Source organism: Desulfofundulus luciae, assembly GCF_030813795.1.
Taxonomy (GTDB): domain Bacteria; phylum Bacillota; class Desulfotomaculia; order Desulfotomaculales; family Desulfovirgulaceae; genus Desulfofundulus; species Desulfofundulus luciae.
This window is the reverse complement of record NZ_JAUSUX010000010.1, coordinates 1-56,678: the sequence shown is the minus strand read 5'-3', so window position 1 is coordinate 56,678 and position 56,678 is coordinate 1. Positions and strand designations below refer to the sequence as shown.

The window sequence follows — 56,678 nt, the reverse complement described above, 5'->3', positions numbered from 1 at the left end:
CCGCTGCATGGCCATACGGTCGTTGCGCAGGTCAATGCCCGTCTCTTTCTTAAACTGCTCGATCAGCCAGTCCATGATCCGCTGGTCGAAATCATCGCCGCCCAGGCGGTTGTTTCCGCTGGTGGCCTTCACTTCAAAGACGCCGTCGCCCAGCTCCAGTATGGATACGTCAAAGGTACCTCCACCCAGGTCGAACACCAGGATGGTCTGATCCTCCTCTTTGTCCAGCCCGTAGGCCAGGGAGGCAGCGGTAGGCTCGTTGATAATGCGCAGCACCTCAAGGCCGGCAATTCTACCTGCATCCTTTGTGGCCTGCCGCTGGGAATCGGTAAAGTAAGCGGGTACGGTAATAACCGCCTTCTCCACCTTTTCCCCCAGGTAGGCCTCGGCGTCAGCCTTTAGTTTCTGCAGGATCATGGCCGAAATTTCCTCGGGGGTATATTCCTTATCGTCAATTTTTACCCTGTAATTGGTACCCATGTGCCGCTTGATGGACCTGATGGTCCGTTCCGGGTTGCTCACTGCCTGGCGCTTGGCCAACTGGCCCACCAGGCGCTCGCCAGTTTTGGTGAAACCAACTACAGAAGGAGTAATGCGTTCTCCTTCAGCGTTGGGAATAACGATTACCTCGCCGCCTTCCATGACGGCCATACAGGAGTTGGTAGTACCAAGGTCAATGCCTATAACCTTCCCCATCTATAAATTCCCCTCCTTAACAGACACTGCTGGTCTGGTTGTTCTCTTTGTTTTCTTTTTCCTGCCCTTGATTTTGCTCCTCCGGCGAGGACACCGCCCGGGCCACCTTGACCATGGCCGGCCGCAACAGCCGGTCCTTAAAATAGTAGCCCCGGCGCAGTTCCTCTATAACGGTGTTGTCCGGGTAAGCATCGGTTTCTTCCTGCATGATTGCCTCGTGTTTGGCAGGATCAAAGGGTTCATTTACCGCCGGCACGGGAGAAAGCCCCTCCCTGGTAAGGATTTCCTTGAGCTGGCGGTAGATCATTTCCACCCCCGCCACCACCCGGGCGGGGTCCTCCTCCCGGGCCGCCAGTGCCCGCTCAAAGTTATCCAGCACGGACAACAGCTCCGCCACCAGGGGCTGGGAAGCATATTTAAACCATTCTTCCCGCTCCCGGTTTATGCGGCGCCGGTAGTTTTCAAAATCGGCCTGCACCCTTGCCAGGCGCTGGAAATAATCCTGGGCCAGGGCCGTTTGTTCGGCCAGGCGTCGCTCCAGTTCCTTTACATCCATTTCCTGCCGGGATTCACCTGCCGGCTGCTGTCCATCGTCCGGCAAACCGTATTGACCGGCAGGGGCATTTTGGGCTTCGCTGCCGGATTCCCCTGCCGGTGGGCTTTCCTGGGTGGCACCGGCAGGCCTGGTTTCCTCAGCCTCTATATTTTGAGGGACTTTTTGTTCTTCCATCTCCGTCACCTCGCCAGTTATAAGTCCGTCGCCTGTTTCGGGTTTACCTCCCTGTCTTCCCGCTTCTTGATGATGGTATCAATCCGTAAAATGGCTTCGGCAATCTCCCCGGCGGCTTTAAAGGCGTAAGTCTTCACCAGAACGGGGTCCACAACTCCCAGCTCGTACATATCCGCTACCTGGCCCGTATCGCAGTCCACGGCCAGGGCATCGTTCCCCGTCTCCACCTGGGCGGCCATGACATCGCCAATCTTTTCCAGGGGATTGAAGCCCGCATTGGCCACAATCTGGGCCAGGGGGCGTTTCAAAGCTTCCACCACGCAATCCACCCCGTAGGCGGTCATGCCGCGCATGGAGGCCCGGACCTTTTCCACTTCCCGGGCCACGGCCAGCTCCAGAGCTCCCCCGCCGGGAACGACTCCTCCCTTCACGGCTGCCTGTACGGCGGAAGCGGCATCCTTGGCAATACGCTCCCTTTCCCCTACCACCTCGGCGGTAGCGGCACCCACCAGGACGGTAGCCATGGGCTTTCCGGCACCTTCCTGAATCCAGACCTGTTCCAGCTTTTCATCATGAAAAACCCGGCGGCAACGGCCGAGGCACCGCTTGATCTGTTCCAAATCTTTTTTCAACCCGGTGCGCTTGATCATCCGCGCCCCGGTGTGTTCGGCCACCCGGCGCAGCTCCTTGTTGGCCACCCTCTGGACGACCATGATGCCGGCATCGGTGAGCATTTCTTCGGCAACGTCATGGACGCCCCGGTCGGCCAGCACCAGCCCCACCTGCAAGTCAATAATTTTCTGTATGTTTTCCCGGAACTGGTCCTGCAACTCCATGTAACGGGCAAAGCCGGCTTCGGTGGCCAGGGCTTCCTCCTCAATTTCCTCCGGCTCCAGGGCATCATCAATTACCAGCACCCCAGCATCCGTCAGTTCCCGGGGCATCTGGCGGTTCATGGGCTCCTTGTTTACGATCACGCCCATAAAAACCTGGTTATCCGCCCCTTCCTCAGCCATGACGGTATCTGAAAAGCGAAAGGCCCGGTCTAAGAGCTTATCCCGGCCAATCATCCTGGCCGCCTGCACCACCAGGGCCGCAATATCCTCGTGCCCCCGTCCGGCCACCAGGGCAACCTGATAGATTAATGGGTCGTCCAGATCTGCCACCGGCCGGGCCTTTTGCATCATAACCTCCAGGCCCCGCTTAACTCCCGCCCGGATGCCCTCAATAACCCGGGCTACCGGCACTCCCCGGGCCACCTGCTCCACCCCGGCACCAACCATGGCCCCGGCCATTACCGTAGCAGTGGTGGTACCGTCGCCAATTTCCTCCTGCTGGGCCTTGGCAATATTGATTAACATCCGGGCCGCGGGATGATTGGCCTCCATCATGGTGAGAATGGTTACACCGTCGTTGGTAATGACCACTTCCCCAAATTTATCCACCAGCATGGTATCCAGGCCCTTTGGCCCCAGGGTACCTTCTACTGCCGAAGCAATGGCACGAACGGCGTTGGCATTGGTGACCAGGGCCGCCAGCCGCTCATCCACTTCCGTGCCCGTGCTGGCCTGCTGCTTGAGACTCAAAACCCGCTCCCCCTTATTTGCCCCCGCCTCCCAGGAGATCTTCCAGGGCGCGGGAAAGGTTTTTGGTCAAATGCTCCACTACGGTGACCACCCTGGCGTAATCCATGCGGGTTGGACCCAAAACGCCAATAGACCCGACGGGCTTCCCTTTCAACCGGTAGGTGGCCACGACCATACTGCAGTTGCTCATCTGCCGGCAGCGGATCTCCCGGCCAATGCGCACGGTAACGCCTTCTTTGCCCACGTCGTCAGCTAATAAATTACACAGAAGATTTTCCTGTTCCAGCAGGCTGAGCAAGGTTTTAACCTTCTCCACATTATGGAATTCCGGTTGATTTAATATATTAAGGATCCCGCCAAGATATATTCTGTCCTCCGGCTGCCTGGTCAGGCTATCCTGCAACAGTTCCATGGCCAGCTCAATAATGTGCTTATGCTTGACCAGTTCAAAGTAAATTTCCTTCACCAGGGTTAGCTTAATGCTGTCCATAGTGCGACCCTGAAGTTTGGCATTCAGCACCGTGGAGATGGTTTCCAGGTCCTCGGAGGTTATGCCACTGGGTATATCAATAATCCGGTGGTGCACGGTGCCGCTATCCATAATGGCGACCAGCATGGCCTGCTCGGGACCCAGTTGAACCAGGCGTATGTATTTAAAGCTGCTGGTACCGATTTTGGGCGGAAGCACCATGGCGGCGTACTGGGTCAACTGGGACAATAACTGTCCCGTGCGTTGAATTACTTCTCCCACATCCCGCACTTTCTGGCGATAGCTTTTGCGGATCAACTCTTCTTCCTCGACGGTTAGCTCCTGCCGTTTCATCAAATAATCCACGTAATACCGGTATCCTAACTCCGAAGGGATTCGTCCGGCGGAGGTATGTGGCTGTTCAATATAACCCATCTCCTCCAGATCGGCCATCTCATTGCGGATGGTGGCCGGACTGATGCCCAGCCGGTATTTCCGGGCGATAGTGCGGGAACCCACCGGTTCAGCGGTGGCAATGTAATCGGTGATAATGGCCAGAAGGATATCCTGCTTGCGGGCATCCATTCTCACCCTTAGCACCCCCTTTGTTAGCACTCGATTGTGCTGAGTGCTAAACCCTTTTATGTTAAACATAGCACCGGACTGAACATTTGTCAAGGCAACACAAACTCCCGGAAGACAGCATTGGCCAGGGGTAAACCCCGCGAAGTCAACCTCAGGTGATTGGAGCATATTTCCACCAAACCTAAACTGCTTAATTTCTTTATCTGCTTACCAAAAACCTCTTCAATATTTTTCCCAAAACGGGCTGCAAATTTCTCCAGATCCAGCCCCTCTATAAGGCGGAGGCCCAGAAATACCGTTTCAGCCATCATGGTGGTCCGGGATAAATGCTCGCGGCCCGCCACCGGGAGCCCCCCGGCCAAAAGGAGCGCCTCGTATTCCTCCAGGGAACCGGTATTATAAAAGCGCTCGTCCCCAAGGCAGGAATGGGCTGCCAGGCCCAGGCCGAGATAGGGCTCGTTGTGCCAGTAGGTTAAATTATGCCGGCACCGGTAGCCCGGGCGGGCAAAATTGGAAATCTCATAATGTTCGTAACCCCGGGCCGCCAGAGAGTTGATTACCTCCCGGTACATGGCCAGTTCGGTTTCCTCGTCACAGGGAAAGACACGGCCTTCAGCCACCGCCCGGGCCAGCGGAGTGTCTTCCTCTATTTGCAGGGAGTAGGCGGAAATATGCTCCGGCTGTAAGGCCAAAATTTTATCAAGGCAGTGTTGCCAATCCGCCATGGTTTGGCCGGGTATGGCAAAGATAAGATCCAGGTTAAGATTGTCAAAACCAGCCCGGCGGGCCAACTGCACCGCCTCTACCGCCTGGGTAAAATCATGTAACCTTCCAAGCAAGCTCAAAAGGTGGTCCGAACAGGTCTGCACCCCCAGGGAAAGGCGGTTGACACCGGCGTAGCGCAAGGTCTTTAGCTTTGATAAATCCACCGTGCCGGGATTGGCCTCCACGGTCACCTCCACCCCGGAAAGCCACTGAAAATAACGGCTGCATCCTTCCAGAATGGCTGCCAGGTCTTCCTCCGGCAGACAGGTGGGGGTGCCCCCGCCGATGAAAATGGTTTTTAGCCGCCTCTCCTGTTGGGTTAGCCGCTCGTGGTACAGGGCCATTTCCTGTAAAAGCGCGACCCGGTACCGGCGGGCGGCCTCCGGGTCATAGGTATAGGAAACAAAGTCGCAGTACCGGCATTTGCGAATGCAAAAAGGTACGTGAATGTACAGGCTGATGACCACGGGCTCACTCCCCATTTACCTCTCTTCTATGCTCAGCACCGCCATAAAAGCCTCCTGGGGAATTTCTACGTTGCCCACCTGCTTCATGCGCTTTTTGCCTTCCTTTTGTTTTTCCAGAAGCTTGCGCTTGCGGGTTACGTCACCGCCGTAACACTTGGCCAGCACGTCCTTGCGCCGGGCCTTAATGGTTTCCCGGGCAATGACCCGGCTGCCAATGGCTGCCTGGACGGGCACATCAAAAAGCTGCCGGGGGATCAAACTGCGCAATTTTTCCACCAGTTGCCGGCCCCGGTAGTATGCCTTGTCCCGGTGGACAATACAGGTCAAGGCATCCACCGGCTCGCTGTTGATCAGGATGTCCAGTTTAACCAGGTCGCTCTCCCTGTAACCGGACAGCTCGTAGTCCAGGGAAGCATATCCCCGGGTGCGGGACTTGAGCTGGTCGAAGAAATCGAAAATGATCTCGGAAAGGGGCAAGTCGTAGACCAGCATGACCCGGTTTTCGCCCAGGTACTCCATGGTTTTAAAAGTTCCCCGTCGTTCCTGGGCCAGGTCCATTACCGCCCCCACATGGTCCCTGGGCACCATAATGGTGGCGGTAACAAAGGGTTCCTCCATCCGGGCCACCTTGCCCGCCGGGGGAATTTTGGTCGGGTTGTCGATGTAAAGCTCTTCTCCCGAAGTGGTGATCACCCTGTACACCACGTTGGGTGCGGTGGTAATCAAATTCAAGCCGTACTCCCGCTCCAGGCGCTCCTGGACAATTTCCATGTGCAACAGCCCCAGGAAGCCACAGCGGAAACCAAAACCCAGGGCTTCGGAAGTTTCCGGTTCGTAAACCAGGGATGCGTCGTTGAGCTTCAGTTTTTCCAGGGCGTCCCGCAGGTCGCCGTAATCCACCGTATCCACGGGATAAAGGCCGCAGTAAACCATGGGCGTGACCTTGCGGTAACCGGGCAAGGGTTCGGCCGCCGGGCGGGCGGCATCGGTGATGGTGTCGCCCACCCGGGTGTCCCTGACATTTTTTATGCCTGCAGCAACATATCCCACCTGACCCGTATCCAGCCGTCCGGTGGGAGTCATGGCCGGCTTAAAGATGCCCACCTCGCTGACTTCAAACTCCTTGCCGGTGGACATCATCCTTATGTGCATACCCTCTTCCAGGTGGCCCTCCATCACCCGCACATAGGCAATAACCCCCTTATAGGGGTCGTAATGGGAGTCGAAAATGAGAGCTTTTAAAGGAGCAGCGGGATTGCCGCTGGGGGGCGGTATGCGCCGCACAATGGCTTCCAACAGCTCCTTTATCCCGGTACCCAGCTTGGCCGAAACCAAAATGGCCCCGGAAGCATCAAGGCCGATTACGTCCTCGATTTCCCGCTTGACCTTTTCGGGGTCGGCCGCGGGCAGGTCAATTTTATTAATCACCGGAATAATTTCCAGGTCGTTTTCAATGGCCAGATACACATTGGCCAGGGTTTGCGCCTCGATGCCCTGGGCCGCATCCACTACCAGCAGGGCTCCCTCGCACGCCGCCAGGCTGCGGGACACTTCGTAGGAAAAATCCACGTGCCCGGGAGTATCAATCAGGTTTAACTGGTATTCAACCCCATCTTCAGCTCGATAGGTAAGGCGTACGGCCTGCAGCTTGATGGTAATGCCCCGCTCCCGTTCCAGGTCCATTTGATCCAGCACCTGGTCGGTCATTTCCCGGGGACTGATAGCTCCGGTATATTCCAAAAGCCTGTCGGCCAGGGTGGACTTACCGTGATCAATATGGGCAATTATGCAAAAATTGCGGATTTGTTCTCTCCCCATACAAAATCACCATCCCAAATCTCTCAAAGCCTTATTATAACATCATTTACTGATGGTGAAAAGGATACTTTACTCACCTCATACGCGCTAAAGTGCAGCCTCTCCTCATACGTCATGATGAGTTCCCTCATTAAATTCAGGTACCGGTCAAGCCACGGTTGCTGAAGATATTCCACGACATCTTTCATAACTTGCCCCAGGTGTAAGGGTTCCGGGGGCAAAAGAAATTGATTATACCCCGCCACCACCACCTCCAGGCCAAAGATGACCAGACCCAGAAAAAATCCCAGGGCAACGAACGTCCTCAACCAGCTAAATCCCATGGTATCACTTCCCATTTTCCAGTATTGAGCGATAAAGGCGGGTTTATACCTGGACAAAAAAGACCACCCGCCGGCAAAACCGGTCAGGTAGTCTTTTTGCTTTGCCCCTTAAAATTTCTTAAAACCAGTATGTAGGGTAACAACCGCCTCCCCGGCACCGGTGTACCAGCAGAGCGACGCCAAGCAAAACCACTGTACCAAGCAATACCGGTTCCAAAATAAACATAAACCCCTGACCAGTTAAAATAGCAGTCAGGGCGGTAGCCCCTCCCGGCGGATGTACCATACGGGTAAGAAACATCAGTAAAATGGCCAAAATCACGCCCAGGGTAACTGAAAGCCATGTGGTACCCATTAGCTGGTAGACCAGCACTCCCACAAACGCACTGATTACGTGCCCCCCCAGGACATTACGGGGCTGGGCAAAGGGGCTGGTACAGGAACCGTAAATGAGCGCCGCCGTGGCACCAAAGGGAGCAACCAGCAGGGGTAAATGATAATGAAAGGACAGAAAAGAAACAATACCCAGGCCAAGAAGGCTGCCCAGAGCGCACCAGAGCATATCGCTGGTGGTGGGACGGGCCGGGCACTTGCTGGCGGTCCGGATTCTGGCCAGCAGGCCCTGCCGGGGGGTAACATGATCAACAGCCAATTGAGGGGCATGATCATTTTTAGGAAGGGGAGCCGACACAGGGGGTCACCTCCACGGAACATTCTTCTCCCCTCTAAATAAATTGTAATCCTGAAATGGGGGTATGATCCAGATCACTTTTAAAACCTTTGGTGTTAAAAAATTCCCCGTAGGGCCCCGTTCTAGTTTAGCACCACCATTCCCCGCTGGGATTTCAGCGTGTGATAAAATAAAAATGCCAGAGGCAAATGTTTGGCGTGATATGAGCGGCGATGAATCAACCGGATTACCTGCCAGGAGGTGGTAGCTATGCCATTCAAAGAAGGAGAATTGGTTGTTTTCGCCGATCACCGCGCTCAATTTTTGCAGCGTCTGATTCCAGGAGAGCGCCTGCATACATATTGGGGTTACATTGAACACAACGACGTGCTGGGGCGCGAACCCGGAAGCGTTATCAAGACTTCAGAGGGTAAGAAACTCTATGTTTTTTACCCAACTCTTTCAAACTATATAGTAAAGATGCCGCGCAAAAGCGGCATCATATACCCGAAGGATTCAGGCATTATTATGATGTGGGCGGATGTCCGGCCCGGTGACCGGGTGTTGCTTGGAGGTGTGGGCAGCGGGGCGCTCCTGCTCGCCGTACTGAGGCAGGTAGGGACGGCCGGGAAAGTGGTAGCTTACGACATTCGGCAGGACATGCTTGACTGTGCCGTAGAAAACATTAAAGCCTACTTTGGCGACTTGCCGTCTTACCTTGAACTCAGGCTTGGGGACATTTACGAGCCAACCGGGGAATCGGGATTTGACCGTGTGCTCCTGGATGTACCGGAACCCTGGCGGGCGGTCAAGACCGTGGATAAAGCCCTTATCCCCGGGGGCATATTATGTTCTTACCTGCCTTCCATTATGCAGGTTCGCACTTTTACGACTGTCCTGCAAAAGGCAGGCACCTTTGGTTTGATTGAGACCGTAGAAGTAATGGTTAGAGGCTGGCACATAGATGGCCGGGCTGTAAGGCCCCAACACCGCATGGTGGGCCATACCGGGTTCCTCACGTTTGCGCGCAAGCTAAGCAGCCAGGAATAGTTGGGGGAAGTGAATTATCCCGTCTTCCTTTCATTCGGTGCCGGGTTGGGCGGGCTCAGCTTCCAACAGCTTCTGCACCTCTTCCCCCAGCACTTCGGCAAACAAGCGGGCCGCGGCCACTGCCTCCCCGGTGGTGTTATTGGCGCTGCCAATCTCCACCAAAAGCGCCCGGGGATGGAGAAACTGATTATAACGCCCCTCCTTAATCCTTACCCCCTGACATAAACCGGGGTACTTTTTGTCCAGGGCTGCGGCCAACTGCCTTGCAAACTGCTCATTCTGCCGCCAGGTGGGAAAGGGCGCCCTGGCGTCCGAACCGACGACAAAGAGGATGGGGGCTGCCTCAATACCCTTCACCTTGACCAGACAATCCCGGCGGGGCTTTCCAGCATCCCTGTGGATGTCCAGGAGCACTTTCAGCTGTGGCTCTTCCTGCAGCACTTCCCGCACAGTTTTTTCAGATTCCATATACGATAAATTATACTGCCGGTCATGGATTTTTTTAATGTGCAGGGTGGGAATACCGTATTTGGATTCCAGCTCCTGGCGTATAATCTCCCCCACCTTAACCACACCTCCTTCTTTCCCCTCCAGTCTGGCCACACCATCCGTAAGCGCGTAGGTTTCCCCGGTGTGGGTGTGATAAATGGCCACCAGGTACTCCCCGGAGGTCTTTCGGGCCATACCCGCGTGTTCCTCGGAGGCAGGTTCTACCGGATTGACCTCCACTTCCTGCTTTACCGGTACATAAGCCAGCAGGGGCAACTGGGAACGAAGCAATGCCCGGGGGTCTCTGCCGGGCAGAGCAAAAGAGTCAACCAAACTGGGCCATAAACTAAAAAGCGAGCCTGCAAACTCACCTTCATCCTGTTCGCCAGCTGCGTGATGGGGCATGGCGGCCTCCAGGAACAGCCGGGGGTCCCTGTTTAAAAGGACCTGTCCTCCCCAGCGCAAAAACAAAACCCCTGTTCCAACCGCCAAGGTAAGGAGCGAAAAAATAATCCCGGTAACTACCAGGAGACCGTAGAGTTTATGCCACAGCCAGCGGTGGCGGTCGCGGTAAAGAGCGTGGTACATAAAAAATCCCCTCCCGGATTGCCCGTACCATTTTATGCCCGGAAGGAGATCTTTATGAAGCCACCCTGCCTGCGGGCTGAAGTGGCTTAACTGCTAGCGCAATACTGTAGGCACCACAGCATCTATAAGTCCGATAACAAAGGCAGCAATCAGCGCGCCCAGCAAATTAACACTGAGCAGATTGGGAATGATAAACTGGGCCACGTAGATTACCACTGCGGCGGTAATAAAACCTACTAGGCCCCGGCTATGGGGTGAAATCCGGTCGCCCAGGAGGGCTTCCACAATATAACCAAGCACGGCAATAACCACCGCGGCAATCAGTGCCCCTACGAACCCCCCGCGCACCACAAAGCCCGGGGAGAGCCAGCTCACCACAATGAGCACCAGCGCCGAGACGATAAACCTTACAATCACTCCCAGCCACTGCATCATGGCATCACCTCCTCCTTTTTGCTACGAACATAGCTTTGACAAAAAAACGGCTGGCTATACCGGTTGCCCTTGCAATTTTTTTAAACCCGTGGTAAAATGAGGGCTGTTGGGAGGTGACTGAAAGGTGCCCAATACCAGGTCGGCCATAAAAAGGGTGAAGGTTACCCGCAGGCGCACCCTCCGCAATAAGCAGCTGAAGTCTGCCCTGCGCACTGCCATTAAGAAGTTTGAGCGGGCTCTGGCAGCCGGTGTCAACGTGGAGGAAACGAGGGAACTCTTGCGCCGGGCGCTGAGGGCCATTGACAAGGCGGTAACGAAGGGTATCATCCACAAAAATACTGCTGCCCGTAAAAAATCCCGCCTGACCAGACGTTTCAACCGCCAGGTAAGTTAACCCCAAGCAATCCTCCCGGAACAACAACCTAAAAATAACCAAAAAAACCACCCGGTAGTAGAGGTGGTTTTTTTAGTGCCTTTTTATTAAGCTATGCTACGGTTCCCAAACCTATCTCCAGCAGGAGCATTTCGACGCCCGGGTAAAACTCCAACCTGCCCCTCTTCACCGCCCGGTCCAGTTCCAAAAGTTTTTGCAAGGCCGTGACTACCTGCTCCCGGGTGAAATTACCTGCCTGGGCTAAAAGCTTTTGGGCGACAAAGGGATGCACTCCCAGTCTTGCCGCCACCTCACCCGGCAGCCGTTTTTCGGCGGTTAGTTCCAGGGCCTGCAGGATCAGGCGGAACTGCCGGGCCACCATGGCCAGGATAGCCGGACCCGCCTGCCCCTGTCGTATTAACTCCCGGATGCCCTCCAGCGCCGCCCCGATCCGCCTTTCCCCGATGGCATCGACCACGTTAAAAATATTTTCCTCCAGCACCGGCACGGTGAGGCGATAAATGTCTTCCTCCAGGATGGCTTCCCTGGAACCGGTATAAGAAATTAACTTTGCCATTTCCTGGCTCAAAACAAACAGGCTGGGACCCACCCGCTGCACCAGCAACCCGGCTGCGGCCGGGGTGATGGTCTTGTGGGCCAGGCGTGCCTGCTTTTCCAGCCAGCGTACCAGGTCCCGGTTTTTTAAATAGGTAAATTCCACTACCCGGCCGGTTTCTTTAAGCGATTTAAAAAGGCGTCGCCGCTGATCCACGGGATGGGTGGTGGTAAAAATCAGGCAGGTAGTGGGAGCAGGCTGCTGCAGGTAGGCCAGCAAAGGGGTCTCCGTATCCCGGGAGGAAGCTCTGGTTCCCTTTTTGCCGGGGGTACCGGGAGAAGCGGTAAAAAAGGGGGCATGGCGGACCACGACCAGGCGCCAGCCGGCCATAAAAGGGGGTGTTTGTGCCCGCGAGACAATATCCCCTTCGGTGACCTCTTCCCCGTCCAGAATGTCAAGGTTGAATTCCCCTGCCGGGGGAGCCAGAAGTTTCTCCTGGAACCTTTGGACGGCCTTTTCCTGCAGGAATGCTTCGTCGCCGTAAAAGAGATACACCGGAGCAATCTTTCCTTTTTCCAGTTCATTAATCAAATCCAAATAATACTTCAAGCCCACCCCCCCTTTTTGGCGGCTTACCCCTTGAGCTTTTCCTCCACCGCCGATACTTTTCCGGCCATGGTCAATTCCTTATCCCGCCGGTCGTCAATGCGAATGGTGGTCACCACCCGGGCAATCCCCTGGGTAAAGGGCACTTCGTGCATCCGGCGGACCACCGAAAGAATGACATCCAGATCCCCTTCCATGATGGTCCCCATGGGGGTCAATTGGTAGCGAATATCCTTTTCGCCCTGCAGGATAGCCACACACCGGGCTACATAGGCACTCAAACTGGTACCGGCGGTACCGACAGGCACAATGCTTACTTCCACCACGGCCATTATCATCACCCTTTCCCAAGGTTAATCCAGACCCAGGAAATTAACAATGAGATCTGCCACCGCTCCTACTTCGTCTCTACCAAAACAGGGAAGCTCTGCATGGTGAGCACCGTCACCTACCACGGCAATCAACCGGTCCTTCCTCCCCACCAGGGCGGTGCATCCCTTGAGCGGGCATACTTCGATCTGGGGCCAGTCCGCCTTTTTGTAGCCTTCCGCCAGGACGATATCCACCGGGCCAAGCAAAGGGACGATCTGCTCCGGGGACAACTCTTCTTCCACCTGGCGGATGACGGCAATTTTATGGGGAGCGGAAATGCATACCGCCCGGGCACCGGCCCGGGCATGGCGCCAGGTATCCTTGCCCGGCTTATCTATTTCAAAGTCGCCATGGTGGTGCTTGATGGTTCCCACGCGGTAGCCGCGCCGCTCAAATTCCGCAATCAGCTTCTCCAGAAAAGTGGTCTTGCCTGCGTTGGAGGTTCCTACGATGCATATTCCAGGCGGGCCGGACATGTTCTTCATCCCCCGCAACTACTCCCCGGTTCAAGGATTTCTATCCGGTCTCCCACCTTCACCGGCCCGCCGGCGAGAATGCGCACAAAGATACCCTCCCGGGGCATGATGCAGTCCCCGGCCAGCCGGCGAATCTCACAGGCAGAATGGCATTCCTTGCCGATCTGGGTCACTTCCCCAATGGCTTCAGGGCCGATGGCCAGCCGGGTACCCACGGGCAGGCTGGCCAGATCCATCCCCTCGGTGGTAATGTTTTCGGCAAAATCACCAGGATTGACGTCCAAACCCAGTTCACGCATTTTTTGAATGCTTTCCATGGCCAAAAGGCTGACCTGGCGGTGCCAGGGCCCGGCGTGGGCATCCCCCTCCAGGCCGTGATTGGCCACCAGCATACCGGAACCAATGTTCTTTTTACGCGTACCCTTTTCCGGGCTTGCGCACACTGCTACGATTACTCCCATTCTTCTTCTCCCTCCCGCCGGAATTCCCCGCTTTTGCCGCCGCTTTTGCTAACCAGGCGGATATTCTGGATTATCATGGCCCGGTCCACGGCCTTGCACATGTCATAGATAGTCAGGGCGGCCACACTTGTGGCCGTGAGGGCCTCCATTTCCACCCCGGTCTTGCCGGTGGTCCGTACCCGGGCCTGGATCTCTACCCTGTCGGGGGGCTGCAGGCGAAAATCCACGTGCACACTGGTTAAAGGAATGGGATGGGCCAGGGGAATGAGCTCCTGCGTCTTTTTGGCGGCCATGATCCCGGCCAGCCGGGCCACCCCCAGCACATCTCCCTTGGCTGCGGTACCGCCGGCAATGATGTTTAAGGTTTCCGGGCGCATGAGCACTTCTCCCCGGGCCACTGCCTCCCGGACGGTATCCCCTTTCCCGCTTACATCCACCATGTGAGCCCGGCCCCGGGAGTCAAAATGGTTTAAAGGCGTACCTTCCATATATTGATTACCAACTCCTACCCACCAATTTGAGACATGTTTTTCCGGGAGCAGGAATGCCCCTGGTTTAAATGGTGCCGGCCGGGCTTGTCCCGGACGGCCTGGCCCACCAGCTCAGCCAGTTCATCCAGGGTGGCCCCCCGGCGCAAAGGCCCTTTGAGATCAATTTCGTATTCATGAAAAAGGCAGGGCCTCAAAGCGCCGGTGGCGGTCAGGCGCAGGCGGTTGCACCGTCCGCAGAAATGGTCGCTCACCGCACTGATAAACCCAATGGTCCCCGCCGCCCCCGCCAGGCGATAGTAGCGTGCCGGCCCGCTGCCCGTCAGCTTTCGTACTTCCTGCAACTGGCCCAGCTCCTCCTCAATCCGGCCCCTGATTTCCGCCGTGGAAACATAGCCCTCCCTGGAAACGGCAGCAGCCGTGCCAAAGGGCATCAATTCAATGAAACGCACGTGCAGGGGCCGGTCGAATGAAAGGCGGGCCAGATCGCAGATTTCATCATCATTAAATCCGCGCACGACCACCACATTTAGCTTAACCGGATGAAGGCCCAGCTCCAGGGACCTCTCAATTCCCTGCCATACCGCTTCCAGCCGCCCTCCCCGGGTAATGTAACTGTAGCGTTCGGGTTTTAAGGTATCCAGGCTGATGTTCACCCGGCGCAGGCCGGCAGCCTTTAACTGGCCGGCCTGGGCGGCCAGCAGGATGCCGTTGGTGGTGAGGGCCAGGTCGTCAATTTCCGGTATGGCGGCCAGCGCCCGCACGAGATCTGTTATCCCGCGGCGTACCAAAGGCTCTCCTCCGGTAAGGCGCACTTTTTTCACTCCCACCCTCGTCGATGCCTGGACCACCCGGACAATTTCTTCCAGGGTGAGGATTTCCTTCCGGGGCACGACGGATACTCCCTGAGGAGGCATGCAGTAACGGCAGCGCAAATTACAGCGGTCGGTGACCGAAACCCGCAGGTAGTTTATCTCCCTTTGATAACGATCTTCCATAGAATGCGCACCTTCCTTCGGAGTTAAGCCGGTTAAGGGAGTATTCTCGACAAAACGGCATTTTCCTGCCGCTACCCTCACAAAGAAAGTATGGTCAGATCACCGGGTCCTGTATAAATATTGTCCAATTGTCTAGACATGACGTCCAGTTTTTTATACAATACGGCTTTCTCGTATGGCCAGATGGGGCGGCAGGACCGGCTTTTTCCTGGTATTCTTTTTGCGTATGGCATTTGTACCGTGGCAAACCGTCAGGTGATCTTCGCAAGTTGAAATGGAGGTATGGCCATGCGCATAGAGCAGCACCCGGTTTTGGAATTCAGGCGAGGTAAAAAAATAAAGTTTACCTTTGACGGCAAAGAGTATGAAGGCTACGAAGGAGAAACCATTGCCGCGGCCCTGCACGCCGCCGGTATCCGGGTCATGCGGGAAAGCCCGGTACTTCACCGCCCCCGGGGCCTTTTCTGTGCCATCGGCAACTGTTCCTCCTGTCTCATGACTGTAAACGGGGAACCCAACGTGCGGATTTGTGTGGAAAAGCTGCGCCCGGGCATGGTGGTGGAAAGCCAGAAAGGAAAGGGAGTCATTTATGCAGCAGGAAATTAGCTTTGTAGAGATTGCGGTCATTGGCGGCGGTCCGGCCGGACTTTGTGCCGCCCTGGAAGCAGCAAACGCCGGTGCCCGGGTGGTCCTTTTGGACCGCCAGGACCGACTTGGGGGGCAACTGATCAAGCAAACCCACCGCTTTTTCGGTTCCCGCAGCCATAGGGCCTCGGAACGGGGGATTAATATCGCCGCCGAACTCACCGGACAGGTTACCTCCCATCCCCTAATTGAAGCCCTGACCGGTGCCACCGTCTTTGGTTTCTACGAAGACGGCGTGCTGGGAGTGGAACAGGAGGGGAGGGTCTTCTACCTGAAACCTTCCCGGGTAATTGTGGCTACGGGAGCATCGGAAAAAACCCTGGCCTTCCCCAACAATGACCTGCCGGGCATTTATGGTGCCGGTGCGGTACAGACACTGGTCAATGTTTACGGCATTCTGCCCGGAAAGCGGGTCCTGATGGTCGGCGCCGGCAATATCGGGGTTATCGTCACCTACCAGTTGCTGCAGGCCGGCATGGAGGTAGCCGCCATTGTGGAGGCTGCCCCGGGAATTGGCGCCTACTGGGTTCATGCGGCCAAGGTGCGCCGGGCGGGAGTACCCATCTATACCAGCCATACCATCAAGCGGGCTTACGGCGGACGGGAAGTGGAAGGGGCCGTGATCTGGCAACTGGATGAACAGGGCCAACCCGTGCCGGGGACGGAAAAGGACTTTGCCGTAGACACCATTTGTCTTTCCGTAGGCCTTTCACCCCTGGTGGAACTGCTGGCCCAGGCCGGCTGCAGGCTGGCCTACGTACCCCAGTTGGGCGGGCACGTGCCTTTGCGTGATGCCAACCTCCAGACCACCGTACCGGGAGTCTACGTGGCCGGCGATGCAGCCGGGGTGGAAGAAGCTTCGGCAGCGATGATGGAAGGCGCCCTGGCCGGGCTGCATGCCGCCTGCAGTTTGGGCTACGGCCGGGCCGGCTACGAGGCCCGGCGCCGGGAGTTGCAACACCAATTGGACAGCCTGCGTTCCGGCCCCGTGGGCGAAAAGATCCGCACCGGGCTGGCCAGGGTACTGGCCGGCTAGAGTTTGGGAGGTGAAGGTTATGCTGGCAGTAGATGGCATCCCCACCCCGGAGGACCTGGCGGCAAAGATACCCCCGCCGGAGCGGCTGGCCAAAGGACCGGTGGTTATAGCGGAATGCTTTCAACCCATTCCCTGCGATCCCTGCAGCCACGCCTGTCCCCGCCAGGCCATCGGACCCTTTGAGGACATCAACGAAATACCGCAGGTGGACTATGACAGATGTAACGGCTGCGGCCAGTGTATCACCCGCTGCCCCGGACTGGCCCTTTTCGTCGTAGATCTAACTTATAGCGAAAAGGAGGCCCTGGTCAAGCTGCCCTATGAGTTCCTCCCCCTCCCCGCGGAAGGCCAGGAAGTGGCCGGGGTGAACCGGGTGGGGGAAAAAGTGTGCCGGGCACGGGTGGTCAAAGTGGTGGTCACGGAAAAGATGGATAAAACCGCGGTCGTCTGGCTGGCCGTACCCAAGGAGCTGGCCATGGAAGTACGGCACTTTGTTATCACACATGTTTAAAATGGATGATATTTACCGTTCCAGGAGTGAAAGCCATGGAAGATAAAACCATTGTCTGCCGCTGCGAGGACGTAACCCTGGAGGAAATTCGGCAGGTCATTGCCGGGGGGGCCCACACCCTCGACGAAATCAAGCGGCTGAAGCGATGCGGCATGGGACCCTGCCAGGGGCGCACCTGCCGGCCCCTTATTGCCGGGGAAATCGCCCGTATCACCGGACAGGACCCGGCCAACGTGGCCCTGCCTACTTTCCGGCCGCCGGCAATCCCCTTAAAACTAGGTACCCTGGCCCGGGGAGGTGCCGGAAATGAACAGGCATGAAGTGATTATCATTGGCGGGGGCGTCACCGGCTGTTCCATTGCCTATCACCTGGCCGCCCGGGGCATGCGTGATGTGGCCGTGCTGGAACGAGCCTATCTCACCTCCGGTGCCACGGGACGCTGCGGGGCCGGTTTCCGTCACCAGTGGGGCACAAAAACCAACTGCCTTTTAGCCAAGCACGCCATTGCCAAGCTGGAGCGCCTGGCAGAAGAACTGGACTATCCCGGAGGCGTGGAAATCAAGCAGGGGGGTTACCTGATCCTGGCCTACACCCCCAAAATGGAAGAACAGTTTAAGAAAAACCTGGCCCTGCAGAAAAGCCTGGGCATCGACGCCCGCTGGGTAACACCCCGGGAAGCCCGGGAAATCGTACCCTTTTTAAACACCGAGGGCCTTCTGGGAGCCACCTTCTGTGCCAAAGACGGCCACGCCAACCCCTTTAAGGTCACCGATGCCTATGCCCGGGCAGCCAGGCGGCTGGGGGTGAAAATCCACACCTACACGGAAGTACAGGACATCAAAATTGAAGGCTCCCTGAAAACGGTCATCACCAACCGGGGGACTTTCCAGGCTCCGGTAGTGGTCAACGCCGCGGGCGGCCACGCGGCGGAAATCGGCCGCATGGTGGGGGTAGACCTGCCCGTGGTACCGGAAAGGCACCAGATCCTGGTGACCGAACCGGTGGAACAGGTCCTGGGGCCCATGGTGATGAGTTTCTACCACAACCTCTACTGCCAGCAAACGCCCCACGGCAGCTTTATTATGGGCCTGGGGGATCCCAACGAACCCAAGGAATACAACATCCGTTCGAGCTGGCAGTTTCTTTCCCAGATGGCCCAAAAGGTGGTCTGGCTCCTGCCGGTATTGAAAAACGTGCGGGTAGTCAGACAGTGGGCCGGGGTGTACGACATGAGCCCCGACCGCCAGCCGGTGCTGGGCGAGGTACCCGATGTGCCCGGGTTTTATGTCGCCGCCGGTTTTTCCGGCCACGGCTTTATGATCGCCCCCATGACCGGCCAGTTAATGGCGGAAATCATTTTAGGACTGCCCACCACCCTGCCCGTGGATATGTTCAGCCTGTCCCGCTTTACCACCGGCGAGCTGTTTGTGGAACCGTCGGTTGTCTAGGCAATTAACCAACAGCTGCTGCCACCCCTTTACCTCCGGGATCTTGTCCCGGGGGAAGAGCCAGACGTATAATAAGGAGTGAAAAAACATGCTCATGCCTTTTGCTAACGAGCCCTTAACAGATTTCACCCGGGAAGACAACCAAAAGAAAATGAAGGAAGCGCTAGAGAAAGTCAAAAGCCGCCTGGGCAGGGAGTATCCCCTAATTATCGGGGGAGAACAAATCTACACCGAAGAAAAAATCGTCTCTTATAACCCTTCCTGCCACAGTGAGGTTATCGGGCGAGTTTCCCGGGCCCACCAGGCTTTGGCCCAGCGGGCGGTGGAAACGGCCGCAGAAGCTTTCTTGAGCTGGCGCCAGGTACCTCCCGAGGCCAGGGCACGCTATCTCTTTAAGGCTGCAGCCATCATGCGCAAAAGAAAACACGAGCTTTCGGCCTGGATGGTGCTGGAAGCCGGAAAAAACTGGGCCGAGGCCGACGCCGATACCGCCGAGGCCATTGACCTCCTGGAATTTTACGGCCGGGAAATGATCCACCTGGCCCAACCCCAGCCGGTTACCCCCTATCCCGGTGAGGAAAATACCCTGGAATACCTGCCTTTCGGTGTGGGAGTTATCATCCCCCCATGGAACTTCCCCCTGGCCATCCTCACCGGTACGACCGTGGGGCCGGTGGTGGCCGGCAATACGGTGGTTTTAAAGCCAGCCAGCAATACACCGGTAATCGCGTACATGTTCATGGAGATCATGCAGGAAGCAGGTCTGCCTCCCGGGGTAATCAACTTCCTGCCCGGCAGCGGCGGCGAAATTGGTGATTTCCTGGTGGAGCACCCCCTGGTGCATTTCATTAATTTCACCGGCTCCAGGGATGTGGGCCTGCATATTAACAGCCTGGCCGCCCGGATCGCCCCCGGCCAGAAGTGGATCAAGCGGGTGGTGGCGGAAATGGGCGGCAAGAATGCCATCATTATTGACGAAGAATGCAACCTGGATGAAGCCGTAGCCGGCGTGATCACCTCGGCCTATGGCTTTTCCGGCCAGAAATGCTCCGCCTGCTCCCGGCTGATTGTGGTGGGTGACGCCTACCGGCCGGTACTGGACAGATTGACCGAAAGGGTGGCTCAACTTAAGACGGGGCCTGCCGAAGAATACGGTACAGACGTGGGCCCGGTTATTGACGATGCCTCATATAATAAAATCATGGGCTATATCCAGATTGGCCGGGAGGAAGGCCGCCTGCTCGTCGGCGGCCAGGGGGACAACAGCCGGGGCTACTTTATCTGGCCCACGGTGTTTGCCGACGTAGCACCCCGGGCCCGCATTGCCCAGGAGGAAATTTTCGGTCCGGTGCTGGCGGTCATCCAGGCTAAAACCTTCGATGAAGCCATTGCCATTGCCAACGATACGGAATACGGCCTTACCGGGGGCGTATACTCCCGCAACCGCGCCCACCTGGAAAAGGCCCGCCGGGAGTTCCATGCGGGCAACCTGTATTTCAACCGCAAGTGCACCGGTGCCCTGGTAGGAGTGCAACCCTTCGGTGGCTTCAAAATGTCCGGCACCAACTCCAAGGCGGGCGGCAGGGAATATCTGAAATTATTCATGCAAGCCAAGTCCATCTCCGAACGTTTTTAAACGGATGTGAGCTCCTGTGTCCAGACTGGATCAGGTAAAAGAAGACTGCCAGCGGGCAGCCGAAGCCATAGCCGCCGCCCTGGGGGTCGAGGTCGAGGTGATCGACCTCGACCTGGTGCGGGTGGCCGGCACGGGCAAGGTGCGCAACGACGTGGGCTCCCGCCTCCTGCGGGGGCTGGTGAACAAACACGTGCTCAAGACCAGCCAGCCCATTTTCATCAAGGAGGCGGGCTACCACTCCATTTGCATGTCCTGCCCACTTACGGGAAGCTGTTTTTACAAAGCTTCCATCGTTTACCCCATCATTGCGGAACAGAATGTCATCGGCACTATCAGCCTGATTGCCTTTAGCGACGAGCAAAAAGTAACCCTGCTTACCCGCACCGAATCCCTGATGGAATTTATCGGGCGCATGGCCGATCTGATTGCAGCCAAGGTCCTGGAAACCGAGGCCATGACCGAGAAAATGATCATGGCCAGCCAGGTCAACGCGGTCATGGATGCGGTGGATGAAGGGGTCATTGCCATTGACAGTGAAGGGGTGGTGACCCACTTCAACCTCTCTGCCGAACGGATGTTTAACATCCCCAAAAACGAAATTCTGCAGCACAACCTGGAAGAACACCTGGCCGGCCTGCCCCTCCTTTCGGCTCTGCGCGAACCGGGGGGGTTTACTTCCCGGGAGTGTTTTGTCCAGGCCAGGGGGCGGCGGCTGCATCTTCTGGTCACGGCCAGGCCAATCATGGGCAGTGACGGCCGTCCCGTAGGAGTGGTGGCCTCGGCCCGGGACTTCAAGGAGACGCAAAAGCTGGCCTATGAGATTATGAGCGCCCAGAAGGTCTTTACCTTTGATGACATCATCGGGGAAAGCCGGGCCATAAAAGAGCTAAAAGCGAGGGCGGCGAAAATTGCCGGCAGCCATTCCACCGTCCTGATCACCGGTGAAAGCGGCACGGGCAAGGAAATTTTTGCCCGGGCCATCCACGCCGCCAGCCCGCGGAAAAACAAGCCCTTTGTGGCCATAAACTGCGGGGCCATACCGGAAACCCTGCTGGAAAGCGAACTGTTCGGCTATGAAGAAGGAGCCTTCACCGGTGCCCGCAAAGGGGGCAAACCGGGCAAGTTTGAGCTGGCCAATCACGGGACCATTTTCCTGGACGAAATCGGGAACATGTCCCTCTACCTGCAGGCGAAACTTTTACGGGTGCTGCAGGAACGCCAGGTGGAACGCGTCGGCGGCAACCGCCTGATCCCGGTGGACATACGCATCATTGCCGCCACCAACAGCAACCTGGAAGAAATGATTGCCAAGGGGCGTTTCCGGGACGACCTGTATTATCGCTTGAGTGTGATTCCCCTCTACATACCCCCTTTACGGGAAAGGCCGGAGGATATCAAGCTGCTCCTGGAATACTACCGGGAGCACTATAACAACCTCCTGGGCAAGAATATCCGGGGCTATACTTCCCGGGCGGAACGGGCCTGCCTTGCCTATAGCTGGCCGGGAAATGTGCGGGAACTCATCAACGCCGTAGAGTATGCCGTAAACCTGGAAGAAGGCGACCTGATCGATACCGGCAGCCTGCCCCGTTCGGTACAGGAGGGCGGTCACCGCATGGCAGAAATCCCCGGCCGCGAAAGCCGCTGGGTTACTTTAGAGCAGATGGAAAAGGAGGCCATCATCAGCGCCCTGGAGCATTTCGGCTGGAACGAACAGGGAAAAACAAAAGCTGCCCGGGCACTGGGCATTAGCCGGGCGACCATCTACCGCAAAATTGCCAAATATAACCTTCTCCCCCCCGCAACCCGGGAAGAAACTCTCACCAGGGAACGTTAATTCTTGCGTAAAGGCTTTTTCGTGTTCAAGATACCCAGGCGATTCATTTTGTAATATAGAGTGCTCCGGGGTACACCCAGGAGGCGGGCGGTAACGGTCCGGTTACCTCCCGCCTTTTTTAATGCCTTGAGAATGATTTCCTTCTCGGTTTCCTTTGCGGCCAGGGTTAGATCGGGAGGTGACTCCCGGACGGCGGCAAAACCCAGGGCATGCTCCTGCAAGTACTTGGGCAGATCCTTTTCCGTGATCACCTCGTTCTCGGCCAGCACCACCATTCTCTCCACGGTGTTCTTTAATTCCCGGACATTGCCCGGCCAGGAATAAGAAAGCAGTGCCGCCACCACTCCCGGCTCCACCTTGCTGATTTCTTTACCGTAAAGCTGGCAGTATTCCTGCAAAAAGCGGTAGAGCAGTTCGGGAATATCGGAACGCCTCTCCCTCAGGGGAGGCATCTCGACGCTGATTACATTTAAACGATAATACAGATCTTCCCTGAATTCGCCGCCGGAAACCATTTCCTCCAGATGGCGGTTGGTGGCGGCAATAATACGGATATTCACGCTCACGGGCCGGGACCCGCCCACGCGATAAAACACCCTTTCCTGCAACACGCGCAGGAGCTTAACCTGCAGGTTGGGGGACAGCTCCCCGATTTCATCCAGGAAAACCGTTCCTTCATTGGCCATTTCCAACAGACCAGGCTTTCCGCGGGGCCCCGCCCCGGTAAAGGCGCCCTGCTCATAGCCGAAAATTTCACTTTCAAAGAGCTCTGCCGGAATGGCGCCGCAATTGACCACCACGAAGGGCTTGCCCGCCCGGTCGCTGGCCTCGTGGATGGCCCTGGCCAGAACCTCCTTTCCAGTACCGCTCTCCCCCCGGATCAGCACGGTGGCATCGGTGGGGGCGGCCCGCCGGGCCACATCCACTATAGCTTTCAGGCGGGGGTGGTGGCCGTAGAGCTTGGCAAAGGGATCCACCCGCTTGATCTCGTTTTTCTGGATGGCTTCTTTCAGGCATTTGACCTGGTAACTGGCCCGGGACAGAGCGCGGTTGAGCTGGATTATTTCCGTAACATCCTTCTCGGCCGAAACACCGCCTATAACCCGCCCGTCCCGCCTGATGGGCACGGAATTAATTAAAACATGGGTATCCTGGCAGGGCTGGTGGTATTCCGCGTATACCTCATGGTCTTCCCGGCAAACCCGGGTAACCACCAGGTTGGTAAAAAAATCGTGGATGGAACGCCCCAGAATGTCCTGGCATTTGATGCCGTAGAGCAATTCAGCCTTGCGGTTCCAGCCGGTAACGTTTTCCTGGCTGTCAATCATGCAGATAACGTCATCGGTGACCCCCAGCACGGCGGTGAGGGCCGCCTCCGTTTCCCGGATGAAATCCACCAGGCGCTCCGCCACCTGCTCCAAGATCAGCAGGCCTGTTACCGTCCCGCTGGCATCCACAACGGCAATATTTTTCTCCCGTAAAGCCGGGATCACACTTAAAATGTGCTGGTCCAGGATTTCCTCCCCGTGGATGGAAAATTCGGTCAGGTCATTTTCCGGAACCGGCTCACTTAAAAAATCCCGCACCAAAAGCCTTTTTTCCAGGTACATAGGTCATTCTCCCCATCATTCACCCAGATAGGCCCTCTTGACCTCCGGTTTCTGCATAAGTTCTGCCGCCGGACCCTCCAGGGTTATTTCCCCCGTTTGCAGCACATAGGCCCTGTGAGCAATGGAGAGGGCCATATGGGCATTTTGTTCCACCAAAAGAATGGTCGTACCCGCCTTATTAATCTCCTGAATGATGGAAAATACTTCCCGCACCAAAAGCGGCGCCAGCCCCATGGAGGGCTCATCTAACAGTAAAAGCTCCGGCCGGGACATCAGGGCGCGGCCCATGGCCAGCATCTGCTGTTCTCCACCGCTTAAAGTACCGGCCAGCTGATTTTTGCGCTCGGCCAGGCGGGGAAAACGCTCGAAAACCCGTTCCAGCCCCGCCTTCAACTCGGAGCGGCTGCGCACCACATACGCCCCCATCTCCAGGTTTTCCAGCACCGTCATGCGGCTGAATACCCGCCTGCCCTCGGGCACCTGGGTCAGACCGAGCTCCACAATTTTGTAGGGAGGCAATTTGGTAATATCGCGGCCTTTGTAGGTGATCTGACCTTTTTGGACCCGCAAAAGGCCGGAAATGGTGCGCAGGGTGGTAGTCTTACCCGCCCCGTTGGCACCAATCAGGGCCACAATCTCCCCTTCCTTTACCGAAAAAGATATGCCTTTCAAGGCTTCAATTACCCCGTAGGCAACGCTGACCTCTTTAACCTCCAGCACCTTCACACATCCTTCCCCAGGTAGGCCTCAATTACCGCCGGATCCTGCTGTACTTCGGCGGGAGTCCCATCGGCTATCTTTCTGCCGTAATCCAGCACCGCCACCCGGTCGGCCAGGCTCATGACAAACTTCATATCGTGTTCCACCAGGAAAATGGTGATTCCCATGTCCCGGATGCGGCGGACCATCCCGGAAAGGTCCTGTTTTTCCTGCGGGTTCATCCCGGCCGCCGGCTCATCCAGCAAAATTATTTTGGGATCGGTAGCCAGGGCCCGGGCAATTTCCAGCCGCCTTTGTTCACCGTAGGAAAGATTCCTGGCCAGCTCCTCCTCCTTGGCATCTAGACCCATGAATTCCAGCAACTCCCGTGCCCGCGCGGTGATCCTTGTTTCTTCCGCCCGCACGCGGCCAAAGGGCAAAAGGGCCCCCCATACTCCCGCCCTGCCCCGGCAATGCCGGCCGATCTGTACATTTTCCAGCACCGTCAGATTGCCAAAAAGACGGATGTTTTGAAAGGTACGGGCGATGCCCCGGGCGGTTATCTCGTGGGGGGGCAGGCCGTTTATTTTTTCACCGCGAAAAATGATTTCACCCCCCGTGGGGCGGTAGATGCCGGTGACCAGGTTGAAGATGGTGCTTTTTCCCGCCCCGTTGGGGCCAATCAGGACCCGAATTTCCCCTTCCTCTATGGTCATGTCCACATCATCCACGGCACAAAGGCCGCCGAACCGGATGCTTAAACCTTTTAACTCCAGGATTGCTGCCATACATCCTCCCGCCATCAGGTCGAACAAGTGTCCGACGTTTTTTTTAACTGCTCAGGGCCGTCGCCTTTTGTTTTCTGCGCCGCAACAGGCGGCGGAAGTTAACGCCACCCAGCAAACCGTTGGGCCGGAAGATCATCATTAATACCAGAAGCAAACCGTAAATCATCATCCGGTATTCCTGGACGAAGCGCAGGAACTCGGGAGCCAGGGTGAGCACGGTCGTACCAACAATTGTCCCCGGGATGCTTCCCAGACCGCCCAGCACTACGAAGTTCAAAATCTCAAAGGATTTCAAAAAGCCAAAGTCGTTGGGGTTTAAGTATTGCAGCATATGGGCATAAAAGCCCCCGCTGATCCCGGCCAGGAAGCAACCGATGCCGAAAGCCTGGATCTTGTACCACATGGCGTTAATGCCCATGGCCCCGGCGGCAATCTCATCCTCCCGTATGGCCTTCAAAGCGCGGCCAAAGCGGGAATTCTCCAGCAAAACCGCGGCCGCCACGGCCAGGATCACAAAAATGGTTACATTTACCAGGTTGGATGCACGGGGAATGGCAGCCAGTCCAATGGCTCCCCCGGTTATTTTCATATTTGTGAAGGCCACCCGCACAATTTCCCCGAAGCCCAGGGTGGCAATACCCAGGTAGTCACCGGTGAGCTTGAGTACGGGAATACCCAGCAATATTCCAAATAAAGCCGCCATTAATCCGCCCAGGATAAGACTTGCTAGAAAAGGCATATGGAAATTCCTGGTTAATATTGCCGCCGTGTAGGCGCCAATACTTAAGAAAGCAGCATGCCCAAAGGTAAGCTGACCGCACAAGCCGGTAATCAGGTTCAGGCCTAAAGCCGCAATGATATAAATGCCCACCAGCATGAGCACCTGCTGGTAATAGGGGTCAATTACACTGGCTAGCCATTGTGACATAATTTCTACACCTTCCTCTGGATGGGCCGCCCCAAAAGACCGGTAGGCCTGACCAGCAAAATAATGATCAGCAGGGTAAAGGCAATGGCATCTTTATAGGTCGAAAAGCCTGCGGCCACGCCAAAAACCTCGGCCAGACCCAGGAGCAGGCCGCCCAGCATGGCGCCGGGAATATTGCCGATACCACCCAGCACCGCCGCCACAAAGGCTTTCAGACCGGCAGTCACACCCATATAAGGAGATACGGAGTTAAAATAAATCCCTACCAGCACTCCACCCGCCGCGGCCAGGGCAGACCCGATGGCAAAGGTAAAGGAAATCACCCGGTTGATGTTGATGCCCATCAGGCTGGCCGTATCGTAATCCTCGGAGGCCGCCCGCATGGCCTTGCCGATTTTAGTGTACTTGACGATAAACTGCAATCCCACCATCAGGGCCACAGAAACCAGCAAGATAACCATCTGGATGCTGGAGAACTCCAGGGTGCCCACCCGCAGGGTCACATTTTTCAAAACGGGAGGAAACCCGGTGGGCTGCGGGCCTTTGAGGACGGTCATAAAGGTTTCCAGAAAGATGGATACTCCAATGGTGGTAATGAGGAGATTCAAACGGGGGGCACGGCGCAAAGGACGATAGGCTACCCGCTCGATGGTCACCCCCAGGACCACACAGGCGAGCATGGCGGTGGTCAGGGTGAGGAAAAAATTCTGGTGGAAGAGGGCTACCGCCGCCACCCCGATAAAGGCGCCGATCATGTAAATGTCGCCGTGGGCAAAGTTAATCAACTGGATGATGCCGTAAACCATGGTGTAACCCAGGGCAATTAAGGCGTAAGTGGCCCCCAGGGTGAGGCCGTTAATAATTTGTTGCAGTAACATGGCTCCCTCCACAAAACAAATTTCTGGTGGAACCGGGTAAGTTCGACCCGGTTCCACCGGAAACTGGAAATAAGGATCAGGCTTTCGGCGCCTCGGTAGGTAGAGCTGCCTTGATGCTGAATTGCTGGTTCTTCACTTCCAGCAAGTACACCGGGCTCTTGACGGGCTCCCGGTTGGGCAGGAAGGTCAACGTACCGGAAACACCCGGATAATCCCTGGTCTTTGCTAAAGCATCTTTAAATTTAGAAGGATCGGTGCTGTTGGCTTCCTTCATGGCCTTGGCCAGCAACATCACTGCATCGTAACCCTGGGCGGAGAACATATCGGGCAGCTTGTTGTCATTGGCCGCCTGGTATTTCTTGATGAACTCTTTGGTCTGGGGAGCGGCATTGGCAGGGTCGGCGGCAAAACCGGTGTACACCATGCTGCCCTCAACCGCATCGCCGCCCAGCTTCCAGAGCACCGGGGAAAGCAGACCGTCGCCACCGGCCATCTTCAGGTCCAGGCCCTGCTTGCGCACTTCTTTCATAAACAGGCCGCCCTCGGTGTAATAGCCGGTAAAGATAATCCCGTCGGGCTTGGCCTGCTTGATCCGGGTCACCTGGGCGCTGAAATCCTGGTCCCCGTCCTGGATGCTCTCTCTATCGACTATTTGGGCGTTATGCTTGGCCAGCGCCCCTTCAAAGATCTTGGTCAGGCCCACGCTGTAGTCGTTGTTGGTGGAAGTAACAATGGCCACTTTCTTCCACCCCAGCTTGTTGACCAGATAATCGGTTACCGCCGGAGCAGCCACGGCATCCAAAAGGGTATCCCGGAAAATATAATCGCCCAACTCCACCACGCCTGGACCCACTGCGCCGGCAGAAAGGAGAACAACCTTATTTTGCTGGCAGATGGGTGCGGCCAGCTTGGTCTTGCCGGTAGTGGGATCGCCTACAATGGCCACCACCCGGTCCTTGCTAATCATTTTCTGCACCACGGCGGCAGCCTCAGTTTGCTTGCTGCCGTGGTCCGACTCCACGATTTCAATCTTTTTGCCCAGCACGCCGCCTTCTTTATTTAAGTCCTCGGCGGCCATTTTCATGCCTTTTAAAGTTTCTATACCGTAGCTGGCCTCGTTTCCGGTCAAAGCGCCCATGAAACCAATCTTAATGGTATCACCCGACGCCCCGCCTTTATTTTCGCCACCGCCCGAAGTGCCAGTTTTACCACCACACCCGGCCACCAGGGCAATCATGAGCAACACACTTAATAATACCAGGGCTACCTTATACTTTTTCAACTGTTCTCCTCCTCCTTTTTCTTTAACTTTCTTTAACTTTCCCAAACCCTTTTGCCTACCCCCGTTAACTCGCTATGCAACCCCTTGTAGCACTTTCACCTCCATTTTCTGAAAATTCCTTAGAATAAAATATTTCGACTTTAAGGGCCCAAATCCTTTTCAAAAAATCGACAAATAAGAAATTTTTTTTGTCCGTATTTTTAGACACCATCACCCATACCAAAATAAAAAAGATCCCGCACCCCCTTAGTTTAGCAGGCTTGTTGGGATCTTTCCCCGATCCACCGGTCAGGCACCGTTGCCCGGTCCCCTGGGAACAACTTTACCCTTTTTTTCATTTTACACTTGCCAAAAGCCAGGTGTCAATCTTTTTTTCAGGCAAAACCTGATTCGTTACTTGTTTAAAAAACTATACAAATATCAACACCTTGCGCGGGTAGTTGTACAACTGGCCCGCAGGCGGCGGCATGTTTTAAAGGCTACGTTACCGGCAGGAGTTCCACCTTTTTAAAGCGAATAGTTATTTGTCGAGCCTACAGAAAGGAAGAAGTCCATATGTCTGCACAGGAACCAAAGAAAAACCGGATCATCGTCACCGTCCTGGGGCCCGACCGGGTGGGCATTATCGCCGGGGTGGCCCAGGTGCTGGCCGAAAACAACATCAATATCCTGGACATCAGCCAGACCATATTGCAGGAATTCCTGGCCATGATCATGATTGCCGACATGGAAAAAAGCCGCATCAACCTGAGCACTTTAAAAGAACGCCTGGCGGCAAAAGGGTCCGAACTGGGGGTGCGCATCGACGCCCAGCACGAGGACGCCTTTCGCTTCATGCACAGGATTTAGCCTGAAAGGGCTTTTTTAACGCATAACACTGAAAAATGACGGTGCGCTGTTCTTCGCGCACTCCAGTGCTCCGCGCCGACAGCACCACGGCTTGCTACGGGCCGGCTCTGGCTCTCTGCGGATTACCATCGACACTGTTACCTCCCAACCATTTTTAACTGCCCGATGTGTCACCAATAAGTGTTCTTCCATTCGTTTTCGTTTGGCGTCCTCGAGAGCCGAGCCGGCAGCCTTGCTTCGCCTGGTGCTGTTACCGGCGCTGCGCAAGTCGTTTGCTCAGAATCAGCGCACCGTCCCTGCGCAAATGCTTTTGGTAATTGAATAAGTAAAAAACGAAGGAGAAACAAATACCATGCTTACCCTGGCAGAAATCATGGAAACCATCAAGATGGTCCAGGAAGAAAACCTGGACATTCGCACCATTACCATGGGCATCAGTCTGCGGGACTGCGCGGACCCGGATCCCAAGACGGCATGCCGGAAAATCTACGATAAAATCACCCGCCTGGCCAGCAGGCTGGTTGCGGTGGGAGAAGAAATCAGCCGGGAATACGGCATTCCCATCGTACACAAACGGATCTCCGTCACCCCCATTTCCCTGATTGCCGAATGCAGCCGTCAGGAAGATTACATGGAATACGCCCTTACCCTGGATGCCGCCGCGGCCGCCGTAGGGGTAAACTTTATCGGCGGCTTTTCTGCCCTGGTACACAAAGGCTTTACCGGCGGGGACCGGATATTGATTACTTCCATCCCCGCCGCCCTGGCCGGCACCGGAAGGGTCTGCGCCTCGGTAAACGTGGCTACCACCAGGGCGGGCATAAATATGGACGCCGTTTACCTGATGGGCCGGGTGATTAAAGAAACCGCCGCGCGGACGGCGGAACAGGGCGGTTTAGGCTGTGCCAAACTGGTGGTTTTCAGCAACGTCCCCGAGGACAACCCCTTTATGGCCGGCGCCTTTCATGGAGTCGGGGAGCCCGAATGTACCATCAATGTAGGGGTGTCCGGACCGGGAGTGGTTAAAAACGCCGTCGCCCGGGTGGGCAATGCGGATTTCGGAACACTGGCGGAAACAGTGAAAAAGACGGCTTTTAAAATTACCCGGATGGGGGAGCTGGTTGGCCGGCTGGCGGCAGAACGGCTGGGTGTGCCCTTCGGCATTGTAGACCTGTCCCTGGCCCCCACCCCGGCAGTAGGGGACAGCGTGGCGGAGATCCTGGAAGCCATGGGCCTGGAACGTTGCGGCACCCACGGCACCACCGCCGCCCTGGCCCTGTTAAACGATGCCGTTAAAAAAGGAGGGGCCATGGCCTCTTCCTACGTAGGCGGATTGTCGGGGGCCTTTATCCCGGTCAGCGAAGACGCGGGGATGATCCGGGCAGTACAGGAAGGAGCCCTTTCCCTGGACAAGCTGGAGGCCATGACCTGCGTCTGTTCGGTGGGCCTGGACATGATTGCCGTCCCCGGGGATACCAGTGCGGAAACCATCGCCGCCATTATTGCCGATGAGGTGGCCATTGGCGTGATCAACAATAAAACCACCGCCGTCAGAATCATTCCCGCCCCGGGCAAAAAGGTGGGGGATAAAGTCACCTTTGGCGGGCTCTTAGGAGAAGCGCCCGTAATGGCGGTGCATCCTTTTTCCGCGGACAACTTTGTGCGCCGGGGAGGTCGCATCCCCGCCCCCATCCAGAGTCTGACCAATTAAGACCGGAAAAGCCATCCCATCCCATGGAGGCACAACGGGAACCGCCCGGTTTTTTGCCCAGGAAGGGGCCAGCCCAACAGCCATCGGCACTTTACGGCTTACCGTTGGCGGACTACTTACTATTGATTGAGCAAATAACGGTAGGCCCCCAGGGCGGCCTTGGCCCCTTCCCCGGCGGCAACGATAATCTGTTTTTCCGGAATGCTGCTCACATCCCCGGCTGCAAAGGCACCGGGTACGGAGGTGCTGCAGTCGCAGTCGACCTTGATTTCACCTTTCTCGTTCAGCTCCAGCAGACCTTCGACAAAGTGTGTGCTGGGTACAGTGCCAATTTCGATAAATACCCCTTGCACGGGTATTCTTTTCTCTTCTTTTCGTCCATCCAGGGAGCGCAAAGTGATGCCCGCTACCCTTTCGTTTCCTTCGATGCGCACCGTTTCGTACCCCACCAGCTTGGTCAGATTCGGCGCGTTTTTCACTTTATCGACGAGAATGGGGTCGGCCGTCCATTCCACCTGGGAGACAACGTAGACCTGTTTGGCTATTTTGATCAAATCGTACGCTGCCGTAAGAGCCGAGTTGCCGCCGCCTACTACAGCCACGTCCATACCGGCAAAAAGGGGGGCATCGCAAACCGCGCAGTAGCTGACCCCCCGGCCCGTTAACTCCCTTTCACCGGGCGCATTGAGCCGGCGGGGAACCTTGCCGGAAGCTACAATCACCGCCCGGGAGTGAAATTCCTCGCCGCCGGCAGTGCTGGTGATAAAATGACCGTTCTCCCGGGTTAGTTTAACTACTTCGGCTTCGACCCGCTTAACGGGGTATTGTTTCACATGGTCTTCAAACTTGGACAGCAATTCGGAACCGGTGATATATTGAAAACCGATATAGTTTTCTACTCCCGAAGCCCAGGCCATCTGGCCTCCATACTGTTTTCCAATTAAGAGGGTAGACAGCTTTTTGCGAGCCGCATATACGGCCGCCGTTAACCCTGCCGGGCCCATCCCGATAATGACCAGGTCGTACATCGCAAGTTTCCCCCCCCTGGCCATTATTATCTCCCTGCAGGGAAAATTAATGCAACTTTTACCTTAAACCTTGTAACTGGCGGTAATGTCCTTTAATTCAGCGGAAATGCGGACCAGTTCCTGGACTGCAGTAGCCAGTTCCTGGACTGTCCCCGTAACTTGCTGGCTGGACGCCGCCAGGCCACGGGTACCCTCCCTCGGCGGTCTGCTCCATTTGTCCGGCCACCTTGACCACCATCTCCTGGGCCTGCGCCATATCATTAAAGGTCCCCGCCAGGCGAGCCAGTTCATCCTGCCCGGAAACCGGAATTTGCCGGGTTAAATCGCCGGCAGCCATCTTAATTTGTAATCTTAAATTGCAGAGACAGGCTGTTCAACCTGTCTGCCACCCGGGCCAACCGGCGGGCTGCATTGTTTATTTCCGCCAGCTCCTCCACCTCTTTCTGGTCTTTCCCGGCGGTGGAGCAGTAGCTTTCCGTGCGGTCCAAAATAAGCCGGCTACTTTTGGCCATCTCCATGGTGCTCAGGTGGACTGTCCGGAAAAGATTGGTCAGGTAGGCGGTCATGGTGTTAAACGCCTGGGCCAGGTTGCCCAGTTCGTCCTGCTTGCGTACCGGGACTTTATAGGCGAAATTGCCGGTGGCGATATGCCGGGTAGCTTCCATTAAATCATTAATGGGCAGGCGTAAAACACGTTTGCTGATGATGTGTGCCAGCATGATTCCAGCATATAACGCTGCCAGCAAAACAAAAACCATGGTCAGGGCCAGATTGCGCATGTATCTTTTTGTTCGTTCCTGATCCATCTGGATGTAAAAGTAGCCCAGCAAACTGCCTTCGGCAGTTCTTACCGGAGCGCTGATCACCGGACCGGGGGAAACGCTTTTTTGAAAGATTCCTTCCGAAGAGCCCTCAGGAACAGTTCTGCCAATCAAAAGGGTATTGGTATGAGCAACTATTTTCCCGCCGGAATTAACGATGGCCGCTTCCCCGATATCTTCATTTGCCTTCAGGTCGGAAAAGAGCTTGTTTAATAGCTGCGGGTCGCCGGCCTGCAGCCGCTCGGCCGCCAGGGCGGTAACAGCGGAGGCAACGGCCTCGCCTTTCTCCTTTATTTGAAGCTCCATGATTTGCTGGATACGGATGTAAGTAGAACAACCCACCGTAACGATTAGAAAAGAAATTAACAGGCCAAAGTAAATGCTTATTTTAGTGGCAATGGAAATTCTGCGCCCCGTGTTTTTCATTGCGGATCACCTCTTTTTCAGAAAAACTTAGTGTGTCCCCCGGTACTGTGCCGGTTTTCAAGAGAACGCCGGCGGGCAGCTCAACCACCCGGCGCGCCCCGGGCACCGGCATGGTGAACCGGTAAGGAGGCAGGTTGACCAGGGTTTTGAGCACCGTCCCTTTTTCATCCAGGAAAGCCACATCAATATGCAAACGCAGAAAGCAGGTGTGGACGGCCCGGCATTTTTCCAGAACAAGAGCCTCGCCGGGTTCCATCTTCCGCCTGCCCATAAGTCCCTTCAACCGTGACCAGAAGTTTGCCGCCACCCGCACATTCTGGGCCAGCAATGCGTTGCGGGTTAAATTAATCAAACGCATCCCTGTAAAACCTCACCTGGTAAAAACTTTACTGATTTTGATCACCGCCGGCCCCAGGAGAACCAGGAATACGGCGGGAAATATAAAAAACACCATGGGAAAAAGCATTTTCACCGGCGCCTTCATCGCTCTTTCTTCGGCCCGCTGGCGCCTCTTGTTTCTCATTTGTGCCGACTGCGCGCGCAGCACGTTGCCAATACTGATCCCCAACCGGTCGGCGACAATGATGGAGCCGGCAAAGGAGGAAAACTCGTCCACCCCCAGCCTTTCGGCTGCATCCCGGAGGGCTTCACGCCGCGGCTTGCCCATGTTTATTTCCCGCAGTATTTGCGAAAACTCTTTGGCCAGCAGGCCTTTCTTTTTCTCCGCCACCTTCAAAAGGGCGCCGTCAAAGCCCAGCCCCGCTTCCACGCTTACGGTCAACAGGTCCAGCACATCCGGAAGCTCTTTTCTGATCAGTTCGGCGCGGTCCCGGATCCGGGCCTCAAGATAAAAGTTCGGCAGGTGCCAGCCCAGCAAAACGCCCAGGAAGGACAACAGGCAGGTTTGAACCGGCTCCAGGTGGACCGTTCCGGAAAAGAAAAAGGAAAATACCCCGGCCGCTCCGGCGGTAAAGTACTTGAGCAAGGCGTACTCGCCGGCGCTCAAACCGCCCGGCCTCCCCGCCCGGTTCAGTTTCTCTTCCAGAACGGCAGTTTTCTCGGCCGGGATGAAAACACCGGCCAGGCCAATCATCTTTCTTAAAACCGGCCGGACCACCCTCTGCAAAAAGGGCGCCTTTAATTCCTGTTCCCGGAAAGATAAGGCGGGGGCTCCCAACACTTCCTCCACCCTTTGGGAAATTTGCAAGCGCTCCCCCCAAAGGGCTTGGTAAAGGCCCAGAAGAAAAAATATAATAGCCAGAAAAAACGCGGCCGCTGAAAGGATCATCAATAAACAACCCCTTCCTGTCAAACGCTTATGCGGACGATCCTTTTAATTAAAATCCATCCCAACAGCTCGGCCAGCGCCGCCGCGCCCAGCATCATTCGCCCGGTGGGATGGGTAAACAGGACACTGATATACCCGGGATTGATGAGCAGCATGACAACAACCAGGAATACGGGCAACACACTGATGATTGTTCCGGAAAGGCGTCCCTGGGCGGTCAGAGCACGGATTTCCCCCTGAATACGCACCCTTTCCTGGATGGTCCGGGCAATCTTATCCAGCACCTCGGCCAGGTTCCCTCCCACCTGCCGCTGGATGAGCACGGCGGTAACCACCAGGGACAGGTCTTCGCTTTTCACTCTTTTGACCAGGCTGGTCAACGCCTCCTCCACCGGCGTGCCCAGGCTCAACTCCCGAAAGGTGCGTCCAAATTCCCGCCCGATGGGCGGCGGCATCTCCCGCTGGACCACTTCGATGGCCTGCATAAAACTAAAGCCGGCGCGCAAAGAGTTGGCCATGATTAAAAGAGTATCGGCAATCTGACCGTTAAAAAGCATCACCCGTCTTCTGGCGATTGCCTTTACCAGCCAGAAAGGCGCCGCCCCGGCGGCCAGCGCAGCCATCACGGCCAGCTCCGGGCGCCCGGTCAGCGCAACAGCGATAACACCTCCCCCGGCCGCGCAAAACGCGGCCAGGGCGACAAATTCTTCTCCTTTGAAAGGCAGATCAGCTTCGGCCAGCCGCCTGTCCGCGGCCATACTCAACACCCGCGGGGACAACCGGCCCGCGTGGGCGAGCAGCGATTTAAAGAAGTTATGGCGCAGGTCTTGATTAATCTTTTCCATCCGGCCGTTTCCGTCCGGGCCTCCCTGCCCGGCCAGTTCTTTTAGCCGGTCGGTGATAAACTTCTTCCGGGCCAGGATGAGTTGCTGCAGCCCCGGCGCAAGCAACGCTACGGCCAGAAAAGTAAAAAGGGCAATAACCTTCAAATCCACGCCACCCACTCCTTTAGCGCAGCCAGAATATATTCGGCGGCAGCTCGATCCCGCACACTTCCAGGCGGTCTATAAATTTTGGCCTGATCCCGGTGGCCCGGAACCGGCCGAGTATTTTTCCGTTGCCGTCCACGCCCGTCTGCTCGAAAAGAAAAAGATCCTGGAGGACGATCACGTCCCCTTCCATCCCCTGTACTTCCGTAATGTGGGTGACTTTTCGGGACCCGTCCTTAAGGCGCGCCATGTGCACGATCACATCGAGGGCCGAGGAAATCTGTTCCCTGATGGCACGCACGGGCAAGTCCACCCCCGCCATCAGCACCATGGTTTCCAGGCGCGAAAGAATGTCCCGGGGGGAATTGGCGTGCCCGGTGGTCAAAGAGCCGTCATGACCCGTGTTCATGGCCTGCAGCATGTCCAGCGCTTCGCCGCTGCGCACCTCACCCACGATGATGCGGTCCGGGCGCATCCGCAAAGCGTTGCGCACCAGGTCCCGGATGGTTACCTCCCCCCGCCCTTCCATATTCGCGGGACGGCTTTCCAGGGTGACGACATGCTCCTGGCGAAGCTGCAATTCGGCCGCGTCCTCAATGGTAATGATCCGCTCATCGGCCGGGATAAAAGAGGAGAGAATATTCAGCATGCTTGTCTTCCCGCTTCCCGTGCCTCCGGAGACAATCATGTTCAGGCGCGCACGCACACACGCTTCCAGGAAAAGGGCCATTTCTTCCGTAAGGGTGCCCAGCGACAGCAGATTTTCCACCGTGAGCGGATCCTGAAAAAATTTACGGATGGTAATGGTAGGCCCGTTCAAGGCCAGGGGAGGAATAATGGCGTTGACCCGGGAGCCGTCCGGCAACCGGGCGTCGACCATGGGGGAGCTTTCGTCTATTCTTCGCCCCAGAGGGGCCACGATTTTTTCAATCACGTGCATGACGTGCTGGTCGTCCCGGAAAGTAATGGGGGTGAGCTCCAGCCTGCCCCCCCGCTCCACGTAGACCTGACGCGGCCCGTTGACCATAATTTCCGTAACTTCCGGGTCTTTCAACAGGGAGGTGATCGGGCCAAAACCAATCGCTTCATCGATAATCTCATTGATGATCCGCTGGCGGTCGGAACGGGAGACGTGCCGCCCGGATTCATCAATCAATCTGCCGACCAGGTCCCCGATCCTTTCGGCCACCGGTTCGCGGCGGTCTCTTTTCTCCTGGGGCAGTTCCGCCAGTTCGGCGATAACTTTCTTGTGCAGGTCGATTTTAAGGTCCTGGAAGGGGTCTTTGGGGGGAGCGGAATAAGCCTGCCTGGGAGGCTGAATGCTTTTATTTGCCTGTACAGCTCCGCCGGGTTCAAAAGTTCTCCTGTTTTTCTGCTCAAACCTCGCAAAAAGGGACACCCCAATCACCTCTCTTCTATCTTAACGAAACGGCTTTTGCGGATGTTTTGAAAAACTTGCCCAACAGCGACTTCCGCTCACGATAATCGGCGTGGCTTTCCGGAACAATCCTGCCTTTTCCGGCCGCTTCTTCCTCCCCGCGCGACAGCAACCCGGCCAGTTCAAATATGCTCTGGCTGATGGCGCTCCCCGCCTCGGCCAGAACGAAGGGCATTCCCCTGTTGATGGAGGGCAGGACGATTTTCTCTTCGTCAGGCACGGCGTGCCAGAGGGAAAAATTCAAGCTTTTTTCGAGCTCGCTTGGTTTGAGCACATCCGGGCGGGTCTTGTTCAAAACGAGCTTTATTTTGTTATGAAAGTTCAAGCGTTCGAGAATATCAATGTTCAGGCGCGCGTGTTTCAAGGCCGGCAGATCCTGGGTAACCAGGACGAGAACCTGATCGGCGGCTTCCAGGGTGCCAACAACCACTTCATTTAAGTAAGCGCAAGTATCCACCACCACGTAGTCATAACTTTTCTTTAAAGTTTGCAAAATTGCCGTCACCTGTGCTCCCGTAACCGTTTCTGCCTGCTCCGGGTCGGCTGGGGACAGCAGAGCATTGATCCCCGAAAAGTGGGGGGCAAGATAGCTCTCCAGAAGGGAGGGGTCCGTGTAATCAGGTTCCTGAATTACTTCGGTGACGGTTCCTTTGGTGGGCATATTCAGGAGCACCGCCGCGTCCCCGCCCGCCAGATCCAGATCAACCAGAACCACCTTTTGGCCCGTCCCCTGGGCCAGGGCGACGGCCAGGTTGCAGGCCAGGGTAGTGCGCCCTACACCGCCTTTGGTGCTGAAAAGAGTGACCACTTTGCCGGGGATGCGGGCCGGTTGCGGGGGGGCGCCGGCAACCTGCCCGCCGCTAAAATGAACCTGCCTTTTCTTATGAAAAGCACCTGCTCTGCGGATTGTTTCGGCCAGCTCGCTGCTGTTAAAGGGCTTGACCAGGTAATCACGCGCCCCCGCAGCCATGGCTTTGCGCAGGTATTCCTGTTCCCCCTGGATGGAAATGATCACCACGGCAACTTCCGGAAACTGCATTGAGATCAGCTCCGTCGCCTGGATACCGTCCATCCTGGGCATGTTGATATCCATCAAAACCACATCCGGCTGCAGGGTTTCGGTGAGGCGCAGGGCTTCCTCCCCGTCGGCGGCTTCCCCCACTACTTTGATATCTTCCTCGAAGTAAAGAAGGCGTTTAATGTCCTCCCTGGTGCCGGCAATGTCGTCGGCAATTAAAACTCTGGTCGTCTCCAAATTAACTCACCTCCCGAATCAGGAAAGCTAGCGTACGAGATTTCCCAGCCGGGCAGACGGGAGGGCCACTTCCGCTCCATCACCGGGTGAACGCAGCAGCAGGCGAACCGACCCCCTTTCGGCGGCCAGGATCAGCGTCTGTGCCTGTTGCGGGGTAACCTCCAGAGTAACCGTTTGAGTCTGCACGGACTTATTGTTGTTTTTGACCGGGTTCGGGTCCGCGGACTGGTTGACGGCCAAAACATTTACATTTTGAATGAGCAGGGAAGTAACAGTTTCCCTGGCGCCTCCTGAAGGCACGTCCACCGTACCTGCCACGTCCACCCTGTCCCCGGGCCGTAAGAGCCCGGCGACGCCGGAAACATCGTTGACGGCAATGGTGGCCGCCCTTTTGCCGGGACTGACCAGAAAGGCCAACCCCTGGGAAGGATCTTTGGGTCCGGCTATTTTCGTCTTCAAAATCTGCTCCCCGGGATAGATTATGGTGGTGGTAATTTTGCCCACCACTTCTTCCCGCTTCACAAGCGCTTCCTTATGGATGTAAGAAGACGGTATCTCCTTGACCTCCAGCATATTTTCCGTAATCTTTGTCTGGGGCGGGATTTTTTCCCGGGCCAGGACCACCGGTCGAAAATCACCGGTGCTCCGGTAGGTGGCCTTTAACTGCTGAAGATAGGTATAAACTCCATACGCTGCCACAAGGCCAAAAACCACGGCCAGGATAAGGAACAGGTTAACTTTCCCGCGCAACAAGCGAAAAGCCCCCTTTCACGCTGTTCACTGCCCGGGCTACTCCAGCAATCTCACCGCATAAAGGCCGGTATCCGGAGGCCGGGAAAAATCCGCCTCTCCTTCCACCGTGGTGCAAATAAAATACCCGTGTATTTCGTCTTTTTCTGAATCGGCCCGGTCCACCAAAAAGGCGGCAAAACCCTCTACTTTTACCTGGCTTCTCCCGTGGAGCGTACCGCTGGGATCGTAAACGGGAATAATCAGGATTTTCGGGCAGCCCGGCTCAAAATGGTCCACCGTGCAGTTGTTTTTGCAGCGGGCCAGCCGCTCGTCGATACCCTCGGTAGGACCGCTCATGTTACCCGGCTCGGTCGTGACCAGGTCTCCTACCGCGATCTCGCCGCTGTATCCATAAATCAAGTTCTGCCGGTAAGTGCTCGCCCCGGTGCCGCCCAGGGCCAGGGCGCCGAAATTTCCGGGAAAGGCGGGATCTCCGTATTTTAAAGTGTACCTTTTTCCAAATTGAAAGTTCTGTTTGGGCACCAGCAAGGGGGCAACCCCCCGGCAAGAGGTAACTCCCGCCACGGCGGCAGAAGCGGCGGCCTGTACTTTTCCGGATGTATACCCCAGCAGCCGGGCCAGGATGAAGTCCACTTCTTTCTCGGCGGTTACCTCAACCACCTTCAGCCCGGACGGGCTGGTGGAAATAGAAACCGTCAGCCCTGCGGGATCGGCCCCGTTTTGCAGCGCGTATTGCTCGGCGCAGCTTTTGGCGACCGCTTCGTCGCCGCTCCCGGCTGGAGACAGTTCCGCGGCTCCTGCCAGCGCCGCGGCGTCCACGGCGTTAATCAGGCGCTGCTTGTTTAAGGTATACAGGCCAAAATCAGTGACCAGGGCGGCAAACCCGAGCAGGCCCAACATCATCAGGGAAACCAAAACGAAAGCGCCGCCCCTTTCATCCGCCGCCAGCCGGGAAAGAACTTTTTTAATCATCGGCAGGCTCCTTTCACTCCACCCGCATCGTGGTAGCGGCTTTAATGGTGAAGGGGTCCGGCAGCAACGCACTGATCAAGGGAATGACCAGGTCCACGGAATAAGTCACCGTCACTGTGAGCATGTCCCCCCGCCCGTAACTCTCGGGTTCCAGCAAAACATCCAGGGAATTGGCGTCCAGCGACGGTGCAGAAGCGATTACCTTCTCGCGCACCCCATCGTAAGTTTCCCCCACCACGGCGACCCGGGCACCCTCGCGGCTGGCACCGGTGATCACCAGATAAGCATGGAAAATGCGCCCGAATTCAATAATTCCCCCTAAAATCAACAGCAACGCCGGAAGCAACAGGGCCAGTTCCACCATCGCCTGGCCTTTTTGAGAGCGGATAATCCTTTTCCACATCCGGCAGCTCACCTCAAAATAAACGGAAACAGATAGGCCGCAAAAACGCCTGCAAAAATGGCGGCCCCGAAGGGAATCGCGTCACCCGGCGCGGCCTGTTCCAGGGGAGTTAAGGCGTACGGGGCGGGAACCCGGGCAAGGCGAAGGAGGGCAGCGCATCCGATCGCCCGCAGGGAGGAAAGCAGGCGCCCCTGCCTGATCAGCAAAACACAGGACATCAGGCCGCCGGCCAGCGCCGCACCTAAAAAGACCAGAAGGGTAAATTGCGGCCCTTTAATCATCCCGATCGTGGCCAGCAGCTTGACATCTCCCGCCCCCATCTGGCGTACGGCAAAGGGGATCAAGAGAAGCAACAGGCCGGTCAAAAAACCGGCCATCCCCTCCGCCAGGCCCTTAAGACCATGAAAATATAGCTGCATGATGACGCCGATGAGGGCAAAGGGCAACAACACTTTATTGTATATTTTGTTCCAGCGCAGATCCGTGTACAGGCAGATGGCCGTGAGCGCGATCACGAGAATGTCAAAAGAAATCATCATGTGACAAAACCCGCCGAAACCACTTTATTGGACTTTTCCACCCTCGGTACTGAGCTTACCACCAATCTTGTTAAAAATTTCGTTGATGCCGCCCGACAAAATCCCTAAGGCCGCAATGGCCGCAATGGCTACCAGCGCCAGGATCAGCCCGTACTCGGCCATCCCCTGCCCGCTCTCTTCCTTCACCAGACGGGTCACTAAATTCCGCATGCAAAAACACCATCCTTTCTTTTTCTTCTGATTCTACCACCGGTAGACTTTTTACACATCGCACAGGCGTCTCATTTCAAGTTGTGATTTTGGTCTTAATTTCCATAGGACCGAAGTCCCAAAAAAAAAGAGGAGCGAAAAGCCCTTTCACACCTGCACCAGCTTGTTTTTGATGGCGTAAAGCACCGCCTGCGTTCGATCATTAACGTTTAACTTTTGAAAGATATTGGTCAGGTGATTTTTCACCGTCTTTTCGCTGATGAAAAGTTTTTGGGCGATGCTTTTGTTGCTTTCTCCCTGGGCGAGCAGTTGGAGGATTTCCAACTCCCGGTTGGTCAGAATATTTCCCGCTTTCCCCGTCCGGCGGTTGAACTCCTGAAAAACTTTCGCCGCCAGCCGGGGCGAAATAAAGGATTCCCCGCGGGTTACACCCAAAATGGTTTCCAGCAATTTGTCCGGGCTCACGTCCTTTAACAGATAGGCCGAGACCCCGGCCTGGATCAGCTCAAATAAATATTCTTCCTGGTCGTGGATGGTTAAAGCGATAACTTTGGTGCCGGGCATCTCCGCTTTAATTAACTTGCAGGCGGTAATGCCGTTCATGCCGGGCATATTGACGTCGAGGAGTACAACGTCCGCCCCCGTCCGGCGAGTCAATTCTACGGCCTGCTCCCCGCTTTCCGCTTCCCCGGCGATAACCACGTCCGGCACCAGCGAAAGAATCCTGCGCAGGCCTTCCCTGATCAAAGGGTGGTCATCCGCAATAACAACCTTGATCGCCAAGTGCACCCCAACTCCTTTTTTATTAAAAGGAATTATAAGGAATTATAAGAACAAAACATAAATTAGAAAAACACTTCCAAACTATTCCTGCAGCGGAACCGTTACATATACTGCAGTCCCCCTGCCCGGGGCCGTGTTGATTTGTACAGAACCGTTTAGAAGCTGCGCCCTTTCGCGGATATTGATCAGCCCGTAACCTTCCGGGCGGCTGCTATTTTTTACTTCCTCAAGATCAAAGCCTTTCCCGTCATCCCTAACCAAAAGGTTTACCCTCTCCGGCAGGACCTCCATTTTGATCAGTACGCTGCGGGCCGCCGCGTGCTTGCGCACGTTATTCAAGCATTCCTGGACAATCCGAAATAACGTTACCTCCGTAGAAACGGGCAGTCGCCGGTCCTGTCCAAAAAAGGAAAATTCGGCGGCTATTCCGTACTGCTCCCGAAAATCGGCCACATAACGCTTTAAGGCCGCCACCAGCCCCAGGTCGTCCAGTACCATCGGCCGCAGGTCAAAGATGATTTTGCGCACGTCCTGCAGGCTTTGCCGGACGAGCTCCCGCAGGGCATTGAGCTCTTCCTTCAACCTGGCGGGATCGATTTCTAATAGTTTTAGACAAAATTCTGCCCGCATGACAATGTTGGCCATCATTTGCGCGGGTCCGTCATGTATTTCCCGGGCGACGCGCTTGCGTTCCTCTTCCTGGGCCCTGATGATGCTGACCCCGAGATCGTGGAGCTGCTGCAGTTCCCCTATTTTCAGCGACACCTGCTGCAGGTTGTTGCTGAGGTAATTAATGGCCGTGCTCAGGTGGGCAAGGGTGCTTTCCACTCTGGCCAGGCTGGTTTTCATGTGCCTTAAGTTTATTTCCAGCTGATCCCGGCGGAAGCGGAGCATTTTTTCCTGATTGCGCAGGTCGCGTAAACGGAGTTGCAAATTTTGGGCCGTTTCGTAGGCGCTTTTGATATCTTCCTCCCGGTAGCGCTTGAAATCCCTGCTCACTTCCATGAGGTGAATGCGCGCCTTTTTCTCCCGTATTTCCAGATCATCCACCTGGTCGATGGTCTTCCTCAGTTCCTCCATCACCTGCTGCAACTCTTGCTGGATGCGGTTGCATTCAATCTGCGTGGCTTCCGCGATCTCGAAAATCTGGCTCCTTCCATTTTCCATGGCGGCAAGAGTATCTTTAATTACCCTGTCTAAAGCTGAAATGTCAAACAAGCCTTCTCACCCCGTCCCGTTCAGCAGAAACACACATTTTGCACAGGATGCTGTACATTTCATTCTACCGTCTTGTAGAGACATTCTGATATATTTTCGTTAAGGCACTGCTGACACCTCTGGAGCTACCCCTCCTGCTTTAGTGAAGTCATAAGGCTTTATTCGAGAGCGTTAGGGCAATACCCTTTTTACATGCTTCCACCATATGTACTTTTGATTGCCGTTTTACGTACATCGTTTATGCCCCAAAACAAGTACCAACTGAAGAAAGATTTCGGGGAGAATGTTATATGAAATGTTATAGTAGCATACTTGAAAAAATAAAAAGAAAATTTCCCCGGGGAGAACTCTGGATTTCCGGGGAAATACTAAGAGAGTTAGGCCTGGAACAAACGCAGGAGCGCTTGGGGAATTGGCGCTGCCAAAAGGTGTCATGGAAATATAAGTAAGCCAGTGTTTAAGGTGGAGCCGGTTGGTAATACAAACCCCGGCGCCTGCGCATTACACCGCGTTACGGCCGGGAGTACCGCCTGTAAAACACTGGTATTCAGCACTTCCGCCCAGTTGACGTGTCCCCGGCTGGCTGTTAAAATGGAAAAGGAGAGTAAGACTGAGTAAGAAAGTTAGAATGGAGTGAGCTAAAACCATGAACCTTATACGAATTCGCTCCAAAGGACAGATAACGCTTCCCCTTCCGGTCCGAAGGGCCGTGCAGGCTGACGTCGGCGATTACCTCGTGTGCGAGGTCCGTGGGGACAGCGTGATCCTGCGTAAGGCGCCCGTCTACCCCCGCGCCAGCTTTGACGACGGCATCTGGCGGCTGGTGGGTTCCGCGGAGGATAAGGAAGGGAGAGAAGATGTTTCCGTCGATAAGCACAAATACTTGGGGGATGAGCTGTGAGGGTGCTGGTAGATTCCAGTGCGATAGCAGCCCTGATCCTGCGGAACGACCAGCGGCATCCTGAAGCGGTCCGGGCTCTCCGCTATTTCACCGAGAAGGGGGCCGAACTGGTCCTCACCAACTTCATCGTCGCCGAGACGTACAACCTCCTTGCGGCCAGGGCATACCCGGCAAAAGCCAGAGAATGGCTGCTGGCCAATACCTGGCCCGTGGAGAGGGTTTCGGAAGAAGACGAAAAAGAGGCCCGCCGTATCTTAGAAAAATACGCCGACAAGGATTTTTCCTATACCGATGCCACCAGCTTTGCCCTCATGGCCCGCCTCTCCTTCGACCTGGTTTTCACCTACGACCGGCACTTCACCCAGTACGGGCTGCGCACCCAGGAAGACCTGCTGGCTCGAGGAGAAATTTGACAGATTTTTAGCCGCCGCGTGCCCGGCAAAGATAAGACCCAAAGACTCTAAAGTCCGGGCATTTTTTAAACTCGTCCGCCGCTTTTTTTTGCCCCTCCCGGGTTGTCTTGATCGATTTTCACGGCCTTAGCGCCCTCCTTTCAAGCCTGATTTTGGACACGAAAGCCTTTACAGTCAATACAAGGAACATTGTCATGCGCTGTTGCTTTTTGTTCGGGAACTGTGAGCACAGGGGCATCCTGGTACCCATCCGCCTGCCCACGGGCCAGAAGCGGTGCAGGAGGGGTTATGTCCATGGAGGCTATTCACTGTAATACTTCCGACAAATACTCTCCCCGTTTGACCGCACGTCCTCCAGGTAGGGTCATCTCTGGTGGACCTTGTTCACCCGGGACAGATCCAGGTCGAAGTAATATACCCCCCGGTTTCCGACCACAGGATAACAGGGTATATCCGTCGGGATAGGCCACAAAACTTTCCCCCTGCACCTCCCGGCCGTCGGGGTAGCTGGTCGCGGTATTGTTGGCTGCAACCACAAAAACGGTATTTTTACAGGCGTATACGGGTGCGGACCCGCTTCCATTGTTTCCAGAGGCATGCTCGCAGGCGACGCATCAGGCACCCTTCAATCTCCCGTAATGGGCCGGGTGTCTCCGCCAGGGCGAAGTATCCAACCCATCCCCGGGCCGTGGCTTTGCCTCCAGCTCCTCCGGACCCCACCTCACGATGGGCGCCCTTGCCTTTGGCTAGCAGGCTCGTGCTGCCTCGCCCGCAGCGGACTTTAACCGCCAAGTTAACGCCCATGCCGGGCGCACATGGGGTTAAAGAGGCCGGAAAGCTTCAAGCTTCCGGCCCCTTTCTGCTGAATGTTTTATATGGCCGCTTTCCCTGTCTCCCCGGTGCGGATGCGGATGGCATTATCGATCTTATAAGTAAAGAGCTTGCCGTCGCCGATCTCCCCGGTCCTGGCTGCCCCGGTGATGGCTTTGACGACGGACTCGACGTCCCTATCCGGGACCACCATCTCCACCTTGACTTTCGGCAGCAGGTTTATACTGTATTCGGCGCCGCGGTAGACTTCGGTGCGGCCCTTCTGGAGCCCGCAGCCTATCACCTGGGTCACGGTCATGCCCTGGATGCCGCACTTGTTCACGGCTTCCTTGACGGACTCCAGCTTGCCGGGGCGCAGGATGCATTCGATCTTGGTCAAGAGTATCTCCTCCTTATAGCAGGTTTCACCTAAAACGCTGTTCGTAAAAGCGACAGTAACGCCAATAGATTACTCCTTATTCTGCAGGGCCGGCTTCACGGCGATGCCGACTGCATAAGCGGCGGGCACCCCAACGCCCAGAGGCGAACCGGCCAGGGGAAAATCGGTGTAAGCATCTTCCCCGTGCTGGGTAATGTCCAGGCCGGCGTCCTGCTCCTCGTCGCTTGCCCGGAGCTTGCAGAAAACATTGATAACTTTCAGGATAATAAAGGTACCCACTGCCGCTATGATCCAACTGGCAGCGATGCCAATCAACTGAGTGACAACCTGGTCAGGGTTGCCGTAGAAGAGTCCGTTATTGCCAGCTTCGTTGACTGCTTTGCTGGCGAAAAGGCCCGTTGCCAGAGCGCCCCAGGTACCGCCGATGCCGTGCACGCCGAAAGCGTCGAGAGAGTCGTCGTAGCCCAGCTTCCCCTTGAGCACACTCACCGCCAGGTAACAGATCGCCCCGCCCACCAGGCCGATAATAATGGACGACATCGGAGTAACAAAGCCACAGGCGGGTGTGATGGCAACCAGGCCGGCTACCGCGCCACTGGCCGCGCCAAGTACGGTCGGCTTGCCGTGGCGGAGCCACTCGACAATCACCCAGGACATCATCGCCGCTGCCGTAGCCAGGTGCGTATTGACAAAAGCTATAGTCGTCAGGCTACCCGCCGCCAGTGAACTGCCGGCGTTAAAGCCGAACCAGCCGAACCACAGTAGAGCAGCTCCGGTAACCGTCATAGGCAGGTTGTGCGGAATCATCGGCTCGGTGCCGTAGCCCTTACGCTTGCCGATAATTAGCGCGGCCACCAGGCCGGATACACCGGAGATGATATGCACCACCGTACCGCCGGCAAAGTCGAGGGCGCCCAGTTCACGCAGCCACCCTCCTACACCCCATACCCAGTGGGCAACAGGGTCATAGATAAACGTAGCCCAGGCCACTATAAAGAGCAGGTAAGCAGAAAACCTCATCCGCTCGGCGACGGATCCGGATATAATCGCCGGTGTGATGATGGCAAAAACCATCTGGAAGATCATGAAAACCTGGTGAGGTATGGTAGCAGAATAGTCCGGGTTCGGTTCCACTCCCACACCTTTGAGGCCAAGCCAGTCAAGGTTGCCGATAATGTGGCCGAGATCCGGGCCGAAGGCCAGGCTGTAGCCGTAAAACGCCCACTGGATGCTGATTATGCCCATAGCGATGAAGCTGTACATAATGGTGCTCAGGACGTTCTTCTTACGGGCCATGCCACCGTAGAAGAGGGCCAGGCCGGGTGTCATTAGCAAAACCATGGCAGTTGAAACCAGGATAAAGGCTGTATCGCCGGTGTCAATTTTCGGAGCTGCTTCTGCAGCAGTCTCCACCGCATCCTCTGCCCAGGCCAGAGTCGGCAGTGTCATCAAAAAAGTAAGCGCCACGAATATAGTCCGCAAAAACCGGTTTCTCATTTTCCTTAACCTCCCTGTTTAAGCTGTTTTTCATTGAGCCTTGTTTGAGAACCATCCGTCAAAAAACGCTTTCTCCCGAAGTTGGCGCCTTACTTTAAAAGGTGCGTTTATTTTCCGGGTTCCCGGTATAACAGAAAACATCCTCGCAACAGGGCTTAAATCCTGTCTTGAGAGCGTCACTGCTCGATTTAATTACATCCCTGAAACCTTAACAAAAAACGCTTTTCAGGAAAACACCTTTCCTAAAAAGCGTCATTGCCACTTCGATACTACTTCGTATCAATTGGTTACATTATGTTTTTATAGCACTTTAAGGAATTAATGAAATTTTAAGCACGCCCAAAGATCACTTCAGAACCCACCATTGGTATGCGGGTAATAGCCGAGGCCTCCACCGAAAGCGCCCGCAGATCCTCGGGCTCCAGGTTGTGGCAGTTGGTCTTGCCGCAGATGCGGGTAATCATCCGCACTTCCTCGGTCATGGCCTGGATCAGGTTGGCCAACCGCTCCGCCCCCTGCTCCCAGTCGAATCGCTTGCGCAATTCGGGATCCTGGGTGCATAAACCGGCGGGACACTGACCGGTGGCACACTGGCGGCAAGCGCGGCAACCCAGGGCAATAAGAGCCGCTGTGCCGATACCCACTGCTTTGGCCCCCAAGGCCAGGGCTTTAGCTACATCAGCGCCATCTTTGATCCCTCCCATCACCACAATATCAATCTCGTCTTCCATTCCCTCTTCCCTTAATCCATCCATTGCTGCAACCAATGCCGCCATGGTAGGAATACCTACGTTATTCTTGAAGATCTCCGGCCCCGCGCCCGTGCCACCCTCCATGCCGTCCAGCACTACGATATCGGCACCAACCTTGCAGGCAATCTTAACGTCCTCCTTTACCCGGCTGGCGCCAATCTTTAAAGAGATGGGCACCTGCCAGTCTGTGGCTTCGCGCAACTCCAGGATTTTTAAAACCAGGTCATCGGGCCCCATAAAATCGGGGTGCCGGCTGGGACTACGGAGGTCGATGCCAACAGGCAGGCCCCTTTGTTTGGCAATGTCAGGAGTGATTTTAGACCCCAGCAAATGCCCGCCGGATCCGGGCTTTGCCCCCTGGCTGATGAACAATTCAACAGCATCCGCTCGCTGCAAATCCCGCGGATTAAAACCGTAGCGGCCTGGGGTACACTGGTAGATCAACTGCCTGGCCAGTCGCCTCTCTTCCTCAAGCATACCGCCTTCGCCAGTATTACCCACAGTTCCGGCCAGGGTAGAGGCCTTGGCGAAGGCCATTTTCACTTCTTTGGAAACCGCCCCGTAGCTCATGGGCGCAATGATGATAGGCGTTTCCAGCTTCAACGGCCGCCTGGCGTTACGCGCTCCCAGGACAGTAGTGGTATCGCAATCCTCCCTGTGCACATCAATACATAAGCGGCTTAAAGCGGCAGCCAGGAAGGTAAGGTCATCAAATGTAGGAACCGGGCGTTTGACGCCAAACCCTTCGATTACGCTACGGCCCAGCCGCGCCTTTTCCTGAATCTGCTTGCGGACATCCTGATTCCATAATTGGAAATTACTCACCTTCGTACACCTTCTTTCCGTACCGGTGGTGCTTTTGACCGGAAACAAACTTGCGGAATGCAGGGGGCTTTGGCAGACCGTAACATGCAAGCAGGTCGCTTAAATAGATATCATCCTCAACCGTGTAATCCACTTCCCTGGCGTCTACTCCTAAACTCTCCACTTTGCCGCCGACGTAGATGGTTCCGCCCACCATATAGTGCCCAACCAGGTCCCCGGCATCACCGATAACGACTATGGTACCGTTTATCATCATAAAACCGGTCATAAAACCGCAGTTACCGCCGACAATAATAGTGCCGCCCTTCATGACCTGCCCGGAGCGGGAACCCATATGCCCCTTTACCACCAGGACACCGCCGCGCATTCCCGGTGCGGCGCAGCTGCCGGCATTCCCCTCTACGATGAATTCTCCCGACATCATGTTGTCGGCTGCAAACCAGCCAACATTGCCTTCCACCCGGAGCTTGACGCCTTCGTTGAGGCAACCGCAGAAATAGCCCGCGCTGCCGCGAATCGTCATGTTTAATTCTCCGAGGATACCCACCCCCAGGTGATGCCTCGCCCGGGGGTTAAGAATCTCCACTTCCTCCCCTGCTTTCACCGCTTCCCTGAGGGCCCGGTTAATTTCAGTTACGGATACTTTGTCTGCATCAAGAGTGATCATTCCAACCTCACCGCCCGATAGGTTAATTTCGTGAAGTTATGCTCTCCAGTAATGGACCATGTACCGGTCGAATACGGCGGCGGTTCCTCAACAGTGACATTTTCCATATCCGGTAACAAGGCCTGCAGGCTTATTTCCTCGGAAGCCAGCACCACCCTGTCTTCCATGTCCACATAAACCAGGGGTTTAGCCGCCAGTTTATCCTTGGCAAAACCAATCTCCGTTGGTGTTGACACCAGGAAGGTGTATGTCCCGTCCAGGTCCTCGAGGCTTTGTACCAGGATATCCTGAAGCTTCATGTCCGTCTTCAGATAGTGGGCAATATAGATAGCGATAAGTTCAGAATCATTATCGGTCCGGAACTGGTAGCCCCACCTCTCAAACTTCCTCCTGAGCTTCCAGTAATTCGTCAACTGTCCGTTGTGAACAATGGCTACGTCGCTGAAACCATAGGCCCAGAACGGGTGTGCCCGGTCGGGGCTGACCACGCTCTCCGTCGCCAACCGGGCGTGGCCTATACCGTGGGTACCCTCAACACTGCTATAGTTATATATCTCATCAAGCTGATCGGATGTCCCGAGATCCTTGTAGATCCGTAGCTGATTGCCGATACTGATGGTCTGAACCTTGCACTTGTCCAGTTCATAGCACAGGTCCGGTTCAGATCCCTCGTAAAAAGCGCGAATGCTCATAATTGTACCTTTGGTTCGGGCTTCCAGGATCTCTCCACCCACCTTCTTCAGCAGGTCTTCAACGATAGCCAAAACATCCTCTGCGGCTTTATCGTTTTCCACCCGGACATTAATCAACAGCACATCATATTTGCCAATCTTTTCTTTAGCGCTAAAAATGGCAACGCCGCTGGAATCTTCACCTCGATGGCGAATTCCATAGATCAGTCTCTTTAGATCGGCGCCCACCTTACCGGTGGCATTTTTATAAAGAACGCCTCCTATGCCACACATCACTTTCTCCTCCTTTTACCTTGTCAACCCCAAAATATTTTTCGACAAATCCTGATCCAGTTCCATGACATACGGGATACCGCTTACCCTGGCTGCCTCGGGCGTTAGTGCCACTAAGGACCCGCGGTCAATGCCATCCAGGTTCGAGATCCGGGCGCCGCACATCAGCTGCCGCAGACCCTGCTTCAATCGTTCAAAATAGTTGTAAACACCCAGCGCTCCGTCCGGAATACGGTTGAAATCCTTGCCGAAACGCTGCTTCAGTTCAGTGGCGCAGTAGAAGATTTGCAATTTTGTCGCCCCGTACCTTTGATATATAGAGCTTATTTTGCCCTGTTTAATCGAGTGACCGATGGTTTTAGCCACCATGGCCGCCGCCAAAGGCGCCCGGCCCATGGCGATGAGTTTAACATAAGGCGCCCCCATGGCCAGCCCTTTAAAGACGTGATCTTCCAGGCTAAAGCCGCCGGCCATCGCTACCGCCGGCAGGTAGGCCCCTTTATCCGCCAGTGAGTCCAGGTACCGGTAAAGCAGGGATTCAAGCCAGATGGTAGGAATGCCCCACTCATTCATCATGCGCCAGGGACTCATACCCGTACCGCCGCCGGCGCCATCCACAATCAGGAGATCCAGTTGAGCGTCCGAAGCGTACTTTACAGCCCTGGCCAGGTCGGCCGGCCGGTATGCCCCGGTTTTGAGAAACACAAACCTGGCTCCCGCCTGACGAAGTTGTTCTACCCGGCGCAAGAAGCTTTCTTCATCCACCGTGCCCACCCGGGAATGACGTTCAAACGCAGCCACCGCACCCTGGTGATAGGCTTCCTGAACAATGGGGTCTTCGGGGTCGGGAAGCACGATATAACCACGCCGCTTGAGCATCAAAGCCCGCTCCAGGCTCTTGATTTGCACCTCGCCGCCGATACTTTTGGCACCTTGTCCCCATTTGAGCTCTACGGCCTGAATGCCGAGTTTGTCCAGAGCGTATTCGTGAACGCCAATAATGTTATCCTCAATGTTTGCCTGCACCGCTATGGTCCCAAAACCATCGTTCCAATTCTGGAAAAGCTTGACCCTGCGCTTTAATTCGGGAGAATTTACCACCCTCCCGTTTTTAAATTCTGCCCTGGGGTCCATTCCACAGACATTCTCACCGATGGTAATAACAGTGCCGCTAATGGCGGCCCCCACCGCCAGCCCATCCCAGTTGCGGCTGGCAATGTCGGTGGAACCCATCGCACCGATTATGACCGGGAGCTTAACCTTTAAATTGCCGCGGCGCCCTATGGCCCTTTCCAGATTTATGTCCTGGAAAACGTCCGGGCTACAACCAGGCGATCCCCCCCTGGCACAAACAACACTACCCAAAATATTAAAATGGGAAAAATCTATGGGATAATCTTTCTCGGAAGCAGAACTGACCTCGCCAAACGGCTCGGGATAGATAGCCTCCTTACCCCGTACCGCCGATTTGCCAACCTCGCAGAAACCTTCGCACCCATCCCTGCAGGTCGTGCACATGCCACTGAACGGAGACACCGATTTCGGCGTCCGGTTTCGTGTAGCCGTTGCATCAGAACGATTAGGCCTGCTGAAAGTCATAAAACCCTCCCCCAAGCTCTAATTTCTCTTTACCCCTCGGATGCACGCTTCCGGAAAGCGGCTGTTAGTGCCGGCAGGACTTCCAAGACGTCTCCAACGATACCGTAAGTCGCTAACTGGAATATCGGGGCCTCTACATCATTGTTAATGGCAACAATAATATCCGAGTTGCGCATGCCGGCCAGATGCTGTACAGCGCCGGATATCCCGCAGGCAATATAAACTTTGGGCTTAACACTTTTTCCCGTCTGGCCCACCTGGTGCTTGTAAGGCACCCAGCCCGCGTCCACAATGGCCCGGGAAGCCCCGCAAGCAGCGCCAAGCACTTCCGCCAGTTCACGCACCAGCTTGTAGTGCTCGGACCGGCCGAGCCCTCGGCCGCCTGAAACAATTACGTCCGCGTCCTCTAAACGAACCTCGCCGGTCTCCTCTACGGCTACCTCAATGACTTTCACCCGTTCCGGCAAACCACCGGGAGCAAGGCGTACTTCCTCCACGGTTACATCCGGATTCCCGTCCGGGCTTAGGGGGGTAAAGGACTTCGCTCTCATCACCGCCAGCGCCGGCAGTGCAACCACCTCTTTTGTTGCCAGCACCGTCCCCCCGTAGAGGGGCACTACACCCCGGAGAGTTTCTGCGGTCCAATCAATGGCGGTACATTCGGCTAAAAGCCCTGCCCCCAGCTTGGCCGCCACCCGGGGAGCGACGGACTTGCCTGCGATGCTGGCGCCAAGCAGCAGCACCGCCGGCTTTCGCGTCTTTACTGCCGCAGCCAGGGCATGGGCGTGGTCCTCATCACTGAACCGGGCCAGAGCTGGATGGCTTAAGACCAGAACATGGTCGGCCCCGTAAAGACCTAGCGTCGCGGCGCCGTCAGAAGAAACCTCTCCTGTAACCACGGCGGTTACCCGCCCGCCCGACCGGTCGGCCAGAAACCTGCCTGCCGCCAGCAGCTCCAGGGTCAGTGGCGAAGGTTCATTCCGGCAAAATTCGGCCCAGATCCAAATATCTCTACCGACCACAGCAGCTCCCCCTTTTCATTGCTATGTTCGCATCAAGCAGCTTCACCAGTTGGTCTATTTGCTCCTTCAGGCTACCCTGCAGGAGCACTCCCCGCGGCCTGGGAGGAGCTGCCTCCAGCTTTATGATGCGGGTGCGCGCCTCACCGGCCCGGAAGGGTTCAAGCCCCAGGTCACTGATGCTGAACGTGGATATAACTGTTTTTTTAGCTCTTATTACACCTTTAACAGAAGCCAGCCGGGGTTCGCCTATTTCCCGGGAAACTGTGCAGAGTACAGGAACAGCGGCGTCCAGTGTTTCCACAGCCCACTCCAGATCCCGTTCCACTCGCACCCTTTCGTTTTCCACCCAGATCTTACGTACTGCAGAAACGTGAGGTATTTCCAGGAACTCGGCCAGCATGGGCCCCACCTGGCCGCTGTTGGCAACTGTGGATTCCCTGCCGACCAGGACCAAATCGGCTCCACCAAGGCGCTGGATGGCGGCTGCCAACACAAGGGCGGTGTAACTGCTGTCAATACTCTCGCAGCCGGAGTCCGTTACGTGCACCGCCTGATCGGCACCCATGGCCACAGCCTGGCGTAACGACTCCACAACCTTCCCCCCACCAAATCCCAGGACCACTACTGTCGCGCCGACGTCGTCCTTGAGCCGGAGCCCCCCTTCCAGTGCGTGAGCATCAAAAAGATTCATCATGGTGTTACCTGTAAGATAATGCAATTCCCCGGCTTCATTAACCCGAACATCGCCGGGTATAGGGACTTGTTTTAAACAGACAACAATGCGCACCGTCATCTACCCCCAACCGCCTGCATGCAAGCGATTTTACACGTAATAAAAATACGTCCTTCGGAAAGTCATGTTAAAGACCGCTATCCAACCGTCAGGTAACGCTCTATCTCCCAATCTGAAACGGTGCTGTGGTACTCATCCCACTCCTTGCGCTTGACTTGCAGGTAAAGAAGCAGGTAATCGCTCCCCAGAGCCTCACGCAGCACTTCGTCCGCCTCCAATTCATCCAGCGCCTCATTAAGGTTTGAAGGGAGCACCCTTATCCCGCGACCCAGTAATTCCTCCACTGTGTACGCGTAAGTGTTTTCTTCAAAGGGCGGGCCCGGATCGATGCGGTTTTCAATACCGTCCATCCCGGCTGCCAGGATTGCCGCCGCCGCCAGATACGGGTTAGCCGCACCGTCCACGGTACGCTTTTCGATCCGGCCCGGACCCGGGATGCGGATCATGACGGAGCGGTTGTTTCCACCGTAGGTGATATACACCGGCGCCCACGTCGCCCCCGACGTGGTGGGCCGGGTCACCAGCCGCTTATAAGAGTTAACGGTGGGAGAGGTGATTGCCGCCAAAGCCCGGGCGTGCTTCAACAGCCCGCCGATGAACCAGTACGCGGTTTGGGAAAGACCGTGTGAATTGTTGCGGTCCAGGAAAAGATTAGTCCGGCCCCCGGCGTCCCAAAGGCTCAGGTGGTAGTGGCATCCATTCCCCGTCAGGTTCTTGAAGGGCTTGGGCATAAAGGTGGCCGTAAGGCCCTGCTGCTCGGCCAGGCTCCGGATTAAAAACCTGGCAAAGGTCAGGCGGTCGCACTGGTCCAGCACGTCGGAGTACTGCCAATTGATCTCGAACTGGCAGTTTGCGTCTTCGTGGTCGCACTGGTAAACCCCCCAACCCAGTTCGTTCATGGAGTCCACCAGCCTGGTAACAAAATCCAGGTTCCGGGTCAGGGCCTGCTGGTTGTAGCAAGGTTTGGCAGAATTGTCCAGCGGGTCGAAAGGCGCAATGCTGCCGTTCTCCCGCCGCACCAGGAAAAATTCGGGCTCCATCCCCGCCATCAGGCGGTATCCCCGGGCCGAAGCCTTTTCCAGCACCCTCATTAGAATTGTCCGCGGGCAATAGGGCCATTGTTCTCCATTAACGTAAAGGTTTGAGGCCAGCCAGGCAACCTCCCGTTGCCAGGGCAAGACATGTAATGATGAAAAATCGGGGATGGCCATGATATCCGGGTCGTGCGGCCCCTGGCCAAGGTCTCCGGCCGCAAAGCCCGCAAACCCCACGCCTTCGGCGGCTACTGCCTCCAGGGTTTCCGCCGGTACCAGCTTCGCCCTGCTGATCCCGTTCATTTCTACAAACGATATCATTAAATAACGGATACCCTTTTCGCGGATCAAGGCTGCTACTTCAGATAAGGTCATAAAAACACCTCCTATCCTTGAAAAATAATAGCTTAACGCAGCTTCTGTCCTCTGCTGTAGGGGTTCAACCCCTCGATAGGCCTACCTTCGGCAAAGCGGGTGACGCTGAACAAGCCGACGTCGAACACCTGGGCATCCCCGTCCAGAATGAGTTCGGCCATCGCCTCTCCGGCCACCGGGGTAAACTTGAAACCATGCCCGCTGTAACCCGCGTTGACGTAAAAACCTTCCAGCCCCGGCACAGGCCCGATCAGTGCCTGATAGTCCGGCGTCACCTCGTAGCACCCTGAGTAACCCTTACGAATTTGGCCGTCCTCCAGCCGCGGCAAGCGCTGCACCGCTTTGAGTGTGGCGTTTTCCACCGCCTCCAGGTCGGTTTCCTCATTGTAAAAATCGGGGTCTACCACCTCCGATTCTGAAAGGTCACTGTTGCCCAGCAGGGTAAGATTGCCGGTTTCAGACCGCATGTACTGGAGCAGGACGAGGTCTGAAAGAACCGGGTGCTCGCCTGTAAAGTCAGCGGGCCTTTCCAGAATCACCACCTGCTCCCGGTGCGCCTCCACCGGAACCTCCAACCCGGCCAAGCGGGCTACCCTGTTGGCCCATGCCCCGGCGCAGTCCACCACAACCGGTGCCTCAATTTCTTCCTCCGGAGTCTTTACCCCCCGCACCCTGCTGTCGCCTCCGAGGATTTCCACCACAGGAGTCATCTGCAGGTATTGCACTCCCAGTTCCCGCCCCCGCTGCACCAGCGAGGTCATCAGAAGCCCGGGGTCGGCGTAACCCGATTCCGGCTCCATGGCGGCAGCGGCAATGCCCTCCAGGTTAATGCCGGGGACCATTTTTTTTACTTCCTGAAGGTCGATCATATCCACAGATACCCCGATTTCCTTATGCATGGCCACATTTTTTTTAAGGGTGTCCACGTTGTCTGGTCCCACCATAACGATGTAGCCGGTCCTGGTGTATCCGCACTGGCCGCCGACAGCTTCACTGAAGTTCTGGAATATGGACAAGGATTTTAAAGCCATCCGGACGAGCTCCGGGTGAGTATAGTGACACCGCAGGATGGCGCTGGACTTACCTGAGCTTCCCGAGCCCAGGGTCGACTTTTCCACCACCACCACCCGTTTCATGCCGCGTTTGGCCAGGTGATAGGCGGTGCTGCACCCGATGAGCCCCCCGCCGATTATTACCGCGTCTGCAGTACGTGACATATCGTTTCACTCCCCTGATTAGTTTTGATGTCTGTTAAACGAACAGGGCGCTTCCGACAAAGCATCGCTGCTCTGTAGAAAGCGCCCTTGCGTTTGTCAATATAAAATTGATCCACCTGATAATGTGAAAGTGATCCACCAATGATAAAGTAAAAGTGATCCACTTCCACCGTTTTACCAATATCTAACATGATGGTTATTTTGTAGAGCGTAACAAAACGCTATGCCATAGCCATTAGCCCATTAATTGATCTGCCAGGCAAGAGTCGAATTGATGTAGCTCGGGCAGGGAAGAAGCTACCCCAATTCAAAAGTAAACCGATATGCAATTGCCGGCAGCCCCAGCTTATCCAGTCCCTTTAGCCGGAACCGTCTTACCGGGTTAATAACAGTGAATTGGCAACTACCTCCGGCACGATTGGTTC

At 55.9% G+C, this 56,678-nt stretch carries 61 protein-coding genes (1 of these 61 running past the window's edge); 13 read left to right on the top strand and 48 right to left on the bottom strand.

Translation table 11 applies throughout. The annotated features are described in order from the left end of the window. From dnaK to J2Z49_RS07625, 8 genes are all read right to left on the bottom strand, one after another. On the bottom strand, nt 1-696 hold the beginning of the coding sequence (gene dnaK, locus J2Z49_RS07660; protein ID WP_307401630.1) for a molecular chaperone DnaK. Its footprint begins 1,131 nt before the window's first position; only the first 696 of its 1,827 coding nucleotides appear in the window; it begins with the start codon at nt 694-696; the stop codon falls past the left edge of the window. Nucleotides 697-712: 16 nt separating this feature from the next. Then, the gene (grpE, locus tag J2Z49_RS07655; RefSeq protein ID WP_307401627.1) at nt 713-1,426 is read right to left on the bottom strand and encodes a nucleotide exchange factor GrpE; all 714 of its coding nucleotides are present in this window, start codon (nt 1,424-1,426) and stop codon (nt 713-715) included. Nucleotides 1,427-1,443: 17 nt separating this feature from the next. After that, nucleotides 1,444-3,012 (bottom strand): TCP-1/cpn60 chaperonin family protein, encoded by a 1,569-nt coding sequence (locus J2Z49_RS07650; protein WP_307401623.1) that lies wholly within the window; start codon nt 3,010-3,012, stop codon nt 1,444-1,446. A gap of 13 nt (nt 3,013-3,025) precedes the next feature. Continuing rightward, nucleotides 3,026-4,072 carry a heat-inducible transcriptional repressor HrcA gene (gene hrcA / locus J2Z49_RS07645; protein WP_307401620.1) on the bottom strand — a complete coding sequence of 349 codons (1,047 nt, stop codon included), beginning with the start codon at nt 4,070-4,072 and terminating at the stop codon, nt 3,026-3,028. Nucleotides 4,073-4,155: 83 nt separating this feature from the next. After that, nucleotides 4,156-5,298 carry a radical SAM family heme chaperone HemW gene (gene hemW / locus J2Z49_RS07640; protein WP_456151685.1) on the bottom strand — a complete coding sequence of 381 codons (1,143 nt, stop codon included), beginning with the start codon at nt 5,296-5,298 and terminating at the stop codon, nt 4,156-4,158. 15 nt (nt 5,299-5,313) lie between these two features. Further along, entirely contained in the window at nt 5,314-7,116 is a 1,803-nt protein-coding gene (lepA, locus tag J2Z49_RS07635; RefSeq protein WP_307401615.1) for a translation elongation factor 4, read from the bottom strand. Nucleotides 7,117-7,139: 23 nt separating this feature from the next. After that, nucleotides 7,140-7,496, bottom strand: a complete 357-nt coding sequence (locus J2Z49_RS07630; RefSeq protein ID WP_307401613.1) for a hypothetical protein — start codon at nt 7,494-7,496, stop codon at nt 7,140-7,142. A 61-nt stretch (nt 7,497-7,557) separates the two neighbouring features. Further along, entirely contained in the window at nt 7,558-8,091 is a 534-nt protein-coding gene (locus J2Z49_RS07625) for an HPP family protein (protein WP_307401612.1), read from the bottom strand. Nucleotides 8,092-8,379: 288 nt separating this feature from the next. Between J2Z49_RS07625 and J2Z49_RS07620 the strand changes: the two genes are divergently transcribed. Continuing rightward, on the top strand, nt 8,380-9,159 hold the full coding sequence (locus tag J2Z49_RS07620) for a tRNA (adenine-N1)-methyltransferase (protein ID WP_307401610.1): 780 nt from the start codon (nt 8,380-8,382) through the stop codon (nt 9,157-9,159). A gap of 30 nt (nt 9,160-9,189) precedes the next feature. On the opposite strand, the gene spoIIP is transcribed toward J2Z49_RS07620, so the two are convergent. Together spoIIP and J2Z49_RS07610 are read right to left on the bottom strand one after the other, a co-directional pair. After that, nucleotides 9,190-10,236, bottom strand: coding sequence for a stage II sporulation protein P (gene spoIIP / locus J2Z49_RS07615; protein WP_307401608.1), 1,047 nt, complete (start codon nt 10,234-10,236; stop codon nt 9,190-9,192). Between the two features lie 93 nt (nt 10,237-10,329). Next, entirely contained in the window at nt 10,330-10,668 is a 339-nt protein-coding gene (locus tag J2Z49_RS07610) for a phage holin family protein (protein WP_456151684.1), read from the bottom strand. A 127-nt stretch (nt 10,669-10,795) separates the two neighbouring features. On the opposite strand from J2Z49_RS07610, the gene rpsT reads away from it, so the two are divergent. Continuing rightward, entirely contained in the window at nt 10,796-11,065 is a 270-nt protein-coding gene (gene rpsT, locus J2Z49_RS07605) for a 30S ribosomal protein S20 (protein ID WP_307401603.1), read from the top strand. Nucleotides 11,066-11,156: 91 nt separating this feature from the next. On the opposite strand, the gene holA is transcribed toward rpsT, so the two are convergent. The 6 genes from holA to moaA are packed head-to-tail and all read right to left on the bottom strand — an operon-like array spanning nt 11,157 to nt 15,001. Continuing rightward, entirely contained in the window at nt 11,157-12,209 is a 1,053-nt protein-coding gene (gene holA / locus J2Z49_RS07600) for a DNA polymerase III subunit delta (protein ID WP_307401601.1), read from the bottom strand. 23 nt (nt 12,210-12,232) lie between these two features. Further along, the gene (locus tag J2Z49_RS07595) at nt 12,233-12,538 is read right to left on the bottom strand and encodes an MTH1187 family thiamine-binding protein (RefSeq protein WP_307401598.1); all 306 of its coding nucleotides are present in this window, start codon (nt 12,536-12,538) and stop codon (nt 12,233-12,235) included. Nucleotides 12,539-12,559: 21 nt separating this feature from the next. After that, nucleotides 12,560-13,054: a molybdopterin-guanine dinucleotide biosynthesis protein B gene (gene mobB, locus J2Z49_RS07590; RefSeq protein ID WP_307401596.1), complete on the bottom strand. Its 495-nt coding sequence runs from the start codon at nt 13,052-13,054 to the stop codon at nt 12,560-12,562. 5 nt (nt 13,055-13,059) lie between these two features. Then, the gene (locus J2Z49_RS07585) at nt 13,060-13,515 is read right to left on the bottom strand and encodes an MOSC domain-containing protein (protein WP_307401593.1); all 456 of its coding nucleotides are present in this window, start codon (nt 13,513-13,515) and stop codon (nt 13,060-13,062) included. Beyond that, nucleotides 13,506-14,003 (bottom strand): cyclic pyranopterin monophosphate synthase MoaC, encoded by a 498-nt coding sequence (gene moaC / locus J2Z49_RS07580; protein WP_307401590.1) that lies wholly within the window; start codon nt 14,001-14,003, stop codon nt 13,506-13,508. Before moaC ends, J2Z49_RS07585 begins: the two co-directional genes overlap by 10 nt. Before the next feature lie 17 nt (nt 14,004-14,020). Further along, nucleotides 14,021-15,001 (bottom strand): GTP 3',8-cyclase MoaA, encoded by a 981-nt coding sequence (moaA, locus tag J2Z49_RS07575; protein ID WP_307401587.1) that lies wholly within the window; start codon nt 14,999-15,001, stop codon nt 14,021-14,023. A 288-nt stretch (nt 15,002-15,289) separates the two neighbouring features. Between moaA and J2Z49_RS07570 the strand changes: the two genes are divergently transcribed. From J2Z49_RS07570 to J2Z49_RS07540, 7 genes are all read left to right on the top strand, one after another. Beyond that, nucleotides 15,290-15,607 carry a (2Fe-2S)-binding protein gene (locus J2Z49_RS07570; RefSeq protein WP_072866805.1) on the top strand — a complete coding sequence of 106 codons (318 nt, stop codon included), beginning with the start codon at nt 15,290-15,292 and terminating at the stop codon, nt 15,605-15,607. Then, on the top strand, nt 15,591-16,682 hold the full coding sequence (locus J2Z49_RS07565; protein ID WP_407650066.1) for an NAD(P)/FAD-dependent oxidoreductase: 1,092 nt from the start codon (nt 15,591-15,593) through the stop codon (nt 16,680-16,682). Before J2Z49_RS07570 ends, J2Z49_RS07565 begins: the two co-directional genes overlap by 17 nt. A 19-nt stretch (nt 16,683-16,701) precedes the next feature. Then, nucleotides 16,702-17,193: a 4Fe-4S dicluster domain-containing protein gene (locus J2Z49_RS07560; RefSeq protein ID WP_307401584.1), complete on the top strand. Its 492-nt coding sequence runs from the start codon at nt 16,702-16,704 to the stop codon at nt 17,191-17,193. Between the two features lie 35 nt (nt 17,194-17,228). Beyond that, nucleotides 17,229-17,513 (top strand): (2Fe-2S)-binding protein, encoded by a 285-nt coding sequence (locus tag J2Z49_RS07555; RefSeq protein WP_307401583.1) that lies wholly within the window; start codon nt 17,229-17,231, stop codon nt 17,511-17,513. Beyond that, the gene (locus tag J2Z49_RS07550; protein WP_307401581.1) at nt 17,500-18,642 is read left to right on the top strand and encodes an NAD(P)/FAD-dependent oxidoreductase; all 1,143 of its coding nucleotides are present in this window, start codon (nt 17,500-17,502) and stop codon (nt 18,640-18,642) included. The genes J2Z49_RS07555 and J2Z49_RS07550 overlap by 14 nt, the downstream gene beginning before the upstream one ends. An 88-nt stretch (nt 18,643-18,730) precedes the next feature. Then, nucleotides 18,731-20,278, top strand: coding sequence for an L-glutamate gamma-semialdehyde dehydrogenase (gene pruA / locus J2Z49_RS07545; protein ID WP_307401579.1), 1,548 nt, complete (start codon nt 18,731-18,733; stop codon nt 20,276-20,278). A gap of 16 nt (nt 20,279-20,294) precedes the next feature. Beyond that, entirely contained in the window at nt 20,295-22,115 is a 1,821-nt protein-coding gene (locus tag J2Z49_RS07540) for a sigma-54 interaction domain-containing protein (protein WP_307401577.1), read from the top strand. Here J2Z49_RS07540 and J2Z49_RS07535 read toward each other — a convergent pair. The 6 genes from J2Z49_RS07535 to J2Z49_RS07510 all read right to left on the bottom strand — a co-directional run bounded on the left by J2Z49_RS07535 (nt 22,112) and on the right by J2Z49_RS07510 (nt 28,300). Beyond that, on the bottom strand, nt 22,112-23,725 hold the full coding sequence (locus J2Z49_RS07535) for a sigma-54 interaction domain-containing protein (RefSeq protein WP_307401576.1): 1,614 nt from the start codon (nt 23,723-23,725) through the stop codon (nt 22,112-22,114). The genes J2Z49_RS07540 and J2Z49_RS07535 overlap by 4 nt on opposite strands. Before the next feature lie 15 nt (nt 23,726-23,740). Further along, a complete protein-coding gene (locus tag J2Z49_RS07530) occupies nt 23,741-24,451 on the bottom strand; it encodes an ABC transporter ATP-binding protein (RefSeq protein ID WP_407650065.1) in 711 nt (236 codons plus the stop codon). Beyond that, the gene (locus tag J2Z49_RS07525; RefSeq protein WP_307401740.1) at nt 24,448-25,212 is read right to left on the bottom strand and encodes an ABC transporter ATP-binding protein; all 765 of its coding nucleotides are present in this window, start codon (nt 25,210-25,212) and stop codon (nt 24,448-24,450) included. Before J2Z49_RS07525 ends, J2Z49_RS07530 begins: the two co-directional genes overlap by 4 nt. Nucleotides 25,213-25,255: 43 nt before the next feature. Continuing rightward, the gene (locus J2Z49_RS07520; protein WP_307401572.1) at nt 25,256-26,140 is read right to left on the bottom strand and encodes a branched-chain amino acid ABC transporter permease; all 885 of its coding nucleotides are present in this window, start codon (nt 26,138-26,140) and stop codon (nt 25,256-25,258) included. A gap of 5 nt (nt 26,141-26,145) precedes the next feature. Continuing rightward, nucleotides 26,146-27,018 (bottom strand): branched-chain amino acid ABC transporter permease, encoded by an 873-nt coding sequence (locus J2Z49_RS07515; protein WP_307401569.1) that lies wholly within the window; start codon nt 27,016-27,018, stop codon nt 26,146-26,148. 76 nt (nt 27,019-27,094) lie between these two features. Then, on the bottom strand, nt 27,095-28,300 hold the full coding sequence (locus tag J2Z49_RS07510; RefSeq protein ID WP_307401563.1) for an ABC transporter substrate-binding protein: 1,206 nt from the start codon (nt 28,298-28,300) through the stop codon (nt 27,095-27,097). A gap of 555 nt (nt 28,301-28,855) precedes the next feature. Between J2Z49_RS07510 and J2Z49_RS07505 the strand changes: the two genes are divergently transcribed. Continuing rightward, entirely contained in the window at nt 28,856-29,149 is a 294-nt protein-coding gene (locus tag J2Z49_RS07505) for an ACT domain-containing protein (RefSeq protein ID WP_121452452.1), read from the top strand. Between the two features lie 352 nt (nt 29,150-29,501). Further along, nucleotides 29,502-30,860: a PFL family protein gene (locus J2Z49_RS07500; RefSeq protein ID WP_307401561.1), complete on the top strand. Its 1,359-nt coding sequence runs from the start codon at nt 29,502-29,504 to the stop codon at nt 30,858-30,860. A 119-nt stretch (nt 30,861-30,979) separates the two neighbouring features. On the opposite strand, the gene J2Z49_RS07495 is transcribed toward J2Z49_RS07500, so the two are convergent. The 15 genes from J2Z49_RS07495 to J2Z49_RS07425 form a co-directional block, all read right to left on the bottom strand. Next, complete coding sequence (locus J2Z49_RS07495; RefSeq protein ID WP_307401559.1) at nt 30,980-31,888, bottom strand: NAD(P)/FAD-dependent oxidoreductase; 909 nt, start codon at nt 31,886-31,888, stop codon at nt 30,980-30,982. Between the two features lie 97 nt (nt 31,889-31,985). Continuing rightward, nucleotides 31,986-32,225 carry a HAMP domain-containing protein gene (locus J2Z49_RS07490; protein WP_307401558.1) on the bottom strand — a complete coding sequence of 80 codons (240 nt, stop codon included), beginning with the start codon at nt 32,223-32,225 and terminating at the stop codon, nt 31,986-31,988. Nucleotide 32,226: 1 nt separating this feature from the next. After that, on the bottom strand, nt 32,227-33,135 hold the full coding sequence (locus J2Z49_RS07485) for a HAMP domain-containing protein (protein ID WP_307401555.1): 909 nt from the start codon (nt 33,133-33,135) through the stop codon (nt 32,227-32,229). Next, complete coding sequence (locus J2Z49_RS07480) at nt 33,098-33,493, bottom strand: DUF192 domain-containing protein (protein WP_307401552.1); 396 nt, start codon at nt 33,491-33,493, stop codon at nt 33,098-33,100. The genes J2Z49_RS07485 and J2Z49_RS07480 overlap by 38 nt, the downstream gene beginning before the upstream one ends. Before the next feature lie 12 nt (nt 33,494-33,505). Next, nucleotides 33,506-34,342 (bottom strand): type II secretion system F family protein, encoded by an 837-nt coding sequence (locus J2Z49_RS07475; RefSeq protein WP_243174810.1) that lies wholly within the window; start codon nt 34,340-34,342, stop codon nt 33,506-33,508. A gap of 101 nt (nt 34,343-34,443) precedes the next feature. Further along, a complete protein-coding gene (locus tag J2Z49_RS07470) occupies nt 34,444-35,418 on the bottom strand; it encodes a type II secretion system F family protein (protein ID WP_307401548.1) in 975 nt (324 codons plus the stop codon). A gap of 13 nt (nt 35,419-35,431) precedes the next feature. Beyond that, the gene (locus J2Z49_RS07465) at nt 35,432-36,811 is read right to left on the bottom strand and encodes a CpaF family protein (RefSeq protein WP_307401544.1); all 1,380 of its coding nucleotides are present in this window, start codon (nt 36,809-36,811) and stop codon (nt 35,432-35,434) included. A 16-nt stretch (nt 36,812-36,827) separates the two neighbouring features. Then, complete coding sequence (locus J2Z49_RS07460) at nt 36,828-38,105, bottom strand: AAA family ATPase (RefSeq protein ID WP_307401543.1); 1,278 nt, start codon at nt 38,103-38,105, stop codon at nt 36,828-36,830. A 27-nt stretch (nt 38,106-38,132) separates the two neighbouring features. Next, nucleotides 38,133-38,858, bottom strand: a complete 726-nt coding sequence (cpaB, locus tag J2Z49_RS07455; RefSeq protein WP_307401540.1) for a Flp pilus assembly protein CpaB — start codon at nt 38,856-38,858, stop codon at nt 38,133-38,135. A gap of 36 nt (nt 38,859-38,894) precedes the next feature. Further along, on the bottom strand, nt 38,895-39,830 hold the full coding sequence (locus tag J2Z49_RS07450) for a pilus assembly protein TadG-related protein (protein ID WP_307401537.1): 936 nt from the start codon (nt 39,828-39,830) through the stop codon (nt 38,895-38,897). A 13-nt stretch (nt 39,831-39,843) separates the two neighbouring features. Continuing rightward, nucleotides 39,844-40,233 (bottom strand): TadE/TadG family type IV pilus assembly protein, encoded by a 390-nt coding sequence (locus J2Z49_RS07445; protein ID WP_307401536.1) that lies wholly within the window; start codon nt 40,231-40,233, stop codon nt 39,844-39,846. A gap of 8 nt (nt 40,234-40,241) precedes the next feature. Beyond that, nucleotides 40,242-40,772 carry an A24 family peptidase gene (locus tag J2Z49_RS07440; protein ID WP_166345790.1) on the bottom strand — a complete coding sequence of 177 codons (531 nt, stop codon included), beginning with the start codon at nt 40,770-40,772 and terminating at the stop codon, nt 40,242-40,244. Between the two features lie 24 nt (nt 40,773-40,796). Beyond that, nucleotides 40,797-40,982, bottom strand: a complete 186-nt coding sequence (locus J2Z49_RS07435) for a Flp family type IVb pilin (protein WP_121450622.1) — start codon at nt 40,980-40,982, stop codon at nt 40,797-40,799. 147 nt (nt 40,983-41,129) lie between these two features. Then, nucleotides 41,130-41,771, bottom strand: a complete 642-nt coding sequence (locus tag J2Z49_RS07430) for a response regulator (RefSeq protein WP_307401530.1) — start codon at nt 41,769-41,771, stop codon at nt 41,130-41,132. Between the two features lie 75 nt (nt 41,772-41,846). Continuing rightward, on the bottom strand, nt 41,847-42,983 hold the full coding sequence (locus J2Z49_RS07425; RefSeq protein WP_307401528.1) for a sensor histidine kinase: 1,137 nt from the start codon (nt 42,981-42,983) through the stop codon (nt 41,847-41,849). 646 nt (nt 42,984-43,629) lie between these two features. Between J2Z49_RS07425 and J2Z49_RS07420 the strand changes: the two genes are divergently transcribed. After that, nucleotides 43,630-43,884, top strand: coding sequence for an AbrB/MazE/SpoVT family DNA-binding domain-containing protein (locus tag J2Z49_RS07420; RefSeq protein ID WP_072866829.1), 255 nt, complete (start codon nt 43,630-43,632; stop codon nt 43,882-43,884). Further along, nucleotides 43,881-44,297, top strand: a complete 417-nt coding sequence (locus J2Z49_RS07415; protein WP_072866830.1) for a type II toxin-antitoxin system VapC family toxin — start codon at nt 43,881-43,883, stop codon at nt 44,295-44,297. The genes J2Z49_RS07420 and J2Z49_RS07415 overlap by 4 nt, the downstream gene beginning before the upstream one ends. Nucleotides 44,298-44,846: 549 nt before the next feature. Here J2Z49_RS07415 and J2Z49_RS07410 read toward each other — a convergent pair. The 11 genes from J2Z49_RS07410 to J2Z49_RS07360 form a co-directional block, all read right to left on the bottom strand. Then, a complete protein-coding gene (locus J2Z49_RS07410) occupies nt 44,847-45,089 on the bottom strand; it encodes a group II intron maturase-specific domain-containing protein (protein WP_307401523.1) in 243 nt (80 codons plus the stop codon). Nucleotides 45,090-45,168: 79 nt separating this feature from the next. Next, nucleotides 45,169-45,507, bottom strand: a complete 339-nt coding sequence (locus J2Z49_RS07405; RefSeq protein WP_307401519.1) for a P-II family nitrogen regulator — start codon at nt 45,505-45,507, stop codon at nt 45,169-45,171. A gap of 69 nt (nt 45,508-45,576) precedes the next feature. Next, the gene (locus J2Z49_RS07400; RefSeq protein ID WP_307401517.1) at nt 45,577-47,004 is read right to left on the bottom strand and encodes an ammonium transporter; all 1,428 of its coding nucleotides are present in this window, start codon (nt 47,002-47,004) and stop codon (nt 45,577-45,579) included. A 329-nt stretch (nt 47,005-47,333) separates the two neighbouring features. Beyond that, on the bottom strand, nt 47,334-48,581 hold the full coding sequence (locus tag J2Z49_RS07395) for an FMN-binding glutamate synthase family protein (RefSeq protein ID WP_307401514.1): 1,248 nt from the start codon (nt 48,579-48,581) through the stop codon (nt 47,334-47,336). Further along, on the bottom strand, nt 48,574-49,248 hold the full coding sequence (locus tag J2Z49_RS07390; RefSeq protein WP_307401511.1) for a GltB/FmdC/FwdC-like GXGXG domain-containing protein: 675 nt from the start codon (nt 49,246-49,248) through the stop codon (nt 48,574-48,576). Before J2Z49_RS07390 ends, J2Z49_RS07395 begins: the two co-directional genes overlap by 8 nt. After that, nucleotides 49,245-50,213 carry a class II glutamine amidotransferase domain-containing protein gene (locus tag J2Z49_RS07385; RefSeq protein WP_307401509.1) on the bottom strand — a complete coding sequence of 323 codons (969 nt, stop codon included), beginning with the start codon at nt 50,211-50,213 and terminating at the stop codon, nt 49,245-49,247. Before J2Z49_RS07385 ends, J2Z49_RS07390 begins: the two co-directional genes overlap by 4 nt. A 15-nt stretch (nt 50,214-50,228) precedes the next feature. Next, the gene (locus tag J2Z49_RS07380) at nt 50,229-51,812 is read right to left on the bottom strand and encodes an FMN-binding glutamate synthase family protein (protein ID WP_307401507.1); all 1,584 of its coding nucleotides are present in this window, start codon (nt 51,810-51,812) and stop codon (nt 50,229-50,231) included. A gap of 29 nt (nt 51,813-51,841) precedes the next feature. Then, complete coding sequence (locus J2Z49_RS07375; protein WP_307401504.1) at nt 51,842-52,834, bottom strand: electron transfer flavoprotein subunit alpha/FixB family protein; 993 nt, start codon at nt 52,832-52,834, stop codon at nt 51,842-51,844. Then, a complete protein-coding gene (locus J2Z49_RS07370; RefSeq protein ID WP_307401501.1) occupies nt 52,824-53,627 on the bottom strand; it encodes an electron transfer flavoprotein subunit beta/FixA family protein in 804 nt (267 codons plus the stop codon). The genes J2Z49_RS07375 and J2Z49_RS07370 overlap by 11 nt, the downstream gene beginning before the upstream one ends. 77 nt (nt 53,628-53,704) lie before the next feature. Further along, entirely contained in the window at nt 53,705-55,036 is a 1,332-nt protein-coding gene (gene glnT / locus J2Z49_RS07365; protein WP_307401498.1) for a type III glutamate--ammonia ligase, read from the bottom strand. Between the two features lie 32 nt (nt 55,037-55,068). After that, nucleotides 55,069-56,253, bottom strand: a complete 1,185-nt coding sequence (locus J2Z49_RS07360; RefSeq protein ID WP_307401495.1) for an NAD(P)/FAD-dependent oxidoreductase — start codon at nt 56,251-56,253, stop codon at nt 55,069-55,071. Between the last annotated feature and the right edge of the window lie 425 nt (nt 56,254-56,678).

What these genes read in the sequence shown, in the direction of transcription:
- J2Z49_RS07445 (WP_307401536.1), bottom strand. Translation starts at nt 40,233, where the DNA reads ATGTGGAAAAGGATTATCCGCTCTCAAAAAGGCCAGGCGATGGTGGAA.
- J2Z49_RS07485 (WP_307401555.1), bottom strand. Translation starts at nt 33,135, where the DNA reads ATGAAAAACACGGGGCGCAGAATTTCCATTGCCACTAAAATAAGCATT.
- J2Z49_RS07360 (WP_307401495.1), bottom strand. Translation starts at nt 56,253, where the DNA reads ATGTCACGTACTGCAGACGCGGTAATAATCGGCGGGGGGCTCATCGGG.
- J2Z49_RS07610 (WP_456151684.1), bottom strand. Translation starts at nt 10,668, where the DNA reads ATGCAGTGGCTGGGAGTGATTGTAAGGTTTATCGTCTCGGCGCTGGTG.
- J2Z49_RS07435 (WP_121450622.1), bottom strand. Translation starts at nt 40,982, where the DNA reads ATGCGGAATTTAGTGACCCGTCTGGTGAAGGAAGAGAGCGGGCAGGGG.
- J2Z49_RS07620 (WP_307401610.1), top strand. Translation starts at nt 8,380, where the DNA reads ATGCCATTCAAAGAAGGAGAATTGGTTGTTTTCGCCGATCACCGCGCT.
- J2Z49_RS07500 (WP_307401561.1), top strand. Translation starts at nt 29,502, where the DNA reads ATGCTTACCCTGGCAGAAATCATGGAAACCATCAAGATGGTCCAGGAA.
- moaA (WP_307401587.1), bottom strand. Translation starts at nt 15,001, where the DNA reads ATGGAAGATCGTTATCAAAGGGAGATAAACTACCTGCGGGTTTCGGTC.
- lepA (WP_307401615.1), bottom strand. Translation starts at nt 7,116, where the DNA reads ATGGGGAGAGAACAAATCCGCAATTTTTGCATAATTGCCCATATTGAT.
- J2Z49_RS07550 (WP_307401581.1), top strand. Translation starts at nt 17,500, where the DNA reads ATGAACAGGCATGAAGTGATTATCATTGGCGGGGGCGTCACCGGCTGT.
- J2Z49_RS07390 (WP_307401511.1), bottom strand. Translation starts at nt 49,248, where the DNA reads ATGATCACTCTTGATGCAGACAAAGTATCCGTAACTGAAATTAACCGG.
- J2Z49_RS07560 (WP_307401584.1), top strand. Translation starts at nt 16,702, where the DNA reads ATGCTGGCAGTAGATGGCATCCCCACCCCGGAGGACCTGGCGGCAAAG.
- moaC (WP_307401590.1), bottom strand. Translation starts at nt 14,003, where the DNA reads ATGGAAGGTACGCCTTTAAACCATTTTGACTCCCGGGGCCGGGCTCAC.
- J2Z49_RS07570 (WP_072866805.1), top strand. Translation starts at nt 15,290, where the DNA reads ATGCGCATAGAGCAGCACCCGGTTTTGGAATTCAGGCGAGGTAAAAAA.
- J2Z49_RS07440 (WP_166345790.1), bottom strand. Translation starts at nt 40,772, where the DNA reads ATGATGATTTCTTTTGACATTCTCGTGATCGCGCTCACGGCCATCTGC.
- J2Z49_RS07420 (WP_072866829.1), top strand. Translation starts at nt 43,630, where the DNA reads ATGAACCTTATACGAATTCGCTCCAAAGGACAGATAACGCTTCCCCTT.
- J2Z49_RS07525 (WP_307401740.1), bottom strand. Translation starts at nt 25,212, where the DNA reads ATGGCAGCAATCCTGGAGTTAAAAGGTTTAAGCATCCGGTTCGGCGGC.
- J2Z49_RS07480 (WP_307401552.1), bottom strand. Translation starts at nt 33,493, where the DNA reads ATGCGTTTGATTAATTTAACCCGCAACGCATTGCTGGCCCAGAATGTG.
- J2Z49_RS07490 (WP_307401558.1), bottom strand. Translation starts at nt 32,225, where the DNA reads ATGGCTGCCGGCGATTTAACCCGGCAAATTCCGGTTTCCGGGCAGGAT.
- J2Z49_RS07585 (WP_307401593.1), bottom strand. Translation starts at nt 13,515, where the DNA reads ATGGGAGTAATCGTAGCAGTGTGCGCAAGCCCGGAAAAGGGTACGCGT.
- J2Z49_RS07555 (WP_307401583.1), top strand. Translation starts at nt 17,229, where the DNA reads ATGGAAGATAAAACCATTGTCTGCCGCTGCGAGGACGTAACCCTGGAG.
- J2Z49_RS07520 (WP_307401572.1), bottom strand. Translation starts at nt 26,140, where the DNA reads ATGTCACAATGGCTAGCCAGTGTAATTGACCCCTATTACCAGCAGGTG.
- J2Z49_RS07495 (WP_307401559.1), bottom strand. Translation starts at nt 31,888, where the DNA reads ATGTACGACCTGGTCATTATCGGGATGGGCCCGGCAGGGTTAACGGCG.
- J2Z49_RS07505 (WP_121452452.1), top strand. Translation starts at nt 28,856, where the DNA reads ATGTCTGCACAGGAACCAAAGAAAAACCGGATCATCGTCACCGTCCTG.
- J2Z49_RS07370 (WP_307401501.1), bottom strand. Translation starts at nt 53,627, where the DNA reads ATGACGGTGCGCATTGTTGTCTGTTTAAAACAAGTCCCTATACCCGGC.
- pruA (WP_307401579.1), top strand. Translation starts at nt 18,731, where the DNA reads ATGCTCATGCCTTTTGCTAACGAGCCCTTAACAGATTTCACCCGGGAA.
- J2Z49_RS07450 (WP_307401537.1), bottom strand. Translation starts at nt 39,830, where the DNA reads ATGATTAAAAAAGTTCTTTCCCGGCTGGCGGCGGATGAAAGGGGCGGC.
- J2Z49_RS07595 (WP_307401598.1), bottom strand. Translation starts at nt 12,538, where the DNA reads ATGGCCGTGGTGGAAGTAAGCATTGTGCCTGTCGGTACCGCCGGTACC.
- J2Z49_RS07385 (WP_307401509.1), bottom strand. Translation starts at nt 50,213, where the DNA reads ATGTGTGGCATAGGAGGCGTTCTTTATAAAAATGCCACCGGTAAGGTG.
- grpE (WP_307401627.1), bottom strand. Translation starts at nt 1,426, where the DNA reads ATGGAAGAACAAAAAGTCCCTCAAAATATAGAGGCTGAGGAAACCAGG.
- mobB (WP_307401596.1), bottom strand. Translation starts at nt 13,054, where the DNA reads ATGTCCGGCCCGCCTGGAATATGCATCGTAGGAACCTCCAACGCAGGC.
- J2Z49_RS07535 (WP_307401576.1), bottom strand. Translation starts at nt 23,725, where the DNA reads ATGTACCTGGAAAAAAGGCTTTTGGTGCGGGATTTTTTAAGTGAGCCG.
- J2Z49_RS07380 (WP_307401507.1), bottom strand. Translation starts at nt 51,812, where the DNA reads ATGACTTTCAGCAGGCCTAATCGTTCTGATGCAACGGCTACACGAAAC.
- J2Z49_RS07565 (WP_407650066.1), top strand. Translation starts at nt 15,591, where the DNA reads ATGCAGCAGGAAATTAGCTTTGTAGAGATTGCGGTCATTGGCGGCGGT.
- glnT (WP_307401498.1), bottom strand. Translation starts at nt 55,036, where the DNA reads ATGACCTTATCTGAAGTAGCAGCCTTGATCCGCGAAAAGGGTATCCGT.
- J2Z49_RS07515 (WP_307401569.1), bottom strand. Translation starts at nt 27,018, where the DNA reads ATGTTACTGCAACAAATTATTAACGGCCTCACCCTGGGGGCCACTTAC.
- spoIIP (WP_307401608.1), bottom strand. Translation starts at nt 10,236, where the DNA reads ATGTACCACGCTCTTTACCGCGACCGCCACCGCTGGCTGTGGCATAAA.
- J2Z49_RS07400 (WP_307401517.1), bottom strand. Translation starts at nt 47,004, where the DNA reads ATGAGAAACCGGTTTTTGCGGACTATATTCGTGGCGCTTACTTTTTTG.